The following is a 55527-nucleotide window of genomic DNA, read 5'->3' on the forward strand; positions in this document are numbered from 1 at the left end:
AACACAGTAGTTAAGCTCATTTACGGTGACAATACTTGGCTGGCGACGGCCTGGAAAGATAACTCGATGCGCACACCACGAAAGCAGCAACTTTGGTTGCTGCTTTTCTTCTGTTTGAGGAGGGAAAAGCATGTATCAATATATTTTATTTGATCTGGATGGGACACTGACCGATCCGCGAGAGGGAATCACAAGGTCTGTGCAGTATGCGCTCGGCAAAATGGGAATTGATGCGCCCGATCGAACAGCCTTGGAACATTTTATCGGTCCGCCGCTCTATGATGAATTCATTCGCTGCTATGGATTTGACGATGCTGGCGCAAAGCAGGCGGTCGCGGCTTACCGAGAGCGCTTCAGTGTGCGGGGCTGGAAAGAAAACCTTTTGCTTTCAGGCGTTCCGGAGTTGTTGCGGGCGCTGAAGGACGCAGGAAAGAAAGCGGCCATTGCGTCCTCCAAGCCAACGGTTTTTGTGGAGAAAATTTTGCAGAGGTTCCAGATCGACTCTTATTTCGATGTCGTTTCCGGCGCCACGCTGGATGGTGTGATCTCTACCAAATCACAGGTTGTCAGGCAGGCGTTGGAGATGCTGCAGGTGCGGGAACGTTCCGAAGCGGTTTTGGTGGGGGACCGGATGCATGACGCGGAGGGGGCGCAGAACAACGGCATCGCGTGTATTGGTGTTACCTTTGGCTTTGGCGGCAGGGATGAGTTGGCTTGTGCCGGCGTAGACCAAATTGTTGATACGATGGAAGAACTGCGGGAATTGCTTTTGAAGTGAGGAACAACGCGGAAAGGCGGCTGGTGACAGCCGCCTTTTTTATTTCCAGGGTGGTTTTCCGTCCATCCAGCCCTGCGTTTTCCAGTAGGCATGGTCGCTGGCTGTAAGGCCGCCGCCCATTTTGCGGCTGAGCCAGTACCGCATGCGTACACCGCAGCGCGGTTCGACCGGGGCGGGTTGGAGCCTGCGGGCGAGGCGCTGCATATCTCGCCGCATTTTTTCTTTTCGCGATTCGCTTAGTTCGGCAGCTTTCAGCGCCATCGAGCGGATGCCGTAGGTATATACCCGCCCGACGCCCCACCAGTTTACGCTGTCTTTCATATCCCGCAGCGTCTGCCTGATGCCGCTTCCCGCAGCGGTTGTCAGCAGGACGGCGGTTTTGTGCGCCAGTTTACTGTTTGGACGATGGACGATCCAGCGGTTGCCCAAGTGATCCAGAAAGGATTTCATTGCGCCGGTTACATGGTAAGCATACACCGGACTGGCCAGAAGAATAACGTCGGATGCGTCGATTGCCTGTAAAATAGGCTTGAGCTGTGCGGGTGCCTGCTGGCATAGGGGTTCGCTGGCTTCAAAGCATGCGCAGCAGCCGCTGCAGAAGTGACTGAAATCCTGTGGGAGAAAAAACTCCGAAAATGTACTACTGTTATCCTGTGGAAGCGACTGCATCAGTATGCGCGCCAGCAAAACGGTGCTGCCTGCGTGGCTGGTTCCATAAATCGCGGTGATCTTCATATTTTCAGCTCCTTTGTATTTTGTCGGCCAAATACCGCAGCCGCTCCATCGGGAACGGGCGGCCGTGGGCCGGATAAATCATGCTGCAGTCCAGCCTTGCCAGACGCAGCAGGCTGTCTCGCGCGGCCTGTGGGTTTTCGCTGTATCCAAGCAGGGCAGGGTGTAGAAACGACATAACGGCGTCGCCTGCGAAAAGGCAGTCCTCCACCAGTAGCGCGCAGGAGCCGGCGGTGTGTCCTGGGCAGGGTATCGGTGTTGCGCTGGGCGGCAGTCCGTCCGGCACGAGGAAGGCCGGTGAAAAGGGGACGTGTTTCTCCTTTTTTCGGCCGCTGCGGACCGCCCTGATGTCCGGTGCCGGCGGCATAACAAGGGCAAGGTCAGCAGGGTGCAGCGCGGCGGGGATGCCGTAATATTCCTGTAAAGCGGCGGCATGGCCGATGTGGTCGGTATGGCCGTGTGTCAGGAACAGCAGTTCGATCATATGCGGGTCAACCGTGCGCTGCAGGTGTCCGAGGAACCGACGATCCCATGCGATACCGGCGTCGACCAGCAGCGTCCGGCCGCTCCATTGAATCAGCCAACAGTTTGTCATTCCGGAACGGATACGGTGAATACGCATGTTTTTCCTCCTTGCTTTTCTGGCCAATGCAGAGTATAATGCAGGTGACACATTCGTGTCAAGGCGTTTGGCGCAAGTGACACGATGGAAGAATCTTTGTGTCGGGAGATGGGCCGAGTGGAAAAAAGCCAAAACCCGATTGCCGTCCGATCTCGCTCCATGCTGCAGCAGGCGATGCTGGAACTGCTCACGGAGCAACCCTATGGGCAGATTACGGTAACGGCGCTGTGCGAACATGCGCAGCTCGGACGGAAGACCTTTTACCGCAACTACGCGGAAAAGGATGACATATTGCGGGAATATATCGCCTGCCTGGCAGACGGCTTTCTGGAAAAGCTGCGGGAGCAGGCCCCCTTTGGCGATACCGCGTTCGCACAAACGCTGTTCGCCTATTGGAAGCCGTACGCGGACCTGTTCCGTCTGTTGGAGCAAAGCGGCGAATTCCGGTTTGTGCAGCGGGAATTTGAACGGGTGGCTGCGCGGGTCGGCGGCTGGTTTACCTGTCCGGAGGCCATGAGGGAGGACCGGACGTTCCAGCGGTATTGCGCCAGCTTTGTGTCGGGAGGCTGCTACGCGCTGCTGCGGGACTGGATGTGCGGAGGCGCCGTCGAACCCGTGGAGCAAATGACCACGCTTTTTTGTCAGATTCGACGACTGAAAGCATAGAGACGCGCCTTTACCAGGGGGTTCAAGTGTGGTAAAATAACAATATGCAGGCTTTGACCGCGCTGTCCGCTGGAAGGCGGTATCGGGAAACTATATGCGGCCGGCCTGTGTTTGTTTCTTCTAAAGCGCAGGAAAAGCAGGAATTTACCCGTAGCTGTGGATAGTTGGCGCCAGCGACGCCATAATGGGAGGGAGAAGGATGATTCAATACCAGTTGCCACTGCTGGCGGTGCGGGATGTGGAGGTTTCCAAGCGGTTTTACCACGACCTATTTGAGCAGGAGGTGTCGATGGATCTGGGGCGGAACGTGACGTTTTCGGGCGGCTTCGCGATCCAGCAGGATTTCGACTGGCTGGTAGGCATCCCCAAATCCACAATCCTGCACCAGACGAATAATATGGAGCTGTATTTCGAGGTCGACGATTTTGAAGCCTTTTGGAGCAGGCTGCAGCAGCATCCGGACGTCGATCTGGTGCATGGACCCAAAACGCATGAATGGCACCAGCGCGTGGTGCGACTTTACGATCCGGACTGGCATATGATCGAGGTAGGGGAGTCCATGACGGTCGTTGTGCAGCGCCTGCTGCGCGAGGGGAACGATGTGGAGCGGACCGCGGAAATGACCCAGCTTCCGGTCGGGTTTGTGGAACAGTGCAGGAAAGGTATGGAATAAATATGTTTGGTTATCAGGCGGAGTTCGTCGACTGCGGCGATGCCCGCATTGCCTGTTATGATATTGGCCGCGGCAAGCCGCTTGTCCTGCTGCATGGAAACGGTGAGGACAGCGCGTACTGGAAAGCACAGGTACCGGAGTTTACGCGGTTTTACCGCGTGATTGCGGTGGACAGCCGGGGACACGGCGCCTCGGAAAGCGGCGCGCATGGCCTGTCGTTCGACCAAATGGCGCAGGATTTGAAAACCGTATTGGATGCGCGCGGGGTAAAAAAAGCGCATATCCTCGGCTTTTCGGATGGCGGCAACCTGGCGATCAAGTTCGCGCTCACCTATCCGGCGTATGTGGACAAGCTGATCCTGAACGGCGCCAATATCGAAATGTTCGGCGGCATCAAGCCGCATATCCAGCTTCCGGTATATGCGGGGTATGGCGTTCTGGCCGTGCTGGGGTGCCTGAGCAAAAAGGCGGCCCGCAAGCGTGACGTGATGGGCCTGATGGTTCATCCTTACGGCGTGGGCATGGACGATCTTGCCCGCCTGACCATGCCGACGCTGATCATCGTGGGCGAGCATGACATGGTGCGGGCCAGCCAGACTAAAGAAATGGCGGCGCGGATCCCGCACTGTCGGGTCGAGGTGTTTCGGGATGGGGACCATTTTGTTGCGGCAAAGCAGCCGTCCCGTTTCAACCGGACGGTGATAGAATTTTTACTGGGGAGATAGACAACATGCAATTCATCAAAGCGGGAGAGCCTGCGGACAGCAACATTTTCAATAAGTTGGACGAACGCAAGCGCCGCCTGCTGGCAAGCGGGCGGGATGTGATCAATTTGTCGATCGGCACGCCGGATTTCCAGCCGGACCGGCATGTGATGGAGGCGGTCAGCCGCGCGGCGCTCGATCCGGAGCAGTATAAGTATTCGCTGACCGAGACGCGCGCGCTGCTCGACGCGGTGCAGGACTGGTACAGCCGCCGCTATGGCGTACAGCTTGCGGACGAGGAGATCATGGCCGTATGCGGCTCGCAGGAGGGCATCGCCCATGTCTGTTTTGCGTTCGCGGGGCCGAACGACCTGATCCTCGCCCCCGACCCGGGCTACCCGATTTTCTCTTTCGGCCCGCTGATGACCGGCGCTACGGTTGGCCTGTATCCGCTGCGGGCGGAAAACAACTGGCAGCTTGATTTCGCGGATATACCGGAGGAGGTCGCCAGCCGCGCCAAAGCGATGGTTGTATCCTATCCGAACAATCCGACCGCTTCGGTCGCGGACCGGTCGTTTTATGAGAGGCTCGTGGCCTATGCGCGCGAGCATCAAATCATCATCCTGCACGATAACGCCTATTCCGACCTGCTCCTCAACGGGGAACAGGGGCTGTCATTCCTGTCCATACCGGGCGCAAAAGAAGTCGGGATCGAATTTAATTCCCTTTCCAAGACGTATAACCTGACCGGCATGCGCGTATCATTTGCGCTCGGCAACCGTGAGATAATCAGCCGGTTCCGCGCGTTCCGCTCGCAGATCGACTACGGGATGTTCTATCCCATCCAGGCGGGCGCGGTCGCGGCGCTGACCGGACCGCAGGAGATTGTTGCGCGCAACCGGCAGGGCTACATGGCGCGACGCGACGCGCTGTGCGGCGGCCTGCGCAAAATCGGCTGGGATGTGCCGGACGCGCAGGGTACCATGTTCGTGTGGGCGAGAATACCGGAGCGGTTCGGCTCGTCAATAGAATTCGTGCTGGAGCTGATGGAAAAAACCGGAGTGATCTGCGTGCCGGGCAGCGCGTTCGGCGGGCAGGGCGAGGGCTATGTCCGATTCGCGCTGGTCGTACCACCCGAACGGATGCGGGAAGCGGTCGAACGGATCGTGGAAAGCGGTATTTTGAAAGGGTGACCTTGTGATATGAAGATTGACCATGCGGCGCTGTATACCTTCGATTTGGAGCGGCTACGCGCCTTTTATGAGGATTACTTCGACGGTAAAGTAAACAAGCAGTATCGGAATGAGAAAACCGGTCTGCAGACCTACTTTATTTCCTTTGCGGATGGCGCGCGGCTGGAGCTGATGACGCGACCGGAATTGGAGGAATGCGAGCGGTCGCGCCTGTGGACAGGCTGGACCCACTTGGCATTCAAAGCGGGGACGCGCGAAAATGTGGACGCGCTGACCGAGCGTCTGCGCGCGGACGGCTATGAAGTGACAAGCGGGCCGCGCGTGACGGGTGATGGGTATTATGAAAGCTGCGTGCTCGATCCGGATGGAAACACGGTCGAAATCACCGCGTGAGCTGATCCCGCGGACAGCGAATAAAAGGAGCGGAAGATGAAATTAATTTCCTGGAATGTAAACGGACTGCGCGCGTGCGTGGGCAAGGGCTTTTTTTCGTTTATGGAAGCGGAGCAGCCGGATATGCTGTGTCTGCAGGAAACCAAGCTGCAACCCGAGCAGGCCCCGCAGATTGAGGGATACTATGAATACTGGAATTCAGCGGAAAAAAAGGGGTATTCCGGCGTAGCCCTGTTTTCCAAAACCGAGCCGGAGGCGGTTTCTTACGGCCTTGGCATTGACGAGCATGACCATGAGGGGCGCGTCATTACGGCGGATTATGGGGCGTTTTATCTGGTTACGGTCTACACCCCCAATTCGCAGGATGAGCTGAAGCGTCTAGATTATCGGATGCGCTGGGAGGACGACTTCCGCGCCTACCTTCAAAAGCTGGATGCGGAGAAGCCGGTCATTGTGTGCGGGGACATGAACGTTGCGCATCAGGAGATCGACCTGAAAAACCCCAAAACCAATCGCCGCAACGCAGGCTTCACCGATGAGGAGCGCGCCAAAATGACCGAGCTGCTCAGCGCAGGCTTTACAGATACGTTCCGGCATTTTTATCCGGAGCTGACGGGCGCGTACTCCTGGTGGAGCTATCGCTTCAAGGCGCGGGAGAAGAACGCGGGCTGGCGTATCGACTACTTCCTGGTGTCCAACCGGCTGATCGGTCGTGTCAAGGCCGCGCGTATCCTGAGCAATGTGTTCGGGTCGGATCACTGTCCGGTGCTGATCGAGCTGGAGTGATGGGAGTAGAGTGGGAAAAGGACTGGTTTTTGCCTGAGGCGCAAGACGATGAGATCTTTGTGTCTTGGCCGCCTTGGGTGCCTGAGGACGACGCGCCGCCCGACCCGTGGGAGCGCCCCGATCTGCCCGACCTTGACGAGGAGCAGGCGCTACCGTGGTCGCCCGAGATGCCGGTTGAGCCCTGCCCCTGCTGCGGGGCGGATATCCCCCAAAATCCATCGTGGGGGTATATCTGTCCGACCTGCCTGTGGGAGATCGATTACGACGCGCAGGATGCGCCCGAGGAACCGAGCGACCAGAACCACGGCCTTTCGCTGGAGGAGGCGCGGATGAATTTCCGTACCTTTGGGTGCAGCAGCCCGTGGCTTATAGAGAGGGAAAACGAATAAAAAACACGCTGCTTTGGCAGCGTGTTTTTCTATAGGTTGCCGGCTATCCGAAAAAGTGAAGCAAGCCCTCCAGAACAGAGATACAAAGAGGGAGGGTAATTACGGAAAGCAGTGTGGAAAGCGAGATGACGCGCGTGGAAAATAAGTAATCCGTGCCATAGATCTGGCCAAACATGGCCGAGGCAAGTGCGCAGGGGGCGGCGGTGCCGGTCAGCAGGATGATCTTGGACATGTGATCGAGCGGGATGAACAACAGCAGGACAATGGCGATCGCCGGAATCAGCAACAGGCGCACAGCGGAGACTTTCCATATCTCTTGATCGGTAAAACACTCCCTCAGATCGATCTGGGCAAGGAAGCAGCCGAGCGAAAGCATGGCGAGCGGCGTGTTGAGATCGCCCAAAAAATCCACGGCTCGGAACACCAGCTCGGGGAGCTTGACAGGCGAGCAGAACAGGAGAAAGCCGCATACGGTAGCGAGCAGGGCGGGATTCAAAAGGATATTCCGGATGCCGTTGCCCTCCTTGCCGCCGGAGAGCTGCTGCACGCCGTAGGTCCACAGAATGATCGCCATGCAGGCAATGCTGGATGCGCCGAGGAAAACCCCGTCCGAGCCGAACATCGCATCGAGCAGAGGCAGGGCCATGAAGCCGTTATTGGTCAGTACGACGGAAACACGGCAGTCCGCATAATTTTCCGTTTTTTCCGGACGGTAGACGCGGTTTGCAAGCGCGATAGAGATCAGGAAAAAAAGCATGCTGCACACAAAAGTGACGCCCAAGGCGTAGCCAAGATGGGCGTCGAACGGGCGCTGGAACGACCGCAGCAAAACAAAAAACACAATGTACTTATTGAGCAGCACAGTGAGGCTCTGTGTCGTCTGGTTGGTAAAAACGTTTCTGCGGAACAGGACATAGCCCATCAGGATGAGCAGGAACATGACGATGATTTGCTGCAGGACGATCAGACTGTTGGTGAACATGGGCTTCCTCCAGTTAACAACTTCTTAACACTTTACATCATACGCGTTTTCGCAGAATTTGTCAATTTGCCGAGGGTATGTTTTTCCCGCCTGCCGCATAGGGTGGAACAAAAAGGGAGGACGGAACGGATGAAAAAGATCGTTTGTCTCGCGCTGTGTTTCTGCCTGCTGCTCCCATCTGCGCTGGCGCTTCCGGAAATGGGGCCGCTGAACGCCAAATCGGCCGCGCTCTATGCGTCGAACGGGCAGGAGCTGTATTCCATGAATGCCGACGAGCCGCTGCAGCCCGCGTCCGTGACAAAGATCATGACCATGCTGCTGGCGATGGAGGCGCTCGAACGAGGAGAGGTTACGCTGGATACGATGATTACCGGTAGCGAGTATGCCTGCTCGATGGGTGGGACGCAGATCTGGCTGGAACCGGGCGAGCAGCTTTCTCTGGACGATATGCTCAAGGCGATTGCGGTCGGCTCGGCCAATGACTGTGCGGTCGCCGTGGCTGAGCATCTGGCGGGAACCGAGGCGGCGTTCGTCGAACGGATGAACCAGCGCGCGGCCGAGCTTGGCTGCACGAACACGCAGTTCATCAATGCCAACGGACTGGACGGCATGGGCCAGAAAACGCTGACCTCGGCGCGCGACCTGGCGCTGATCTCCTGCGAGCTGTTGCGGCATCCCAAAATACTTGAGTATACGGGGATTTGGATGGACAGCATACGGGATGGAAAGTTCACGCTTGCCAACACCAATAAAATGCTCAAAAGCTATCAGGGTTTGACCGGCCTGAAAACAGGGTATATTTCAGAGGCAGGGTTCTGTATTTCCGCTTCCGCCGAGCGGGATGGGCTGAGCCTGGTCGCGGTCGTCATGGCTGCGCCGACCAAGGAGGCGCGCATGGCGGACGCCACGGCTCTGCTCAATTACGGCTTTGCCAACTTTTGCGCCTACACGCCGCCGGACGGGCTGCTGGAGCCGGTGCCGGTCGCGATTGGGAAAAGCGGCTCGGTAATGCCGCGGATGGAGGGCGGCGGGTCCATTATTGTGGAAAAGACCGAGGCGGAAGGGCTGGAAACCCGTCTGGATCTGCCGGAAAAGCTGACCGCGCCGGTCGAGGCGGGGCAGCAGATCGGGGAGCTGTCCATCCTGAACGGAGAGGAAGTGCTGCTCACCGTGCCGCTGACCGCTGCGGAGAGCGTGGAGGCCAAAGGGGTAGGAGATCTGTTTCTGTCCTTCTGGAATGCGGTTCTGGCAGGCGGCCAATAAATTGATACAAACTGACGAGGAAATTTGTAAATCATGCTTGAGGTTTTGGGCAAACTATGCTACACTAAACATAACCTCAAAGGTTGGGAGGAATAAACCTATGGTAAAACTTATTATTGGCGGTACCGGCTCTGGCAAGACCAAGGAACTGATCGACCAGGTCAACACCGCGGTAAAAGAAGAAAAAGGAAGCGTAGTATGTGTTTCGCGCGGCAATAAGCTGACGTTTGATATTTCGCATGATGCGCGGCTGATCGATGCGACCGATTACCCGATCAAGGATTACGCAAGCCTGCTGGGATTCCTGAGCGGTATCCATGCCGGCAATTATGACATTACCCGCGTTTTCATCGACGGCCTGTATAAGATCACCGGCGTTAAGGATGTCGCCAAGGCGGAGGCGTTCTTGGATGCGCTGGACGCGTTTTCAGCCCAGCACAGCGTAAACTTTACCGTCTCGTTGAGCGAGGAGCCGTCGTCCGCGACCGAAAGCATGAAGCGCTTTTTATAAGAGATACTTAGGATACGCGGAACGCTCCTGCAATGGCTGAAGCAGCGACATTCCTTTTGAGAATATTTGCCTTTCAATTGGATATGCTGATGTATGAGACAGGCGCCTCGCAGATTTGGAAAGGTCTGCGGGGCGTCTGTTTTAATGTTCCCAGCGGCGCCACCGGATGCCGGAAAGCTTTGAAAAAACAGGCAGTCTGGACAGGGGGAATGAAAATGGCTTCGGAATGCCGGCGCGGTTGGGAGCGCATATTTTTTGTCCGTAAAGGCTCTGGTTGCAATTTATAATAATTGAGCAATTCCATTGTGCATATTGCCTAACATTGTAGTAAAGCGGGAAATATCTAAGAAATTTCTGATAAAAAGTGTTTCACTTTTTGGTAGGGTTAGGTATAATAAGACTGATGTGTAGGGATAGGGGACAGCCCGCCTTCGGGCGGCGTCTGTGCTCGCTGCATCAAATTGTGGCCTGGGGGAATGCGGATGAGGAAAAGCGAAAGCAAATGGTCGGTACTGCGCTATCTGGCATATTTCAGCCAAGTAGGATGCACGGTGGCTGTACCGCCCCTGCTCGGCTGTTTCGGAGCAGTTTGGCTGCGGGACAGGTTCGGCTGGGGGAACGGCGTGGTGATTGCCGGGCTGCTGCTCGGCGTCGGGGTTGCGGTTTGCGGCCTGCGGGATTTCCTGCGGTTCACCGAGCGGAAAGCCAGAGAAAGCGAAAGGAAGGAGAAAATGCCGTGACAGGGATGGAGATCGTCCGCGAGGAAACACGGCGCATGCTGCGCGGCATGATACCGCTGGCGGTGATCGCGTTTGGCGTATTCCTGCTGGCGGGGGCGGATCCGGCGCGGAGCGCCGTAAGCCTGCTGTTGGGGACATGCTATTCGCTGCTGCTGTTCCGGATGATCGGGAAAAGCGCGGCCAAGGCAGTACTCTTCCCGCCGGCGCAGGGGACGAGGATCGTCCGGCGCGGATATTTTTTCCGGTATCTGCTGACTGGTGTGATGGTGTTTCTGGCAATCAAGCTGCCGTTTCTCCATCCGCTCGCAGCAGTCGTTCCGCTTTTCTTTCCCAAAATCATTTTACTGTGGTCCATGTATTCCAAAGGAAAGGGGGGTAGACGTTGAATGTTGAAATAAACGGCCCTAAGGTATTGGGCTATCTGTTTGGCAATCCCAATCTGCCGATCACGGAAACTATGCGCAACGCATGGATCGTGATGGCGGTTATTCTGTTTCTTTGTATTTTTCTGACGCACCGGATGCAGAAAATCCCCAAGGGGAAGCAGGCGCTGGCGGAAAAGGCTGTGGTAATGATCGACAACCTGGTCGAAAATACGATGGGGAAAGGTTGCCAGGCATTTTCGCCCTATATTGCAACGCTGCTGATGAGCTCTCTCTTCGGCTCGCTGGCCACGTTGTTCTGGATGCGTCCGGTGACGGCAGACCTGAATACGACGCTTGGCTGGGCGCTGATTACTTTTGCGCTGATCACATTCAATAAAATCAAGTACAATGGGATCGGCGGTTATCTCAAGGGCTTCCTGGAGCCGGTATTCGTCATGGCGCCGCTCAATGTGCTCAGCGAGATCGCGACACCTGTTTCGATGTCGTTCCGTCATTTCGGCAATATGGCGGGCGGCCTAGTCATCTCGACACTCATCATGGGCGCGCTTCAGGTGCTGTCCAAGGCGGTATTGGGCTTCCTGCCGGTGCCGCTGCTGCAGATCGGCCTGCCGGGCGTCCTGTCGCTGTACTTCGACTGCTTTACGGCATGCATGCAGGCGTTCATTTTCAGCATGCTGACGATGGCTTACGTCGGCGACGCGCGCGGCAGCAGTTGATCCGTCAAAAAAATTTCACCATATCCATTTGAAGTTTCAACAACATTATTTCAGGAGGAAAAAACTATGGGTATCGATTCTAACGCATTTGTAGCAGGTATGTCCGCCCTCGGCGCCGGTATGGCGATGATCGCGGGCCTAGGCCCTGGCATCGGCGAAGGGTACACCGCGGGCCAGGCGTGTGCGGCGATCGGCCGCCAGCCGGAGGCGCAGGGCGATATTACCCGTACCATGATTCTTGGTATCGCCATGGCGGAGTCTACCGGTATTTACGCGCTGGTTATCGCGCTGATCCTGCTGTTTGCCAACCCGTTTGTCGGCAATTTCTGAACCGGACGCAGGCGAACGGATAAACGGAGCGAATCTCCGTTTGGGAAGGAGGTAAAACAGTGGATATATTCCAGTCCTTTGTCTATATCAACTGGTGGAATATCCTCGTTACGATGTGCAATACGCTCATCACCTTTTTGATCATCAAGAAATTCCTGTTTGGGCCGGTGCGCAGGATGCTGGCGGCCCGCGAGCAGGAGGTTCAGGCCATGTACGCCACCGCGGAAAAGGCGCAGACCGAAGCGGAAAGCATGCGCAGCGAGTATACGGAACGCTTGTCCAAGGCCAAGGAGGAGGCGGCCGAGATCGTCGGCTCCGCCACCCGTCGGGCGACGGTCCGCAGCGAAGAGATCCTCAAGGAATCCTCGCAGCAGGCGGCTGCCATGCTGAAGAAAGCGGAAAGCACGATTGAGCAGGAGCGCAAAAAGGCGATGAATGAGCTTAAGGATGAGGTCGCGGGCCTTTCGGTCATGATTGCCTCCAAGGTGGTCGAGCGTGACATCAAGGAAGAGGACCATGAGCGCTTCATCGAAGAGTTTATCGACAAGGTAGGGTGAGCAAGTGGCTGATATTGTAAGCGAACGCTACGCACTGAGCCTGTATGAAGTGGCGGCGGATGAGAAAAAGGAAAAAGCCTATCTCGACGAGCTGACCGCGGTCTGCGAGGTGTTTGGGCGCGAGCCTGACTTTCTGAAAATGCTCACCACGCCCTCCATCGCACTGGAGGAAAAGCAGAACGTCCTGCGGAAGGCCTTCGAGGGACGGATCGAACCATTCCTGCTCAATTTCCTGATGCTGATTACGGAAAAAGGCCGCGTCGGCCTAGTTCAGGATATGCGTCAGGCCTATAAAGAGCACTATTATTTTGAAAACGGCATCGTGGAGGTGCGCGCGGTCACGGCAAAGCCCATGAGCGCCGCGCTGACCGAAAAGCTGAAAGAAAAGATGAGCGCCGTGACCGGCAAGCAGGTGGTGCTGGAAACGTCGGTCGATCCGCAGATCATCGGCGGCATCGTTGTCAAGCTGGGCAACGAGCAGTTCGACACCAGCCTGCGCACTCGCCTGAGCGAGCTTGCCGCGCGGCTGACCAACACTATCGCGTAAGGAAGTAGGTGACTTTATGGAATTACGCCCCGAAGAGATAAGCAATATTATTAAAGAGCAGATCACGCACTATCAGAGCCAGATCAAACTGACCGATGTCGGTACGGTTGTCACGGTCGGCGACGGCATCGCGCACGTACACGGTCTGGAAAACTGCATGTCCGGCGAACTGCTCGAATTTCCGGGCGGCGTATACGGCATGGCGCAGAACCTGGAGGAGGATCTCGTCGGCGCCGTTATCCTGGGTTCGGACCAGAATATCCGTGAGGGCGACACGGTCAAGCGCACCAAGCGCATCGTTGAGGTACCGGTGGGCGAGGCCATGCTCGGCCGCGTTGTCGACGCACTGGGCAAACCGATCGACGGCAAGGGTCCGATCCATACCACGGAGGCGCGTCCCATTGAAAGCCCGGCGCCGGGCATCATTGAACGCGCGCCCGTTAATGTGCCGCTGCAGACCGGCATCAAGGCAATCGACTCCATGATCCCGATCGGACGGGGCCAGCGTGAGCTGATCATCGGCGACCGGCAGACCGGCAAGACTGCGATCTGCCTGGATACCATCATCAACCAGAAGGGGACGGGCGTTATCTGTATCTATGTGGCGATCGGCCAGAAGCGCTCGACCGTCGCGCAGGTGGCGGAGACGCTGGCGCAGAACGGTGCGATGGATTATACCTGCATCGTAGCGGCGACCGCGTCCGAGTCCGCGCCGCTGCAGTATATCGCGCCGTATGCGGGCTGCTCGATTGGTGAATTCTTTATGCATAAGGGCAAGGATGTGCTGGTTATTTATGATGACCTGTCCAAGCACGCAGTAGCGTACCGCGCCCTTTCCCTGCTGCTCCACCGTCCGCCAGGACGCGAGGCGTACCCGGGCGATGTATTCTACCTGCATTCCCGCCTGCTCGAGCGCGCGGCGAATATCCAGGATGGCGGCTCGCTGACCGCGCTGCCCATCATCGAGACGCAGGCCGGCGACGTTTCGGCGTATATCCCGACCAACGTGATTTCGATTACGGACGGCCAGATCTTCCTGGAAACCGAGCTGTTCAACTCGGGCATCCGGCCGGCGGTCAACCCCGGCATTTCGGTATCCCGTGTTGGCGGCAACGCGCAGATCAAGGCGATGAAAAAGGTCGCGGGTACGCTCAAACTGGCCTATTCGCAGTATCGCGAGTTGCAGGCGTTCTCGCAGTTCGGCTCAGATCTGGACGCGGATACCAAAAAGCGTCTGAATCAGGGCGAACGCATCGTCGAGGTGCTCAAGCAGCCGCAGAACAGCCCGATTCCGGTCGAGAAGCAGGTTATCATCATTTACGCCGTCATTTCGGGCGCGCTGCTCGATATTCCGGCGGACCAGATCGGCGAGTTTGAGAAAGAGTTGTTCGCGTTTGTGGACGGCGTGTATGGAGACATTCCGGAAACCATCCGCGCGACCCGCCAGATGGACGACGATATCAAGGAAAAGCTGACCAAAGCGATCGAGGAATTCAAAGCAAAGTTCCTTTCCGAGCACTGACGCGGAAAGGGGGACTGAGCAATGGCTTCCGGAAACATGAAAGATATCAAGCGCCGCATTAAGTCCGTGCAATCCACCATGCAGATCACCAAGGCGATGGAGCTGGTGGCATCGTCCAAAATGCGGCGTGCCAAGGAGCGCGCGCTGGCCGCGCGGCCGTATTTCAATACAATGTACCGTACCGTTGCCCGCTTGGCTGCCGCCACGCGGAGCAGCGAATCGGTCTATACGCGCCGCCGAGAGGTCAGGAACAGCCTGTTCATCGTCATCGCGGGCGACCGCGGGCTGGCGGGCGGCTACAACGCCAATGTATTCAAGCTGGCGGCGGCCGAAATGGAGGGCAAAAACGCGCAGGTCATCACGATCGGCAAAAAGGCGCAGGAGCATTACGCCAAGCGCCCCTGGCCGGTGGCCGCAGATTATCCGGCCATCGCCGAGGGGATGAAGATTGGTGATACCCATCCGATCGTGGACGGGTTGCTCCGCCTGTTCCGAGAGGGAAAGGCGGACGAGATATTCCTGTGCTACACGGAGTTTGTCTCGCCGTTGCAGCAGGAGGCGAAGTGCCTGCAGCTGCTTCCGGCGCGCTTTGAAGACGCGGCGCAGGAAGCGCCCGCGGGCCCGCGCGTGCTGACCGAATACGACCCCTCGCCAGAGGCGGTGTTCGATGCGGTCATACCGGAATACCTGTACGGCGTGCTGTACGGCGCGGTGGTGGAGAGCTACTGCTCCGAGCAGTCCGCGCGCCGCATGGCAATGGAGGCTGCCTCCGACAATGCCAGCGAGATGATCGAAAACCTCAACCTGTCCTACAACCGCGCCCGTCAGGCGGCCATCACGCAGGAGATCACCGAGATCGTCGCGGGTTCGGGCGAGGTCGGCGCATAGGATGATAAGAATTAGGAGTTTTGCCAATGAGTGAGCAGAATATTGGCACCGTCGTCCAGATTATCGGGCCGGTGCTTGACATCAAATTTGCCGCCGACGCACTGCCGAAGCTGCTGAACGCCATCACGATTGACAACAAAGGCCGGACCGTTACGGTCGAGGTCGCGCAGCATATCGGCCAGGATACCGTGCGCTGCATCGCGATGGAGTCCACCGACGGCCTGGTGCGCGGCATGAAAGCGGTCGATACCGGCGGGCCGATCACGGTGCCGGTGGGCGATAAGAACCTCGGCCGCATCTTCAACCTGCTCGGCCAGCCGGTGGATAACAAGCCGCCGGTCGAGGGGGAGGAGCGCTGGCCGATCCACCGCCCCGCGCCCTCCTATGAGGAGCAGGAGTCCACGACCGAGATCCTCGAAACCGGCATCAAGGTCATCGACCTGATCGCGCCATACGCCAAGGGCGGCAAGATCGGCCTGTTCGGCGGCGCGGGCGTCGGCAAGACGGTTATTATCATGGAACTGATCAACAACATCGCCAAGCAGCACGGCGGTATTTCAGTATTCACCGGTGTGGGCGAGCGCACCCGCGAGGGCAACGACCTGTATAACGAAATGCAGGAGTCGGGCGTTATCAACAAGACCGCGCTCGTCTACGGCCAGATGAATGAGCCGCCCGGCGCGCGTATGCGCGTGGCGCTGAGCGGCCTGACCATGGCGGAGTATTTCCGCGATGTGGAAGGGCAGGACGTGCTGCTGTTCATCGATAATATTTTCCGCTTCACGCAGGCCGGTTCGGAGGTTTCCGCGCTGCTCGGCCGCATGCCGTCGGCGGTAGGCTACCAGCCAACGCTCGCAACCGAAATGGGTGCGCTGCAGGAGCGTATCACCTCCACCAAGAAGGGCTCGATCACGTCCGTGCAGGCGGTTTACGTTCCGGCGGACGACCTGACCGACCCCGCGCCGGCGACCACGTTCTCCCATCTGGACGCCAAGGTCGTGCTGTCGCGTGATATCGCCTCCATGGGTATTTATCCGGCGGTGGACCCGCTGGATTCCTCCTCGCGCATCCTGACCGCGGACGTTGTCGGCGTGGAGCATTACGAGGTCGCCCGCGCGGTGCAGTCAATCCTGCAGAAATACAAGGATTTGCAGGATATTATTGCCATCCTCGGCATGGATGAGCTTTCCGACGAGGATAAGCTGACCGTTGCCCGCGCCCGCAAGATACAGAACTTCCTGTCGCAGCCATTCCACGTTGCGGAGCAGTTCACGGGCTTCCAGGGCAAGTATGTGCCGATTGCGGAAACCATCCGCGGGTTCAAGGAGATTCTCGCGGGCCAGCATGACGGCCTGCCCGAGTCCGCGTTCCTGTTCGCCGGCACGATTGACGAGGTAGTGGAGAAGGCGAAGAAGGGGGCATAACATGGCTACCTTTCACTTGAAAGTACTGACCGTGGATCGCTGTTTTTACGACGATGCGGTCGACCGGATTGTTGTCCGCACAACGCAGGGCGACGTTGGCATCCTGCCGAACCATGTGCCGTATACGGCGGCGCTCGGCATCGGCGGCCTGACCATCCTCAAGGATGGGGAGAAGCGCGTGGCGGCGGTTGCCGGCGGCTTTGTGGACGTTTCCAGGGAGGAAACCGTCGTGCTGGCGCGCACCTGCGAGTGGGCGGATGAAATCGACGTTCACCGTGCCGAGGAGGCCGCGGAACGCGCCCGCCAGACCCTGCAGCAGAAAGAAAGCGACCATGAGCATGACATCGCGCAGATCAAATTGAAAAAAGCGGTCAACCGTATCCGTATCGCGGGGGATAAATGACTGCAATAAAAAAACGTCCGGCCTAAGGCCGGACGTTTTTTATATGGGTATGGACCTGCGGGGAGGGGATTACGGCTCGTCCTCGAGGCAGGTTTCAATCATGGAGATGACGACGTTGTTCCAGCTTGTGTCGTTCTCCTTTGCGATCGCGTCAATTTTGGAAACAAGCGACTGCTTGATGTAAATTGTTTTATAGACGCTCTCTTCTTTTTCGAGAGGACGCCGAATGTTCCATTTCATACTGCTCACCTGATTATAGTTTACAGGAAATGCAGAAAATAGGATACCTTAGAAAAATACCATGTAAGGATACCATAGATTTTTCTGGTAAGGCATACATCCTTGATGGGCATTAAAATTAAAGGGGAGATGATGTGTATGGACACGATTGTATGCGAAAATAAGTGGTGCATTCATTATCAAAAGAGCCGCTGCACTTTCGATGAAATCGAAATCAACAGCTATGGGATGTGCGCGGACTGCGTTATGCGCGATCCGGATGAAACCGAGCTGAAGCGCTTCCCCAGGCGCATGCTCGACACGGATTTTCCGGAAACCTTTCCGGAAGAATAAGCAGAACGCCGTGCGGCCGGTTGAACCGCACGGTGTTTTTTGCTATACTGAAACCAGATACCGAAAGAAATGGGGAAAGAAAATTGAAACGGATACGGGGGCAAATGTCCGAATCGCTCCTGCTGGGCGCGCTGCTGGCCGTGGCGGGCGGCTTTTTCGACGCTTATACCTACCTGTGCCGCGGCGGTGTGTTCGCCAATGCGCAGACCGGCAACATCGTGCTGTTCGGGCTGGAGCTGGCGCAGAGGGAATGGATACGCGCGCTGGGCTATCTGGTGCCGATTGTGGCGTTCGCGGTCGGCGTTGTGGTGGCCGAGGTGGTCAAGCACCGGTACAAGGTGCAGCAAAATCGGGATATCAATATCCACTGGCGGCAGATCATCGTCCTTGCGGAAACCGTGCTGGTCGCCTGCATGGCCTTTTTGCCGCAGGAGCGGAACACGGTTGTCAACAGCGTGATCTCATTCGTCTGCGCGCTGCAGGTGGAAGCGTTCCGCAAGGTGCAGGGCAGCGCGATCGCCACAACCATGTGTACCGGCAACCTGCGCTCCGGTACCGAGCAGCTTGTCATCTGGCGGCAGACCGGCGACCGTGGCGCCGCAAAAAAGATGCGCAATTACTATGCGATCATCCTGTTTTTCATCCTGGGCGCGGTGCTGGGCAGCTTTGCGACCGGCTGGCTGGGGGAGCGGGCGCTGCTGCTGACCTGTGCGCCGCTGCTGGCGGTGTTCGGTATTATGTTCATCGCGGAGGAGCGGGAGGGGCGCGAAACGCGCGGTTCTCTGGAAAATTAGCACAAAAGCAAAAGGGAATGGAAAAATCCATTCCCTTTTTATACAAAAATATCCTTGACTTATTATGCAAAATCATGGTATAATAAAACGCTTAACAAAATCGGGAAATTATCCCGACTCCTAAATACATGTTAGCACGGTCTTGGTCAAAATGCAAGACCCAAAATGATATTTTTGCCACGCCGCCGGGCGTATCAACACCAACACAGCCGAAAGAAACGGAGTGATCAAAGCACATGAAGGTGAAAGACGTACAGCACGGCAAAACCACGCGAAAGAGCTTTGCACGCATCAACGAGATATTGGAGATGCCCAATCTGATCGAGGTGCAAAAAAAGTCCTACCAGTGGTTCCTTGACGAAGGACTGCGCGAGGTTTTCGCCGATACCGCGTCCATCACGGACTACACCGGCAATCTGGAGCTTTCGTTCCTCGATTACTCGATGGACGAGGCGCCGAAGTACAGCGTAGAGGAATGCAAGGCGCGCGACGCCACATATGCTTCGCCGCTCAAGGTCCGCATGCGCCTGCGCAACAAGGAAACCGGCGAGATCAAGGAGCAGGAGATCTTCATGGGTGATTTCCCGAAGATGACCGATTCCGCAACCTTTATCATCAACGGCGCGGAGCGCGCGATTGTCTCCCAGCTCGTCCGTTCGCCCGGCGTCTACTATGGCAGGGAGTATGACAAGACCGATAAGCTGCTGCTGTCCGCAACCGTTATCCCATACCGCGGCGCGTGGCTCGAATATGAGACCGATGCGAACGACGTGTTCTACGTCCGCATCGACAAGAACCGCAAAATCCCGATCACCAGCTTTATCCGCGCCATCGGCGTCAAGACCGACGCGGAGATCAAGGAACTGTTCGGCGAGGACCCGCTGATCGTCGCCACGCTCGACAAGGACCCCGCCCATACCTCGGACGAGGCGCTGATTGAGATTTACAAGAAAATGCGCCCGGGCGAGCCGCCCACGGTCGAGTCCGCGACCAGCCTGATGGACGCGATGTTCTTCGACGTGCGCCGCTATGATATTTCCGCGGTCGGCCGCTATAAATACAACAAGAAGCTGGACATCGCCCGCCGTATCACCGGCCATAAGCTGCTCGAGCCGGTGGTCGATCCCATGACCGGCGAGGTGCTGGCCGAGGGGGAGGAAATCCTCACCCGCGACAAGGCGCGCCTGCTGTCCCGTCGGGGCGTCAACCATGCTGTGATTGAATCGAGCGAGGGAACTGCCGTCAAGGTGTTCGGCAACGGCATGGTCGATATCGGCGACTTCCAGGAGTACACCGGCTTTACCGCTGAGGAGCTGGACGTAAAGGAAAAGGTGCGCTTTTCCGTACTCAAAGAGATCATCGATTCGGGCGCTTCGGGCGACGAGCTGAAAAAGACCGTGCAGACCCGCATTCACGACCTGATTCCCAAGACTATCATCGTGGACGACATGCTCGCCTCGATCTGCTACCTGCTCAACCTGGGTCATGGCATCGGCACGACCGACGACATCGACCACCTGGGCAACCGCCGCCTGCGCTGCGTGGGCGAGCTGCTCCAGAACCAGTTCCGTATCGGTTTCAGCCGCATGGAGCGCGTTATCCGCGAGCGCATGACCATTCAGGATTTGGACATCGTCACCCCGCAGTCGCTGATCAACATCCGCCCGGTGACCGCGGCCATCAAGGAATTCTTTGGCTCTTCGCCGCTCTCTCAGTTCATGGACCAGAACAACCCGCTGGCAGAGCTGACGCACAAGCGCCGTATGTCCGCGCTTGGCCCCGGCGGCCTGTCGCGCGACCGCGCATCCTTTGAGGTGCGCGACGTACACTATTCGCACTACGGCCGCCTGTGTCCGATCGAGACGCCGGAAGGTCCGAACATCGGCCTGATCTCGTATCTGGCGACCTATGCGCGCATCAACGATTTTGGCTTCATCGAAGCGCCGTACCGCATCATCGATAAGGAAGACGGCCGCGTGACCGACCAGGTGCAGTATATGACCGCGGACGTGGAGGACGAGTATATTGTCTGTCAGGCCACCGAGCCGATCGATGAAAACGGCTACCTGCTGAACGACCGCGTCACCTGCCGCATGCGCGACGAGTTCGTCGAGGTAGACCGCAAGGACGTTGATCTGATGGACGTTTCGCCCCGCATGATGGTTTCGGTTGCGACCGCTTTTATCCCGTTCCTCGAGCATGACGACGCAAACCGCGCGCTCATGGGCGCGAACATGCAGCGTCAGGCTGTGCCGCTCTTAAAGACCGAAGCGCCGGTCGTGGCCACCGGCATGGAATACAAGGCGGCGGTCGACTCGGGCACCATCCCGCTGGCCGAGAGCGACGGCGTCGTCACCCGCGTGACCGCGCGCGAGGTCGTCGTGCAGTATGACAACGGCGAGGAAAAGACCTATCATCTGACCAAGTTCCTGCGCTCCAACCAATCCACCTGCATCAACATGCGCCCGATCGTCGATCTGGGCGAGCGCGTCAAGGCGGGCGACGTGCTGGCGGACGGCCCATCGACCGACAGGGGCGAGATCGCGCTTGGCAAGAACGCGCTGATCGGCTTTATGACCTGGGAGGGCTACAACTACGAGGACGCCGTCCTGCTCAACGAGCGGTTGGTGCGCGACGACGTGTATACCTCGATCCACATTGAAGAATATGAATCCGAATCCCGCGACACCAAGCTCGGGCCGGAGGAGATCACTCGAGACATCCCGAACGTCGGCGAGGACGCGCTACGCAACCTCGACGAGCGCGGCATCATCCGCGTGGGCGCGGAGGTGCAGGCGGGCGACATCCTGGTCGGCAAGGTAACCCCCAAGGGCGAGACCGAGCTGACCGCCGAGGAACGCCTGCTGCGCGCGATCTTCGGTGAGAAGGCGCGCGAGGTGCGCGACACCTCGCTGCGCGCGCCGCACGGCGAATCCGGTATCGTGGTGGACGTCAAGGTGTTCACCCGCGAGAACGGCGACGAGCTTTCGCCGGGCGTGAACATGGTTGTGCGCGTGTATATCGCGCAGAAGCGCAAAATTTCGGTCGGCGATAAGATGGCGGGCCGCCACGGCAACAAGGGCGTTGTATCCCGTATTCTGCCGCAGGAGGATATGCCTTTCCTGGAGGACGGCCGTCCGCTTGATATCGTGCTTAACCCGCTGGGCGTTCCGTCCCGTATGAACATCGGGCAGGTGCTCGAGGTACACCTCGGCTTCGCGGCGAAAAAGCTCGGCTGGAAGGTTGAAACCCCTGTGTTCGACGGTGCGACCCTGGACGACATCAAGGAGACCTTGGTTGCCGCCGGCGTGGGCGAGGACGGCAAGAGCGTTGTTTACGACGGACGCACGGGCGAGCAGTTTGACAACCGCGTTACCGTCGGTTATATGTACTACCTCAAGCTGCATCATCTGGTAGACGATAAGATTCACGCCCGTTCGACCGGCCCATACTCGCTGGTCACCCAGCAGCCGCTGGGCGGCAAGGCGCAGTTCGGCGGCCAGCGCTTCGGCGAAATGGAAGTCTGGGCGCTTGAAGCCTATGGCGCCGCCTATACCCTGCAGGAGATCCTGACTGTCAAGTCGGACGATATCACCGGCCGTGTCAAGACCTATGAAGCGATCGTCAAGGGCCATAACGTGCCGCAGCCGGGCGTGCCGGAATCCTTCAAGGTTCTGGTCAAGGAGCTGCAGAGCCTGTGCCTGGACATTCAGGTGCTCGACGAGAACATGGAGGTTATCGAGCTGGCGGACGACGAGGACGACGATGCAGATTTCATCCGCCCGATGGAGCAGGCTGTTTCGGGCGCGGATGATGAATTCACCGCGGCTGGCTTCGGCATCAACGACGCCGAGGAGGGCGACACCGATCTCTTTACACTGGACAGCGCCGACGAGGACGGCGACGATGCCGAAGGTGATTTTGACGACGGCCTGGGCGAATAAGCCAGCGGCCGGCCGGAATCATCTGTGAATTGGGAAGGAGCATCTGAAAATATATGGGATATCATACGTTTAACGCCATCAAGATCGGCCTGGCCTCGCCCGACCTGATCCGCGAGTGGTCGTATGGTGAAGTCAAAAAACCCGAAACCATTAACTACCGCACGCTCAAGCCGGAAAAGGACGGCCTGTTCTGCGAGCGCATCTTTGGCCCCACGAAGGATTGGGAGTGCCACTGCGGCAAATATAAGAAAGTCCGCTTCAAGGGAAAGATCTGCGACAAATGCGGCGTCGAGGTCACGCGCGCCAAGGTCCGCCGCGAGCGCATGGGCCATATTGAGCTGGCCGCGCCCGTCTCGCACATCTGGTACTTCAAGGGCATCCCGTCCCGCATGGGTCTGATCCTGGATATCAGCCCGCGCGTGCTGGAAAAGGTCCTGTACTTTGCCAACTATATTGTGATCGATCCGGGCGATACCCCGCTGATGAAAAAGCAGATCCTAAACGAGGCGGAGTACCGCGACATGCGCGAAAAGTATGAGGACGATTTCCGCGCCGGCATGGGCGCGGAGGCGATCAAGGAACTGCTGCAGGAGCTGGATCTCGACCAGCTCTCCAAGGAGCTGACCGCGGAACTGCGCGAATCCTCCGGACAGAAACGCCTGCGCATCATCAAGCGTCTGGAGGTCGTAGAGTCGTTCCGGCTGTCTCACAACCGTCCGGAATGGATGATCATGGACGTGGTTCCGGTCATCCCGCCGGAGATCCGCCCTATGGTGCAGCTCGACGGCGGCCGCTTCGCGACCTCGGACCTCAACGACCTGTACCGCCGCGTCATCAACCGCAACAACCGCTTAAAGCGCCTGCTGGAGCTGGGCGCGCCCGATATCATCGTGCGCAATGAGAAGCGCATGCTTCAGGAGGCGGTGGATGCGCTGATCGACAATGGCCGCCGCGGCCGGCCGGTCACTGGCCCGAACAACCGTGCGCTCAAGAGCCTGTCCGACATGCTCAAGGGCAAGCAGGGCCGCTTCCGCCAGAACCTGCTCGGCAAGCGCGTCGACTACTCCGGCCGTTCGGTTATCGTTGTCGGTCCGGATCTGAAGATTTACCAGTGCGGCCTGCCCAAAGAGATGGCGCTTGAGCTGTTCAAGCCGTTTGTAATGAAAAAGCTGGTGGAGGACGGAACGGCGTCCAATATCAAATCCGCCAAGAAGATGGTCGAGCGCGCCAAGCCCGAGGTTTGGGATGTGCTCGCCGGTATCATCAAGGGTCACCCGGTCATGCTCAACCGCGCGCCGACGCTGCACCGCTTGGGCATCCAGGCGTTCGAGCCGGTGCTGGTCGAGGGCCGCGCCATCCGTCTGCATCCGCTCGTCTGTACGGCGTTCAACGCGGACTTTGATGGCGACCAGATGGCGGTGCATGTGCCGCTGTCCGCAGAAGCGCAGGCCGAGGCGCGCCTTCTTATGTTGTCCGCCAACAACCTTCTCAAGCCGCAGGACGGCAAGCCGGTCACCGTACCGTCGCAGGATATGGTGCTGGGCTCCTATTACCTGACCATCGACCGCGATACCGAGCCGGGTACCGGCAAGGTGTTCCGCGACGCCGATGAAGCGCTGATGGCTTATGCGGAGGGCGTTGTCGGCATCCACGCGCCGATCAAGGTGCGCGTGACCAAGGAGATCAACGGCAAGATGGAGAGCCGCATTGTGGACGCGACGCCGGGCCGCCTGATCTTCAACGAGCGCATTCCGCAGGACCTCGGCTTTGTCGACCGCTCGGATCCGGACAAGAAATTCGATCTGGAGATCATGTTCACCTGCGGCAAAAAAGAGCTGGGCAAGATCATTGACAAGTGCATCCATGTGCATGGCTTCAATGTAACGGCCGAGGTTCTCGACTCAATCAAGGCGATGGGCTACAAATATTCGACCAAGGGCGCGCTGACCGTTGCGGTGGCCGATATGCTGGTGCCGGACGACAAGGCGACCCTGATCCATGAATCCGAGCAGCAGGTCGCCAAGATCGATAAAAAATACAAGCGCGGTTTTATCACGGACGACGAGCGCTACCGCCTGACGGTCGCCGAGTGGGAATCCACGACCAAAAAGGTTACCGCCAAGCTGCAGGAAAACATGCGCGAGCAGCGCTTCAACCCGATCCACATGATGGCCGATTCTGGCGCGCGTGGTTCGATCAACCAGATCCGCCAGCTCGCCGGTATGCGCGGCCTGATGGCGTCCACCTCGGGTAAGACGATTGAGATTCCGATCAAGTCCAACTTCCGCGAGGGTCTCTCGGTTTTGGAATACTTCATTTCTGCGCGCGGCGCGCGTAAAGGTCTGGCAGATACCGCGCTGCGTACTGCGGACTCCGGTTACCTGACCCGCCGCCTGGTAGACGTTTCCCAGGACGTGATCATCCGTGAGGAGGACTGCGGCGCGGCCAAGGGCATCTGGGTAGAGGATATTAAGGAAGGCAATCAGGTCATCGAGCCGCTGCGCGAGCGTCTGCTCGGCCGGTATCCGGTCGACGATATCTGCGATCCGGCAACAGGCGCGTTGATCGTACCCAAGAGCAAGATGATGAACGATGCGGACGCGGACGCGATCATCGCGGCCGGTATCACCCGCGTACAGATCCGCTCGGTCCTCGAATGCCGCGCGCGCAAGGGTGTCTGCTCGCACTGCTATGGCATGAATCTGGCGATGGGTACGCCGGTCGGCAAGGGCGAGGCGGTCGGCATCATCGCCGCGCAGTCCATCGGCGAGCCGGGTACCCAGCTCACCATGCGTACGTTCCACACCGGCGGCGTTGCCGGCTCGGATATCACGCAGGGTCTTCCGCGTGTTGAAGAGCTGTTCGAGGCACGCAAGCCCAAGAAGGCCGCAACCCTTGCGGAGATCAGCGGCGTCATCACCATTGAGGAGTCCAAGCGCACCACGGTCAAGACAGTCAACATCGTCAATTCGGAAACAGGCGATATGCGTTCTTACCAGCTCGCGTCGTCTTCCGGCATCCGTGTGACCGATGGGCAGGAGGTCGAGCAGGGCTTCCAGCTCAACGAAGGTTCGCTCAACCCGCATGATATCCTGCGCATCCTCGATCCGCGTGCAGTGCATGACTATGAGATCAAGGAAGTGCAGAAGGTTTACCGCCAGCAGGGCGTTGATATCAACGACAAGCATATCGAAGTCATCGTGCGTCAGATGATGCGCAAGGTGCGCGTCGAGGACGCGGGCGACGCAGAGGTGCTGCCCGGCTCGGTAATGGATCTGCTTGAGTTTGAGGACTATAACCAGAAGGTGCAGGACCGTATCGACGCGGGCGAGGAGGGTCTCCGCCTGGCGGTGGCCGAGCCGACGCTCATGGGTATTACCAAGGCGTCGCTGGCGACCGACTCCTGGATGTCCGCCGCGTCGTTCCAGGAAACAACCCGCGTGCTGACCGACGCCGCGATCAAGGGCAAGGTAGACCCGCTGATGGGCCTGAAAGAAAACGTCATCATCGGCAAGCTGATTCCGGCAGGCTCCGGCATGACCGAATACTGCGACGGACATTACGAGCAGACGGTCGATCTCGGCTGAATCGGAAAAGTATAAATTCTGCAAAACAGGGGAATGCTGAAAGGCGTTCCCTTGTTTTTACGGTCAGTGGCGCATTTTTTCGCTGTAAACGATGTAGCAAACGCATATTATGGCAGAAATGGTGAAAAATCTCTGTAAAAGTGCTTGACTTCATGCCGGAAAGCAATTATACTAATGAAGTATGCCGTATAGGAGGGTTAGTATGCTTTCAGAACTTCGCACGGCGCACAAGGTCATCGGTGTGAAGCAGTCGAAAAAGGCGATTCGGGACGGCGCGGCGGCTGAGGTCTATGTTGCGCTGGACGCGGAAAAACGCGTGGTAGGTCCCATTTACGAGCTTTGCAGCGAGACGGATACCAGGATCACGGAAATCACCACCATGGCGGAGCTGGGGGACGCGGCGGGCATCGATGTCGGTGCTGCGGTCGTCACAGTCCTGCGCTGATGCTGTTTGATGGAATACGCGCGGCGCGCGTTTTTCATAAATACTTTTGAAAGAAGGAGGAAATAAAATGCCAACTTTTAACCAACTCGTCCGTAAGGGGCGCGAGGCAGTCGTTTACAAATCTACGGCGCCGGCTCTTCAGGTAGGCTATAACTCTCAGAAGAAGAAAGCCACCGACCAGTCTGCTCCGCAGAAGCGTGGCGTCTGCACGACGGTTAAAACCATGACGCCGAAGAAGCCGAACTCCGCGCTTCGTAAGGTTGCTCGTGTCAAGCTGACCAACCAGATGGAAGTTTCCGCTTACATCCCGGGCGAAGGTCACAACCTGCAGGAGCACTCTGTCGTTATGGTTCGCGGCGGCCGTGTAAAGGACCTTCCCGGCGTCCGCTACCACATCATCCGCGGCACGCTGGATACCCAGGGCGTAGCAAACCGCCGTCAGGCTCGTTCCAAGTACGGCGCTAAGCGTCCGAAGGCAGGCAAGTAAGCTGCCGACCCACACGTTTTGCGAGAAAAGTTAAAGTTTTTTCAGCAAAGCACTCTCATGCTTTGTCTGAGGCGTTTTATATCCGATTGCATATACGGGTGTATTACCTCGGACAGGCATTACAACGGCTTGCCCTATGTGCTGAGCCGGAGTACCTATGAAATCAAATATTTTTGAAGGAGGGAAGCAAAGTGCCAAGAAGAGGTAATGTCCCGAAGAGAGACGTTCTACCCGATCCGCTTTACAACTCTAAGCTTGTCACCAAGCTGGTCAACTCGATCATGCTGGACGGCAAGAAAGGCGTTTCGCAGAAGGTCGTTTATGGTGCTTTTGATATCGTCCGTGAGAAAACCGGACGTGAACCGCTGGAGGTCTTTACGGAAGCGATGGAGAACATCATGCCGTCGCTCGAAGTTAAGGCCCGTCGTGTAGGCGGCGCCACCTATCAGGTGCCGATGGAAGTCCGTCCGGAGCGTCGTCAGACCCTGGGCCTGCGCTGGATTACCAAGTATGCCCGCGCCCGCAGCGAGAAGACTATGCGCGAGCGCCTGGCCGGCGAGATCATGGACGCGTGCAACAATCTGGGCGGCGCTGTGAAGAAGCGTGAGGATACGCACAAGATGGCGGAAGCGAACAAGGCATTCGCGCACTACCGCTATTAATCTGCGATCCGTTTTACGCTTTGAAAGGAGAGCAATATGCCTAGAGAATATTCCCTGGAAAGAACCAGAAATATCGGCATCATGGCGCACATCGACGCCGGTAAAACCACTACCACCGAGCGTATTCTGTACTACACCGGTGTAAACCACAAGATCGGCGATACCCACGACGGTACCGCTACGATGGACTGGATGGAACAGGAGCAGGAGCGCGGCATCACCATCACCTCTGCCGCAACCACCTGCCACTGGTCGGGCTCCCAGCATCAGTTTCCGGAGCACCGTATCAACATCATCGACACCCCGGGCCACGTTGACTTCACCATCGAGGTGCAGCGCTCTCTGCGCGTACTGGACGGTTCGGTCACTGTTTTCTGCGCCAAGGGCGGCGTTGAGCCTCAGTCCGAAACGGTTTGGCATCAGGCTGATGATTATAAGGTGCCGCGTATGGCGTTCGTCAACAAGATGGACATCATGGGTGCCGACTTCTTCAATGTTGTCAGCATGATGAGGGACCGACTCAAGTGCAACGCAGTGCCGATCCAGCTTCCGATCGGCGTAGAGGAGACGTTCCGCGGCATCATCGACCTGGTGACCATGCGTGCGGAGGTTTACTATGACGATCTTGGCAAGGATGTCCGCGACGAGGAAATTCCGGCCGATATGATGGATCAGGCGCAGGAGTATCACGACGCGCTGTGGGAAGCCGCTGCCGAGCTTGACGAGGATCTCATGATGAAGTACCTCGAGGGCGAGGAGATCTCCGCTGCGGAGGTCAAGGCTGCAATCCGCAAGGGTACCATTGGCAATCAGATCATTCCCGTTCTGTGCGGCACCGCATACCGCAACAAAGGCGTCCAGATGCTGCTTGACGCGGTTATCGACTATATGCCGGCGCCGACCGACATCGAGGATATCAAGGGCGTCAACCCCAAGACTGGCGAGGATGATTCCCGTCCGTCCTCCGATGAGGCGCCGTTCTCTGCGCTGGCGTTCAAAATTGCGACCGACCCGTTCGTCGGCCGACTGACGTTCTTCCGCGTTTACTCGGGTACGATCACTGCGGGTTCCTCGGTCCTCAATGCGACCAAGGACCAGCGCGAGCGCTTGGGCCGCATCCTGCAGATGCACGCAAACCACCGTCAGGATATCGATGTGGTTTATTCAGGCGATATCGCCGCGGGCATCGGCTTTAAGAATACCACCACGGGTGACACGCTCTGCGACGAGAAGCACCCGATCATTCTGGAGTCCATGAACTTCCCAGAGCCGGTTATCCGCGTTGCGATCGAGCCTAAGACCAAGGCCGGTCAGGAGAAGATGGGTATTGCGCTGGCAAAGCTGGCGGAAGAGGACCCGACTTTCAAGACCTATACCGACGAGGAAACTGGTCAGACCATCATCGCCGGCATGGGCGAGCTGCACCTCGAGATCATCGTCGACCGCCTGCTGCGCGAGTTCAAGGTAGAGGCGAATGTCGGCGAGCCGCAGGTTGCTTACAAGGAAACCATCCGCCGCTCTGCGGACGTAGATCAGAAGTATGCGCGTCAGTCTGGCGGTAAGGGCCAGTACGGCCATGTCAAGATCATTGTTGAACCGAACGAGTCCGGTAAGGGCTACGAGTTCATCAACAAGATCGTCGGCGGTGCGATTCCAAAGGAATATATCGAGCCTGTCAACCAGGGTATCCAGGGTGCGATGCAGGCCGGTATCTTGGCGGGTTATCCGGTAGTCGACGTCAAGGTTACCCTGTATGACGGATCCTACCACGAGGTTGACTCCTCTGAAATGGCGTTCAAGATTGCCGGCTCCATGGCGTTCAAGGAAGCGATGAAGAAGGCGGATCCGGTTCTGATGGAGCCTATCATGCAGGTTGACGTTATGGTGCCGGAGGATTATATGGGCGATGTCATCGGCGGCCTGAATGCCCGCCGCGGCCAGATTCAGGGTATGGAGCCGCGCGGCGGTGTGCAGGCGATTTCCGCTGCCGTTCCGCTGAGCGAGATGTTCGGCTATGCGACCGCGCTGCGTTCGAGCACGCAGGGTCGTGGCCAATACACCATGCAGCCCAGCCATTACACGGAAGTACCCAAGAGCATCCAGGAAAAGATTATGGACACCCGTAACAAAGACAACTAAAAACTATTGCATTTTTCTGTGATTTGCAGTAGAATAAACTCACCATGACTATGAATTCAATTTACGAGGAGGATATCCACAATGGCAAAGGAAAAATTTGACCGCTCCCTGCCGCACGTTAACATCGGTACCATCGGCCACGTTGACCATGGCAAGACCACGCTGACCGCGGCGATCACCAAGGTTCTGGCTCTCGAGGGCGAGGCTGAGTATCAGGCGTACGACTCCATCGACAAGGCGCCGGAGGAGAAGGAGCGCGGTATTACGATCAATACCGCTCACGTTGAGTACCATACCAAGAACCGCCACTATGCGCACGTTGACTGCCCGGGCCACGCCGACTACGTTAAGAACATGATCACCGGCGCTGCTCAGATGGACGGCGCGATCCTGGTTGTTTCTTCTGCTGACGGCCCGATGCCGCAGACCCGTGAGCATATCCTGCTTGCTCGTCAGGTAGGCGTTCCGTATATCGTTGTATTCATGAACAAGGTTGACCAGGTTGACGACGAGGAGCTGCTCGATCTCGTTGAGATGGAGATCCGCGATCTGCTGTCCTCCTATGAGTTCCCGGGCGACGACATTCCGGTAATCCGCGGTTCCGCGCTGGGCGTTCTGACCTCTGACTCCACTGATCCGAACGCGCCGGAGTACGCTTGCATCCGCGAGCTGATGGATGCTGTTGACTCCTATATCCCGACGCCGGACCGTGCGGCTGACAAGCCGTTCATCATGCCGGTTGAGGACGTATTCTCCATCACTGGCCGTGGTACGGTTGCTACCGGCCGTGTCGAGCGTGGCCAGCTGAAGATGGGCGAGGAAGTTGAGATCGTCGGCCTGATGGACGCGCCGCGCAAGACCGTTGTTACCGGCATCGAGATGTTCCGTAAGCTGCTGGACTACGCTGAGGCTGGCGACAACATCGGCGCGCTGCTCCGCGGCATCCAGAAGACCGAGATTGAGCGCGGCCAGGTTTTGGCGAAGCCGGGTTCCATTCATCCGCACACCAAGTTCCACGGTCAGGTTTACGTCCTGAAGAAGGAAGAGGGCGGCCGTCATACTCCGTTCTTCAACAACTACCGTCCCCAGTTCTACTTCCGCACCACTGACGTTACCGGCGTTATCGCTCTGCCGGAGGGCGTTGAGATGTGCATGCCGGGCGACAATGTTGAGATGGACGTTGAGCTGATCACCCCGATCGCGATCGAGGAAGGTCTTCGTTTCGCTATCCGTGAGGGTGGCCGTACGGTTGGTTCGGGCGTTGTTACCAAGATCAACGCCGACTAATTGGCAATCATTAAACTCCCATGCTTCGCATGGGAGTTTTTTCTTGTCTAAAGCGTGCGGGCGTGCGACACAATAGCTGTGAGGAGGGATGCTTGATGAAAAACGAGCATGAGGTTTCTGCCCAGCAGCTGGAATCCGCAAAAAAGAATATTGAATGGATGGAGCGGAGCAAACCGAGCGTTGCGGCGCGCAGCAGCGAACATGAGATCAGTAACTGTCACCGCCAGAAAGACGTTCAGACGCAGGGGGAGGCGCTGCCGCCGCATGAGCGGAACTGCGGACGGGCGCATCCGATGCGCGGCACGAACAGCGAGGATCTGACCGAGTGGTGCATTGAGCACGAGACGTAAAGGGCAAACGGACGGTGCGGGGGCTGCGGACGCGAAGCCTGCAGCCCCCGTTGTGTGGCGGTATTTTACTTTTTTGCCGACTTGTGATACAATTAATATAACGCCGCGTAACATGAAGCCCGCCCGCGGCATAGGCTGAAAGCAGGAGGGGAAAACCATGTCTGTTTTCTGGCAATCTGTGCTGGCGGTATTTGCTGCGGTAGGGTTTTATACCGTTTTGCACACCGTGTATGAAATCGTTTTTGTACGTATGCTGCGGCTGCACGGCTCGGCGGAGCTGACGCTGTACGGGGATGGCTGCGACGCGTCGAGCGAGCAGCTGATCCGGACCGCCCTGCGGATCCGTAAGCAGTATCTGCCCAGCATGTCTATCACATTCGTCGAGATCGGCAGCGGACAGGGCCAAAATGTGGCGAAGCATATGGCGGCGCGGCAGGACATGATGTATTTGGAATGACACGGAAGTAGAGGAACATATCGGGTGGACGAAAGAGAATACGTATTGATACGCGGCACGGTGGAACAGATCGTTTTCTATAATCAGGAAAACGGTTACGCCGTGCTGCGCCTTGCGTCCGAAGAGGGGGCGGAGGTAACGGCGACCGGCACGTTCCCCAATATCGGACCCGGGGAACAGGTAATCCTGACCGGTTATTGGGTTACACATCCCTCCTATGGAGAGCAGTTCGCCACAGAAGCGTTTGAGCGGCGTCTGCCATCGTCCGTGCGCGGCATCGCCGAATACTTGGGTTCCGGACTGATTCGCGGTGTGGGGCAGCGCCTGGCGGCGCGGATTGCGGAGCGCTTTGGGGAAGATACCTTTGACGTTCTGACACATGCTCCCGACCGCCTGACTGAGATCAGGGGGATTACGGAAAAGAAAGCGCGGGAAATCGGCAGGCAGTTTATCGAGCAAAGCGAAATGCGCCTGCTGATGGATTTTTTGAGCGAGCATAACCTGCCGGTATCGCTGACGCCGCTGCTGTATAAGCGGTTGCATGACAGTGCGATCGACGCGTTGTGTGAGAACCCATATCTGCTGTGCGATCCGTATTATGATGTTGAATTCCGTATCGCAGACGGGCTGGCAATGGAGCTGGGGCTGTCGTTGCTGTCGGACGAACGGGCAGACGCGGGCGTGCTGTATACCCTGACGTTTAACCTGGATAACGGGCATACGTTCATACCGATGGAAAAGCTGACCCATACGGTCTGCGTGCTGCTGTCGGATGAGGATGTGGAGTTTGATGAGGCGCGGGCGCTGGAGAGCATCCTGCGGCTGAGCGAGCGCGGGAAACTGGTGCGGGAACAGATTGCGGGCAGGGACGCGGTCTATCTGCGCAGCATCCATGATGCTGAAGCCTATCTCGCAGAGATGCTGGGCGGTATGGCGGAGCGCTGCTTTTTGTATGACTTTGACGTGGACGAGCTGCTCGGCGCGCTGATGGAGGGCAGTGAATTTCCCTATTCGGAAAAGCAGAAGCAGGCCATTTCCGTGGCGGCGCGCAGCGGGCTTGTGATCCTGACCGGCGGGCCGGGTACGGGCAAAACGACCACCGTGCGCGGCATCCTGCAGGTTTTTGAGGCATTGGGACTGCACACGCTGCTCGCGGCCCCAACCGGACGGGCGGCCAAACGCTTATCCGATCTGACCGGTATAGAGGCCAGAACCATCCACCGGCTGCTGGAAGCCGGCTTTGCCGCCGGAGGGCGCACCGCCTTTGCGCATAACCTGACGAATCCGTTGGAATGCGACGCGGTGATTCTGGACGAGGTATCCATGGTGGATATCACGCTGATGCAGGCGTTGGTCGAGGCGCTGCCGCATGGGGCGCGGCTGGTGCTGGTGGGTGACGCGGACCAGCTCCCGCCGGTGGGACCGGGGAATTTCCTGCGGGATATGATCGGCTCACACCGTGTTCCGACAATTGGGCTGACCGAGATTTTCCGGCAGGCGCAGAAATCCGATATCGTGATGAATGCGCATGCGGTCAATGCGGGCCGAATGCCGGTTCCATCCGGCGCGGACGGAGACTTCTTCTTTCTCAAGCGCTCCGAGCCGTCCGCGGTGATCGAAACGGTCGCGCAGCTTTGCGCGTCGCGCTTGCCGAAGCATTACGGCTTTACCCCTGCGCAGATTCAGGTGTTGTCGCCCGCCAAGCGGCAGGGGAGCGGCACGGTGGCGCTCAACCGGCGCTTACAGGAAGCTCTCAATCCACCTGCGGAAAGCAAGTTGGAAAAGCGCTTCGGGGACTGGATATTCCGCGAGGGGGATCGGGTGATGCAGGTGCGCAACAATTACGACATCGTATGGGAGCGTCGGGAGGACGAGGAGCAGGGGACCGGCATATTCAACGGCGATGTTGGGGAAATACTACAGATATTCCCGCAGCAGGAATGCATGGTCATCCGGTTTGACGACCGCATCGCAACCTACACCTATGATATGCTGGGCGAGCTGGAACTGGCGTATGCGGTCACGGTACACAAGTCGCAGGGCAGCGAGTTTGACGCGGTCGTACTGGCGCTGTCCGACGGGTTGCCGCGCCGCCTGCTGACGCGCAACATCCTTTATACCGCGATCACGCGCGCCAAGCAGCTTCTGGTGATCGTCGGCAGCGCGGATACAGTCGCTTATATGGTGGAAAACAACCAGAAAGGCAGGAGGTACAGCGCGCTCAAGGCGCGCCTGCGCGCGGAACCGACGCCGAATGCATCGGTTCTCGGATAAAACGCAGGGAAATGTTGTCGATTTGACAATATTTTCGCAAATAGCCTTGAAAACCGACCGGTGTATGGGGTATAATAAAAATACTGCAAATCGGCGGTAACAGAGCAAAAAGGATGAATGAAGATTATGGCTTCTTTTCTGGAAACATTAGCGAAAAAGTTTTCGCTTTTTTCGAGTGATATCGGCATTGACCTCGGCACGGCGACGGTTCTGGTCTACGTTAAGGGGAAGGGCGTGGTGCTGAACGAACCATCGGTTGTCGCGGTGGATAAGGTGTCGGGCAAGATCCTGTCCGTCGGCGCGGAGGCGCAGAAGATGCTGGGCCGCACACCGGGCAACATTATTGCCATCCGTCCGCTGCGCGAGGGCGTGATTTCAGACTATGAAATGACCGAGCGCATGATCAAGGAATTTATCCGCAAGGTGCAGGGCTTCCGCCTGTTTAAGCCCAACGTGGTGATTTGCGTGCCTTCGATCATCACGGAGGTCGAGGAACGCGCGGTGATCGATGCCGGCACCCAGGCGGGCGCAAAGCGTGTTTTCCTGATCGAGGAGCCGGTCGCGGCGGCGATTGGCGCGGGCATCGATATTGCAAAGCCCAACGGCAACATGGTGGTCGATATCGGCGGCGGTACGACCGATGTTGCGGTTATTTCGCTCGGCGGCATCGTGGAATCCACTTCGATCAAGATTGCGGGCGATAAGTTCGACGAAGCGATCGTCAAATATGTCCGCCGAAAGCACAACGCCCTGATCGGCGAGCGCACTGCGGAGCAGATCAAAAAGACCATCGGCTGTGTTTATCCGCGTACGGAAGAGGTATCGATGGAGGTCAAGGGGCGCTGCCTGATGACCGGCCTGCCGCGCACGTTCTCGGTCAACTCGACCGAGGTGCTGGACGCATTGGAGGAAGTCAGCGCGTCGATCGTCGAGGCGATCCACTGGGTCATCGAGCGGACGCCGCCTGAGCTGACCGGCGATATTTCGACCAACGGCATCGTGATGACCGGCGGCGGTTCGCTGATCTGGGGCTTCGACAAACTGGTCGCGTCCAAGACCGGCATCCCGACCCACATCGCGGATGAAGCGATTTCCTGTGTCGCTTACGGCACGGGCAACTGCTTGGAGAACCTGTCCGGCATGCAGGATGGAACGATGAACCTTTCGCGGCAGCGTCAGATGATGCAATAAACGGGCGCAAAGCCTGTGTCCATATGCTACGCAGCAGTATAGCGTTGCCGAGGCTTGCATCCAGTAAAGGCAAGGCAAAAAACACCCGCCATTGGACGGGTGTTTTTGATGGAGCGGTGCGGAGGCAGGTAGATGACAGAACAGCAAAAATATATGAAAGCAGCGCTCCGTCTCGCCCAAAAGGCGGCGGAGGAGGGCGAGGTGCCGGTGGGCGCGGTGGTTGTTTGCGAAGGGAAAATCGTCGGCCGCGGCCGGAACCGCAGGGAGACCAAAAAAAACGCGCTCCATCATGCGGAGATCGAGGCCATCGAAAAGGCGTGCAGAAAGCTGGGCGGCTGGCGGCTGCATAAATGCGACCTGTATGTTACGTTGGAGCCGTGTCCGATGTGCGCGGGCGCTATCATCAACGCGCGGATCAAAACGGTATATTACGGGGCGCCCGATCCGAAAGCCGGCTCATGCGGCACGCTGGTCGACCTGTTCGCGCTGCCGTATAACCACAGGCCGACGGTCGTTTCCGGCGTGATGGAGGAGGCGTGCGCAGCGATCCTCAGAGACTTTTTCCGCGCGCTGCGGGAAAAGCGCAGGCGGCTGCGATTTCAGGAGAAATCAGACGTCGCGGACGTTTGAAAATATAAAGATGTAAGTTTTATAAGGGGTATGTAGCAATGCAAAGAGAAAGATTGGGCTCACGCTTGGGCTTCATCCTGCTCTCGGCAGGGTGCGCCATCGGCGTGGGAAATGTATGGAAGTTTCCATGGATGGTAGGCCAGTACGGCGGCGGCGCGTTTGTCGTGTTTTATGTACTCTTCCTAATCATCCTGGGGCTGCCGATTATGACGATGGAATTTGCGGTGGGCCGCGCCAGTCAGAAAAGTCCGGTGCGCGCTTATCAGGCGCTGGAAAAGCCGGGGCAGAAATGGCATATCCACGGTTATCTGGCCATGATTGGCAACTACCTGCTGATGATGTTTTACACGACCGTGTGCGGATGGATGCTGCATTATTTCTATCTGACCGCTTCCGGACGGTTTGAAGGGGCGACGACCGAACAGGTGCAGGCAGTATTTCCCGAAATGCTTGGCCAGCCGCTTGTGATGGGGGGCTGGATGGTCGTTGTCGTCGTTGTGGGTTTCGCAATCAATTCGTTTGGACTGCAGAGCGGCTTGGAGCGTGTGACCAAGGTGATGATGCTCGCGCTGCTGGCGATCATGGTGATTCTGGCGGTGAACAGTATCCTGACGGAAGGCGCAGGCGAGGGACTGAAGTTCTACCTGATTCCGGACCTGAACCGGATGCAGGAAGCTGGCATTGTCAATGTCATTGTCGGCGCGATGAACCAGTCGTTCTTTACGCTGTCTCTGGGCATTGGCGCGATGGCGATTTTTGGAAGCTACGTTGGTAAGAGCCGCGCCCTGCTGGGTGAAGCGGTCAATGTGGCAATCCTGGATACATTTGTTGCGTTCACCGCGGGTCTGATTATTTTCCCAGCCTGCTTTGCGTTTGGCGTTTCGCCGGACAGCGGCCCGAACCTGATTTTCGTCACCCTGCCGAATATTTTCAATCATATGGCGATGGGCCGGCTGTGGGGCAGTCTGTTCTTTGTGTTCATGGCGTTTGCGGCGTTTTCCACGGTCTTGGCTGTTTTTGAAAACATCATCTCCTGCGGCATGGACCTGACCGGCGCTGGCCGGAAAAAGGTTGCAGGGGTGAACATCATCCTGATAATCCTGCTCTCGCTTCCCTGTGTGTTGGGCTATAACATCTGGTCGGGCTTCCAGCCGTTTGGCGAGGGGACCGCTGTGCTGGATCTGGAGGATTTCCTGGTTTCCAACATTTGGCTGCCATTGGGGTCGATCATATATCTGCTGTTCTGTACCAGCCGTTATGGCTGGGGCTGGAAAAACTTTAAGGAGGAGGCCAACGAGGGCGGCGGCTTTAAGGTGCGCGATGGGATACGTGTCTATGTCAGCTATATCCTGCCGCTGATTGTGCTGGTGATTTTCGTGCTGGGAATAAAGGACAAGATTTTGCTCCTGTTCTCTTGAAAACGGTGGTGCAGTATGATATAATAATTTTGCTGCACCAAATATGCCGGTGTGATGGAATTGGTAGACGTAGTGGACTCAAAATCCACCGCTGGCGACAGCGTACCGGTTCGAGTCCGGTCACCGGCACCATACTGTATTTTTTACAGGTTCATATTAAAAAACACTGCACGAAACGTGCGGTGTTTTTTAAGTATACAGGAAAACGCCGCGGCATCGGGAATAATTCGGACGAAGCGGTGCGGCGGGATGGAAAGGACGGGCGACGACAATGCACAATGAGCTGACCGCGCAGGATATTGCAATGATGCAGAAGGAGCTGGAGCACCGGAAGCTGGAACTGATGCCGGAGCTGATTGAGGAGGTCAAAAGGACGAGGGCGTTCGGGGACCTGAGCGAAAACTTTGAATATAAAGCGGCCAAGCAGGCGCAAAACCGCAACCGCAGCCGGATCCGCTATTTGGAGCGGATGATCAAATCCGCTCATATCATAGAAGACCGCGCGGGTGCGGATGAGATCGGGCTGTTCGATAAGGTGGAGCTGTACTTTGAGGAGGACGATGAAATCGAAACGATACAGGTCGTGACCACGGTTCGGTGCGACCCGCTGCAGGGGCGCGTCAGTCGGGAAGCACCCTTGGGCAAAGCGGTGCTCGGCAGAAAGGCGGGGGACCGCGTGAAAGTGGAAACCGATGACGGGGCGGCCTATACGGTCGTCATACGGTCCATCACGAAAGAGATGGACGATGGGAACGGCACGATCCTCTGAATGTGCTGCGCGGCATGGAATATCGGGCATCCGGTTATCCGCAGATGTTTTGCATATTTCATGGATTTGTGGTATGATAACAGGGAGAGAATGAATGACAGGGGAAACATTGGTGCTTTCCAATAAAAGCAAGGCGATCGGCTTCATCCTGCTTTCCGCGTTGGGGTTTGCGATGATGAGTGTTTTCGTCCGCTTGGCGGGCGATCTGCCTTTTACACAAAAATCCTTTTTCCGCAACGCGGTTGCGATGGTCGTGGCAGCGGTGCTGCTCAAACGCGATAGGAGCGGATTCCGGTGGGAGAAAGGGAACCTGCCTCTTTTGCTCCTGCGCGCGTTATGCGGCACGCTCGGCATTTTCTGCAACTACTATGCGATCGACCGCCTGGTTTTGGCGGACGCGAATATTTTGAATAAGATGTCGCCCTTTTTTGCGATTTTATTTTCCCTTTTCCTGTTGAAAGAGCGGGCTAACCTGTTTCAATACGGGATGGTCTTGGTGGCGTTTGGCGGGAGCATGCTGATCATCAAGCCCAGATTTTCGGCAGAGGCGTTTCCGGCGTTTATCGGCCTGCTGGGCGGTATCGGTGCGGGCGCGGCTTATACCGCGGTCCGCGCGCTTTCCCAAAAACAGGAGAAAAGCGCGCGGATCGTCTTTTTCTTCTCCACTTTTTCGACGCTGGTCACGCTGCCGTTTCTGATTTTTGATTTCCATCCGATGTCCGGGCTACAGTTTGTGTATCTGCTGGGCGCTGGCTTTGCGGCCACGCTGGGGCAGTTCGGCGTGACGCTGGCTTATGCGCATGCGTCGGCAAAGGAGATTTCTGTGTTTGATTATTCCCAGGTTTTGTTTACCGCGTTATTCGGCTTCTTCCTGTTCGGCCAGATTCCGGATTGGATGAGCGTCGTCGGCTATGCCGTGATCTGCGGCGTTTCAGTCGTCACATTTTTATATAACCGGACCGTGGAAAGCAGGGGGCAGGCGCGTGGACCGGTATGAGGTGGTTCGCTCCCGCCGGCGGACGCTGGCGGTCGAGGTGCGGCGGGATGGCGCGGTGGTGGTGCGTGCGCCGCTGCACGTTCCGGAGCGGGAGATCGCGCACTTCGTGAGCAGCCAGGCGGCTTGGATTGACCGTGCGCGTGCGAGGCAGGCGTTGCGTCGGGAGGCACATCCGGATCCGGACGCCGCGCGCTGTGTAGAACTGGAAGCGCAGGCTCGGGACGAGATTCCGCGTCGGGTGGCGCGGTATGCAGAACGGATGGGGTTGCGGCCGACTGGGATAAGGATTACCGCCGCGCGGACGCGGTTCGGCTCCTGCAGTGCGAAAAACAGGCTGTGCTTTTCCTGGCGTCTGATGGATTATCCGGACGCCGTGATTGATTATGTGGTTGTGCATGAGCTTGCGCACATTGTCCATAAAAATCACGGCCCCCGTTTTTGGGAGCTGGTGGAACGCTATATGCCGGATTACAAGCGTCGTCGCGCCATGCTGCGCGAATAGGAACAAAGGAGTGGAAAACGAAAAATGACGATTGCGGAGATTGCACAGCGGGCAGGAGTATCCAAGGCGGCGGTTTCCCGCTACCTAAATAACGGCTATATTAGCTCGGAAAAACGCGAGGCAATCCGCCGTGTCATTGAGGAGACCGGATATATCCCATCCCAGCAGGCGCAGACTTTGCGCACGGGAAAAAGCCGTATGATCGGCGTGATCGTACCGCGCATCGATTCCGAGGCGGTCAGCCGTGTGGTGGCCGGTATTTCACGCATATTTGAGGAGCAGGGTTACCGCTTACTGCTGGCCAACACCGAGAACCGGATGGACAAGGAACTGGAATATCTGGAGGTGTTCCGCACGGGAAACGTGGACGGCGTACTTCTGGTGGCAACGATCCTGTCGCCGGCGCATCGAAAGGCGGTGCAGGCGTGCAGCGTGCCGGTTGTCCTGCTGGGGCAGCAGATGGACGGGGTGACCTGTGTTTACCACGATGACCGTGGCGCGGCCTATGCGGTCACTCGGCTGATGCTACAGGGCGGCAGGAAAAAGCTCGGCTATATTGGCGTGACCCAGCGGGACAGGGCGGCGGGTGCGTCCCGACGGGCGGGTTTTTTGGATGCGCTCCATGAAGCAGGGCTGGAAGAAACGGCGTCCCGCATGGAACAGAGCGATTTCTCTATTGACGGAGGCTACGCCGCAGCGGAGCGCATGTTGCAGCGCGCAATCGATGTGGACGGGATTTTTTGTGCAACCGATTCCATAGCGATTGGCGCAATGAACCGGCTCGAGCAGTATGGACGGCGTGTGCCGGAGGATGTTGCGCTGGCAGGCATTGGCCATTCGAGGCTGGGCGAATTGATCCGTCCGCGGCTCACGACCGCGCATTACTATTACCAGACCAGCGGTGAAGAGGCAGCAAAAGATCTGATTGAAATGATTGAACAGGGGATGGATCGCAAAAAACAGCTCAAGTTAGGCTTTGAAATCCGTTTGGGAGAAACGACCTGAAGCGGAAAACCATAGAAAAGGGTGCAGCCGTTCCTGCTAAGGCAGGAGCGGATTTTTTTGTGTAAAATGGGGTATCCTGAAAGGGGGTTGGATGAAATGCGCAAAAAGAGAGCGGGATATTTGGACAGGATTGCGGATTTACAAAGGCATGCATAAGACGTATAATATAACCTATAAAATGAAATCGATTTCATAAAAAGAAAGGGAGAATCGCGGTGGATTACAAAAAAGCGGCGGCCGGAGTGCTGGAAAGCATCGGCGGGAAAGAAAACATCATTTCGGCGGCGCATTGTGCAACGCGCTTGCGCCTTGTGATCGCGGACAACGGCAAGGTTGACAAGAAAACGCTGGAAAACGCGGAAGGCGTGCAGGGCGTATTTGAGGCGCAGGGACAGCTTCAGATCATTTTCGGCACAGGCACGGTAAACAAGGTGTACGATGAATTCATCGCGCAGTCCGGCGCGGCGGCGGTCAGCAAGGACGAGGCAAAGGCGCAGGGCGCGCGGAAAGGCAACTGGTTCCAGCGCGCGATCAAGACGCTGGGCGATATTTTCGTGCCGATCATTCCGGCGATCGTGGCGTCCGGCTTCCTGATGGGCATTATGGAGTCGCTCAAGTTCATGGTGAACAACGGCTTCATCGAGCTGGACAGCACAAGCTCACTGTTTGTGTTCGCGGATCTGTTTTCCAATGTTGCGTATACGTTCCTGCCTATTCTGATCGCATTTTCAGCGGCCAAGGTTTTTGGCGGCAACCCGTTCCTCGGCGCGGTCGTCGGCATGATTATGATTCACCCCAGCCTGCAAAACGCATGGACGGTAGCGGACGGTGTGCAGACCTATCAGGAGGTGTTTTTCGGCTTATACGAGGTGCCGCTGGTCGGTTATCAGGGGCATGTCATTCCGGTCATCATCGCGGTGTGGGTGATGTGCTTCCTGGAAAAGCGGCTGCATAAAATCGTGCCGCCGATGTTCGACCTGTTCGTCACCCCGCTGGTTTCTGTGTTTGTGACCGGATACCTCACGCTGGCCGCAATCGGGCCGCTGTTCACGACGGTGGAAAACTTTGTGATCGACGGCGTGCAGTGGCTGATTGCGATTCCGTTCGGCATCGGCTCGTTTATCATGGGCGGGCTGTATGCGACGACCGTCGTTTCCGGTATCCATCATATGTATACCATCATCGACCTCGGCCAGCTAAGCGCATACGGCCTGACGTTCTGGCTGCCGCTGGCCAGTGCGGCGAATGTGGCGCAGGGCGGCGCGGCGCTGGCGGTCGCGATCAAGACCCGCAATAAAAAACTCAAATCCATGGCCCTGCCCGCGTCGCTGTCGGCGTTCATGGGCATTACGGAACCCGCGATCTTCGGTGTGAACCTGCGCTTTTTCCGTCCGTTCATCGCCGGTGCAGTTGGCGGCGCGTGCGGCGCGCTTTACGCTTCGATTGTCGGGCTGGGTGCGACGGGTACGGGCGTAACGGGCATCTTTGGCATCCTTCTGCACCTGCACCATCCGATCCAATATATCCTGACCGTCGGCATAGCGGCGGGCGTTGCGTTTGCGCTTTCCTGGATCATGGGAATCCCTGAGGAGGCGAGTCAGCCGCAGCCGTATCCGGCTGCGGCGCCGGAAGCGGCACAGCCGGCGGCCGTGCCGCAGGGCAGGATGGTAACGGTGGCCGCGCCGCTGACCGGCGAGGCGGTCCCGCTTTCCAAAACCGGAGATCCGGCGTTTGCAGCTGAGGTTTTGGGGAAAGGCGTTGCGGTAAAGCCTGCGGAAAACAGGATATATGCGCCCTGTGCGGCGGAGGTCACGGCAGTCATGGGCCATGCGATCGGCCTGCAGTGCGATAACGGCGTGGAGCTGCTGATCCATGTGGGTATTGATACGGTGAACCTGAACGGCAAGCATTATACCGGCCACGTGGTGGAGGGGCAGCGCGTGCAGGCAGGCGAGCTGCTACTCGAATTCGATGCGGAAGCGATCGAAAAAGAGGGCTATAAGACTATCACGCCGGTGATTGTGACCAATTCGGACCAGTATGCGGCCGTTGAACTGTCGCTGGGCTCGGTAACGGCAAAGCGGGATACGCTGCTCACGCTGGCCGCGCAGGAGGAGGATGCATGAGCAACGCATTACACAGGGACTTGGCGCGTCTGGTCGAGCGGGTCGAACGCGAAGACGGACCGCGCGCTGCGGCGGACCCCTACCGCCAGCGGTTCCATCTGATGCCGCCGGTGGGCTGGCTCAATGACCCGAACGGCCTGTGCCGGTGCGGGGAATGGTATCATGTATTTTACCAGTACGGCCCGTTTGACGCGGCGGGCGGTGTCAAGCACTGGGGGCATTACCGGAGCCGCGATCTGCTGCAGTGGGAAAAGCTGCCGGTCATGCTCTATCCGGATGAGCCGTGGGACGTCCACGGCGTATATTCCGGCTCCGCGCTGGTCGAGGATGGAGTCATGTATCTGTATTACACCGGCAACGTCAAGCAGGCGGGGGATTATGACTATATCACAGCGGGACGCGGGCATAATACCGCACTTGCCGTCTCGCGGGACGGGGTATCGGTGCAGTCCGACGAGCTGCTGCTCACCAACGCCGATTATCCGGCCGGACTGACCTGTCATGTGCGCGACCCCAAGGTATGGCAGCAGGATGGGATGTATTATATGGTGCTGGGTGCGCGCACGCTGGACGATCGGGGCGAGATATTGGTATTCGAGTCCGCGGACAAACGGCGGTGGAGGCATCGCAATACGCTCACCACACCGGAAAAGTTCGGCTATATGTGGGAGTGTCCTGACCTGTTCGGGCTGGAGGGACTGTCCTTTCTGGTCTGCTCGCCGCAGGGGGTTGACCGCCAGGGCGATCGATACCAGAATATCTATTCCAGCGGTTATTTTCCGCTGCATGGGGATTTTCGGGGCGAGTACATGCTCGGTGGCTTTACCGAGCTGGACTGCGGCTTTGATTTCTATGCGCCGCAGTCGTTCGAGGACCGCGGCCGCCGCCTGATGATCGGATGGATGGGCATGCCGGACGCGGAGTATCAAAACCCGACCGTGGAGAGCGGCTGGCAGCACTGTCTGACCGTGCCGTGTGAGATTTCCCGTGACGGCACACGGCTGCTGCGGTATCCGGTGCCAGAACTGGAAAAGCTCCGTCAGGAGCGCGTTGCACCGGAAAACGCGAAGGTGTTCGATCTGGAATACAGCCCGCAGGGCGCGGGAAAGCTTGTCATTCGGGAGAGCCTTGTGGTAGAATGGGAGGGGAACCGGATAACCCTGTCTTTCCAGTCGGGAGATGCGGGGCGCACCATGCGCCGCGCCTGCGTGGAGCGGGAGGTCGAGCATTTGCGCATCCTTGCGGATGCGTCCTCGGCAGAGGTGTTCGTAAACCGTGGCGAGCGGGTGCTTTCCACCCGCTATTATCCGGCGCCCGAGGCGCGCGGCATCGCGTTTACAGGAGCAGGGGAGGCTGCGCTGTGGGCGATGGGCGCGCTGGAAATCCAATAGCAGGTGGAATGGGAACCATGTATCAATTGCTTGCGCTCGACCTGGACGGTACGCTGCTGGACCGGTCGAGCCGTGTGACCAAACAAAACGCCCGCGCCGTGCGCCGCGCGCAGATGGCCGGCGTGAAGATTGCGCTTTGCACCGGACGTCATCTGGCGGATGCTCGGCTGTTCGGCGAACAGCTTTTCGCGCCTGCGGACTGGGCGGTCACGGTAAACGGCGCGTTGGTCAGCCGGCTGGATGGGTCGGAAATCGTGCTGTCCGCCGGGCTGGACCAGCGGGATTGCCGAACCATATTGGAGGTGTGCAGCCGCTATGCTTCCGACCCTTGCTTTTATACAGCGGAACGGCTGTATTTTGGCGACGGGTTCAACCGCTTTTTTGACGAGCTGAGGCGGCACGGTTATCATATGGTCAGCCGCCAGTGGGATGGCGCGGTCTATGTGAAAGAGATGGCGGATTGGGAGGCGCTGCTGGAGGAAAAGGAGCTTTCCTTTTCCAAGGCGATTTTGTACCACCGTGACCCGTCTGTTGTGGACGGCATGATGCACGCGCTGGAGGCGACCGGACGGTTTGAGCTTGCGCCATCCGTGATGTACGGGGGCGCTTTGAAAAACGTGGAGGTCAACCGGAAAGGCGTACACAAGGGCAGAGGGCTGGAGCGGCTTGCCGCGCATCTCGGTTTTTCCATGCAGCAGGTGATGGCGGTCGGAGACAGCGATAACGACTTGACCATGCTGCGGCAGGCAGGCCTGAGCGTGGCGATGGGGAACGCGCCCGCTCACATCCGCGCCGCTGCGGATGCCTGCACGGCGGATCATACGGAAAATGGGGTCGCGAGGGCGATAGAACGGTATTTGCTGGAGGAACGGATATGAAAAAGGTTATGGCGATCGGGGAGCTGCTCATTGACTTTGTGCCGCAGCAGAAAGGCTGCGCGCTGGACGAGGTCACCCATTTTGAGCGCGTGGCGGGCGGCGCGCCTGCGAATGTCGCCGCCGCGGTCGCGCGGTTGGGCGGCACGGCGGGCATGATATCCCAGGTCGGCGAGGATGCGTTCGGTACGCATATCCTCAAGGTCCTGCAGTCCAACGGCGTGGATACCGGAAACGTGTTTCGCACCGGAAAGGCGAACACCGGTCTGGCCTTTGTATCCCTGGACGCTTCCGGAAACCGTGAGTTCTCCTTCTTCCGCAATCCCTCGGCCGACCTGTTTTTGTGTGAAGAACAGATCACGCCCGCCATGTTTGCGGACTGCGCGGCACTGCATTTCTGTTCAGTGGACCTGGTGGACTGGCCGGTCAAGGCAGCGCATCGCCGGGCGATCGGCCTGGCGCAGGAAGCTGGCGCGCTGATTTCTTTTGACCCCAATGTGCGTCTGCCGCTGTGGGAGCGTCCGGAGGACTGCCAGGCCGCGATACGGGCGTTCCTGCCGTTTGCCGACCTAGTCAAGCTGTCGGATGATGAGGTGGAGTTCGTGACTGGCTGCAAAGAGGAGCGCGAGGCTGCGCGCAGGCTGTTTGCGGGCGGCTGCCGCATGCTGCTCGTTACGCGCGGGGCGGACGGGGCGGCGATCTACACACGCGGCGCGTACGCGGAAACCGAAACGATTCCGGTTCCTGTTACGGATACAACGGGCGCGGGCGATTCTTTCATCGGTTCGTTTCTGTACCAGCTGACACGGGACGGGGTTACGGCGGAGCAGCTCGATCGGCTTTCGGAGGAACGGCTGGCCTCCTACTTACAGTTTTCCGCGCGGTATGCGTCGCTCACCGTACAGCGCAAGGGAGCGGTGATGGCGACGCTGGAGGAGCTTCGGCGGGCCTATCCGGATAAAGAATAAAAAAGCGGTCTGCGTTTCGGGCGCAGACCGCTTTTCAAAAGTATGGGGAGAGCGGCGGTGCGGCGGCCAGCCGCCCTGCCGCTTCAGGAAAGTCGCGCCGCAGCCGCGCAGCGCAGCGGCGGCAGAAATCCTCGTAAAGCAGGGGCTCGTCCCGCATTTGCTGTTTGAAGCCCCAGATATGGGTGAAATAACCCTGCTGCCTGCCGCTGAACAACGCGGCAAGGTCGGACAGCGCGGCGGCATGGACGCGCTCCCGCGCCGCGCACATTGCCAGGAGCCGCTGTTCGGCAAAGACCATGTAGGTCAGCACGTCGTCCGCAGTAGCGGAGGCGCGGATAAAGCGGATTGCGGTATCCGTATAATGCCGCCGGAACGCATCGCTGCCAAAATAGGCAAGCGCGGTGTTATAGGGGCGCACGGCCCAGTCAAAAGCAGAAAAGTCAAAGCCACGCGTCTGGGAGAAGGCCTCCGGCCCAGGGTAGATATCGGGCATGATATCCTCTGTGTGGACCGCGGCGGCATCCAGCCCGCGGAGCAGCGGCGCAAGCGGCTTCCAGACAATAAAATCGGTATCGATCATCACACAGGGCGCGGGCATGGCGGAAAGCGCATACAGCTTGCCGGCCGCCCAAAACGCGATGGGGTTGACATCCTCTGGCATGGCGTCGAGCAGAGGATGCACCCCGCCGTCCCAGAGAAAGGAAAAGCCAAGCGCATCATAGTATCGCTTGGCGGTGCTGTCGCAGATCATGCGGATGGAGCCGTTGGTTTTCTGCCAAGAGAGCGCGGAAAGCGCGGTCGTCAGCAGTTCAAACGGTTCGACCGCGTAGGGCCGGTCCGGTGTGCGCGCGAAAAAGGGGCACGTCCAGTTGATATGAAACGCGGAAAGCATTCAAATCAGCTCCAATCCATAGCCGCCGACAAAGTAAGTGCAGGAACCCCCAAAATGCGAACCAGAACCGGACGAACGATAACTTGTGCGGTAGGACGTAGTATAGGAGGTCAGGTAGGAACCAGAGCCGGAACCGCATTGCACCCAAACCGTGCGCCGGATCGTGATGCCGTCTTCGGTCACGACGGTTTCGAGGGGGGGCAACGCGCCTCCCATGACGGGAACAGGGGCTTGTCCCTCCTCAACGGGGTACCAGCCGGCGGGATAAGGGGCGGCGGGGAATATCGGCTCGGGCGTTTGCTCGACCGGCCGGCAGTGCTTCGCATAACTGTCCAAATCAAATACAACACCGTCGATCTCGCGGTATTGCTCGGGATTCATCGCCAAAATGCCGTTGGATTTTGCCATGCAGAACCGCCTCCCCGTTAAAGTAGATGCACTGATAAGTAAATTATACTGTAATGGACTGAAAACCGCAACGAGAAAATCGCCGCCCGAGGAAAAATTTGCGGACTGCAGGCTTTACAGGGCGCTTGGCGGAACGTATAATATACCAGGATACGGATAAGGGAGTTTTGGAAATGGATTTTTTGACACTCGAGCAGTCCGTCTGGCCGCGCCTGCAGGAAGAAAAGCGGCCGATTGTTTTATACGGCATGGGAGACGGCGCGGATAAGATACTTCGGCAGTTTGAGCGGCTGGGGATTCAGGCCGCCGCAGTATTTGCAAGCGATGAATTTGTGCGGGGACACAGCTTCCGCGGGTTTCGGGTGCATCGGCTGGACGAGGTGGTCGATGCGTTTGGGGAGGATATCCTGATTGTGATTGCGTTTGCCAGCCAGCGTCCGGAGGTGCTGGACAAGATGTATGCGCTCGACCGGCGCTTCGACGTGGTCGCGCCGGATGTGCCGGTCGTGGAGGGCGCGGTATTTGACGAAGCGTTCGTGCGCGCGCACAGCGGGGAGATGGAGCGGGCGTATGCGCTTCTGGCGGATGAACGATCGCGCACCGTGTTTCTGGATACCGTCCGTTTCAAGCTGTCCGGCAGGCTTTGTTATCTGTGCGCGAGCGAAACCGATAAGGATGAGGTGTTCCGTACCGTGCTGCGCCTCGGGCCGGAGGAGCGTTTCGCAGACTTGGGCGCCTATAACGGGGACACGATCCGCGAGCTGCTGCACTATACTGGCGGGCGCTTCACTTCGGTCACAGCGCTCGAGCCTGACCGGCGCAGCTTTCGCAAGCTGTCCGCCTACGCGGAAGAACAGCTTACGGGGGATATAACGCTGGAACAGGCGGGCGCATGGTCGGAGGATACGGTCCTGTGCTTTTCGGACCAGGCGGGGCGGCAGTCGCGCATCTCGCATGTGGGCAGGGAAACAAGGATGCGCGCGCTGGACAGCGTGCTGCGCGGCAGGCCATGCACCTATTTGAAAATGGATGTGGAGGGCGCGGAGCGGGAGGCGCTGCGCGGCGCGGCGCAGACCATCCGAAGCTGGCGGCCCAAGCTCAACCTTGCAGCCTACCATAGGAGCGGAGATTTCTTTTCCCTTGCGCTGCAGGTGCATGCGCTTTGTCCGGATTACCGGCTTTACCTGCGCCACCATCCGTATGTGCCGGCATGGGATACCAACCTGTATGCGGTCTGCCCATAAAACAGGAAAAGAGCGCTGCCTGCGGGCAGCGCTCTTTATGTATGGTTTATTCGCCTTCTGCGAGGCGGTAGCCGACGCCTACCTCGGTGAACAGATATTCCGGCTCGGCGGGGTTCTTTTCGATTTTGCGGCGGATGTTCGCCATGTTGACGCGCAGGATCTGATTATCACCGCCCGCGCGGGGCCCCCACAACTCCTTAATAATGTAGTCGTAGGTCAGTACCTTGCCGGCGTACTTGCCAAGCAGGGCGACGATGCGGAATTCGCTCAGCGTCAAATGGACGTTTTCTCCCCGCACCAGGACCTGATGCTTGTTGTAGTCGATGGTCAGGTCCCCGACCGTATAGGTGCCGCGCTGGGCGATCTCGTCGTTGTCCGAGGTGGTGCGGGTGTGGCGGATTGCCGTGCGGACACGGGCCAGAAGCTCGGCTGTGCCGAACGGCTTGGTCAGATAGTCGTCCGCGCCGAGGTCGAGCGCGCCGACCTTGTCATGCTCATGCGAGCGGGCGGAAACGACCACCACCGGCAGGCTGGACCAGGAACGCAGGCTGTTGAGTACCTCCAGCCCGTCCATGTCCGGCAGGCCGAGGTCCAGAATGACCAGATCGGGACAATGGGAGGACAGCATGGACATTGCCTCCGCACCGGTGCGGGCTTGTATCGTTTCGTAACCGTTGGAATTGAGGATAGTGGAAATAAAATGCGAAATGCTTTTTTCATCTTCTACAATCAGGATTTTTTCTCGGATATTCATTTAAGTTCCTCCTCGGAAAGCGGCAGCAGGAAAGAAAATTCCGCGCCCGCTCCCATATTTTTTGCTTCCATAGTACCACTGTGCGCGCGTACGATCGCCATACAGACCGACAGGCCTAGGCCCATATTGCGTTTCCCATCCCCAGCGGGCGTTTCGTTGCGTTTCATGCTGCCGTCAAATAGCGTCGGAAGCTCCTTGGGGGGAATGCCTTTGCCGTTGTCCTGCACGGAAAAACAGGCGTATTTGCCCTCCTGATGCACGGAAAGCAGAATGTTTGTCGTTGTCTCACCATGGATCACCGCGTTTTCCAGAAGATTGGACAGCACCTGTTCGATCAGGATAGCGTCCATGGGGACAAACAGGAGATCGCTCGGCGCGGCAACGCGGATGGAAACATCGGGAAACCGCTTGCGGAATTTCTGCACGACCTCGCCGAGGATTTCCTCCACGACCTCCGGCTGTTTGGTAATCTGGGCGCGCGCGTCCCCGATGCGGGTGATGGAGAGCAGGTTTTCCACCACGCGGATCAGCCACTGCGCCTCGTCGCGGGCGTCCTCTAGAAGCTGGCGCTGCTCGGCAATCGGCAGGTTGGGCGTTTCCAGAAGGGTGGAGGTGACGCCGACGATCGATGTCAGCGGCGTGCGGATATCGTGAGAAACCGAGCGCAGCAGATTGGCGCGCATTTTCTCTTTTTCGCTTTCCGCCCGAATCCGCTCCTGCTGCTTGAGCTTGGTGGTCATCGTACAGGTGATGAGCGAGACGCACAGCATGGTCAGGAACGTCAGCGGATAGCCGGACAGCGTAAAGTTGAACGCCCAGTATGGATAAGTAAAAATATAGTTGATGCCAATGACGCTGAACAGAGCGGCCAGGATACCGAAAAAATAGCCGGTCGTTAAACGTGAAACCAGCAGGACGGCCAGTACGAAAATCGGATACGCAAAGCCGTCGATGCTATCGGCAATGCTTAAAATAACGCACAATTCAATCGCGCAGGCCAAAATGCCCGCGGTAACCGCAAAATCGCGTGCGGAAAAGGAAAAAAACGGACTCCGATGCTTTGAGCTTTGCAAAATGGGACACTCCCTATTATCAATTGGGTACAAAAACATTATAGCAGAAAAGGTGTTAAAAATCTGTTAATATCCTTTACAAAATCTGAACGGGAAAAAGTTGCCGTTTGACGGAAGATTAACAAATCAAAACGCGACCTTAGCAGCGGTTAAACGGGATTATGCGCTATAATAGAGACAACAGAAAGGGATTCTGTGCAAGATGAAAAAGGGAGTGTTTCTAATGAGTAAAAATTTGCAAGAGTATCTGCAGGACAACGAAACCGTGCTGTGGCAGGGGGAGCCCGCGGCGTTTCCGCTGATTGAAAACGGCAATAAGACCCGCGTACTGCGTACATGGTTGCTGACCGTTGTGATTATTGGCGGCCTGCTTGCAGCTTATGTTACGAAGAACAGCCAGTGGAGCATGAATGTTGCAATCGGTATGGTAGTCATCGGCGCTGTGATTATGATTTCCCCAGTCTTTGAGCGTGCAAGCGTGAAGCGTCAGAAATACTACATCACCAACCAGCGTGCTATTCTGGAATTCGACGCCAAGACTTTCTACTCCATGGATCTGTCCGACATTGATGATTATAAGGTTGTCAGCGATGTGGCGAACGAAGACAGCGTCGTTCTGGGCAGCAAGATTTTTGAAGAGGTAAATAAGCAGCTCCGCTGGAGAGCGTGCCATCCTATGATCGACCGTCAGAACACCACGAATCGGACCCGGGCGGAAGCACTGGTTTTCTATGGCGTAAAGAACGCGGAAGCTGCCGTGGAGCTCTTGGAGGGCCGTGACGCCACTCGCGCTGCATAAGACTTTCAATTGATATGAACGGGAAAAGGGCTGCAGAATATTCTGCAGCCCTTTTTATCAAGCGAACTGCCTTTTACCAGGAAAGCAAGAAAGGGATGACAATTGGCTGGTATTGTGATATAATTCCAAACATACACAGGTTTGCTATCCGGAAAACCGCGTTAAAATTATTTTGACGCGTCTGTTAGGAAGCAAAAAATAGGTTAAAATGATAAAATCAGGCGCTCGTGGCAAGAATAGCGGTGCGGCTGATAGTTTGGAGGAGTTTGCTTGCTTTGGAGTGCTCTGCGCAGGGGGGACCTGCAGACCGCAATCATCACGCTTGCGTTGTCGCTCCCTGCGGTCGTTTTATGCCTCACCGTGCATGAGGCCGCGCATGGAGGAATGGCCTATCTGCTGGGCGATCGCACGGCGCGCGATTCCGGCCGCGTCACGCTTTCCCCTTTAGCGCATATTGATCCGGTCGGTTTTTTATGCCTGCTGGTGTTCGGATTTGGCTGGGCGCGGCCTGTGCCGGTCAATATATCGAACTTCAAAAATAGAAAAGCGGGTATGGCGCTGACTGCCGCTGCAGGTCCCGCAGCCAATTTCATCACGGCGTTTTTGGCGTTTGCGGGTTATCTGGCGATCGGGGTTTACCTGCTGGGAACGCAGGTTTTCTCGTTTGGCGTAGGCGGTGTTTACCTCCTGATGTCTCTTTTGACATCTGGACAGATCGCCGCGAACGGCATCGCGGTATTTCTGCTTGTGCTGATGATCTTTTTGGGCTATACGGCGGTTTTGTCCGTGGGCCTCGGGGTATTCAACCTTATCCCTGTTCATCCGCTGGACGGGTCGCGCGTGGTTGACGCGTTCCTGCCGTTCTCCTGGTCGCTCAAGCTGCAAAAATACCAGGGTGTGATCCTGCTCCTGTTTGTTGCGGCAATCTGGTTCGGCTGGCTGGACGGGCTGATGCTGATGGCGGACAGTGCGGCCATCAACCTGGCGGCACGGTTTGTCGGACTGTTTTTATAGCAGGATGCTGTCATGGATTTTCATTTGGAGAATTTTGATGGCCCGCTCGATTTATTGCTGCATCTGATCGCCAAAAACAAGGTCAGCATTTACGACATCCCGATCGCGGTGATACTCGATCAGTATATGGAAGTCCTGCATGCGGCCGAGGCGATGGACCTTGACATCGCGGGGGATTTCGTGGCGATGGCGGCGCAGCTTGTTTACATCAAGTCGAAGATGCTGCTGCCGCGCCATGAGGAGGACGAGGAGGACGATCCCCGTGCCGGACTGGTTGAGATGCTGCTGGAATACCAGCGCCTAAAAGAAATCACGCCGTATTTCCGCGAAAAAGGGGAGCTCGGGCGGGATATCTTCGTCAAACCGCCGGAAAACCTGGGGGAAGCGCCGAAAGAATACCGCCAGTCGGTCAACGATCTGGTTCGGGCGGCTAACAATATGCTGCGCAAGGCCCAGCGGCGGATACCGCCGCCGGCGAGCGCGTTCTCCGGCATTGTCGGGCGGGAGCCTGTGCCGGTCGAAACGCGGATCACCGCGATCCTTCGGCGGTTTATCCGGTCGGTCCGCGTGCCGTTTCGAAGGCTGTTTGACGACGCGAAAAACCGTTCAGAGATCGTCGCGACCTTTCTGGCGGTGCTTGAGCTGTCCAAGACCCGCCGTATCCTGCTGGAAGGCGACGGAGAGGATATGGAGTTGACGCTTACAAACGATAAAGGAGAGAGTAACGTCTGATGACCGAACTCGAAGCCGGCCTGGAGGCTGTGCTGTTCGCCGCAGGGGACGCTGTACCGGTCGACCGGCTGGCCGCAGCGCTGGAAGCGCCGCGAGGCGCGGTGCTTGAGGCCGCCGCAGCGCTGGAAAACCTATATGATTTTGAAAACAGGGGTCTGATGCTGCTGCGGCTGGAGGACAAGCTACAGCTCTGTTCGCGTCCGCTGTATGCGGACGCGGCCCGTCGGGTGACCGAATCGCGCAAGCCGCCGTCCCTGTCTCCGGCCGCGCTGGAGGTGCTGACGATCGTCGCGTACCGCCAGCCGGTGACAAGGGCGTTCATCGACCAGCTGCGCGGCGTGGATTCGGGCGGCACCGTTGCAGGGCTGGCAGAAAAGGGCCTGATCGAAGAAGCCGGACGCATGGATGTACCCGGCCGGCCGATCCTTTATCGCACGACCGAGATATTCCTGCGGACGTTCGCGCTCAGTAGCCTGAGCGAGCTGCCCGCGCTGCCATCGCTTGAGGAAAACGAACAAATGGAGCTGGATTTGGACGGGCGGCAGCCTGAGGCCGCGTTGGAGGGACAACTGCAGATAGAGTCCCCGCCCACGCGGGCGTGGCCGGAGGAAACGGAGTGAAGCGAATATGACGGCTCTGCTTTGGATTTTGGCGGTGCTGCTGGGGCTACTCCTGTTGATGCTGGCCGTCTGTCTCCTCCTGCTCTGTGTCCGCACAGGGATAGAGGCCGTGGGCGTGAACGGGGAGGTCAGCGTAGAAATCCGGTACGGGCCGGCGCGTATCCCAGTCTGGCCGCCGCCGAAGCGAGAGGAAGCGCCGCCGCAGACTGCCGCGGCGCCGGCAAAACGCAAAAAAAGGCGGAAAAAATCCAAATACCGGTATTCTTTTCAGCGTGAGGAACTGGATATCGGGGAGCTGGCCGGACTGACCTTGACGCTGCTGAGCGAAATGGCGGATACGCTCCGCATCAGCCGGCTGCGCGTGCGGGTGCGGATTGGCACGGACGACGCGGCAAAAACCGGACTTCTTTTGGGGCAGTCCGCAGCGTTGACCGGCATGATTGTACCGTTTTTGGAGAATACTTTTGAAATGAAAGCGTATCACGTCGATGTGGACGCGGATTTTGAGGCAGACCGTACGGAATGGGCGTTTACCGTGTTTTGTTCCATGCGGCCGCTGCGCCTGTTGCTCGTGCTGTTGCGGCACGCCGGGGAACTTTTCCGTCTGTATAAACGATTGATAAAGAAAGAAGAGGCGATAACAAATGAGTGAGCATCCTATCAGCAACCTGATGACCGAGACCATGGCGAAAATAAAGGAAATGGTGGATGTCAATACCATTATTGGCACGCCGATTACCACGGCGGACGGCACGACCGTGATTCCGGTCTCCAAGGTCACGTTCGGCTTTGCATCCGGCGGCAGCGATTTTGCGCCCAAGCATATGCCGCAGGGCGCACCGCTGGCCTTTGGCGGCGGCGGCGGTGCGGGCGTGACGGTATCGCCCGTTTGCTTCCTGATTATCGGCACGGACGGCAGCGCCAATATTCTCGGCGTGAACGCGCAGGCCTCGACAACGGTCGACCGCCTGGTCGAAATGATCCCGGGTGCGATTAACAAGGTTTCCAGCTTTGTGGAGGGCTACAAAGGAAAGGCAGGGCCAAATATGGACCGAACGGCCGAAGCTGACGAATAATGCCGCATTTCCCGCAAAACCTACTCACACGAATGCTGAGTAGGTTTTGTTTTGCAGGGGAGATGTGCGAACATGAAGAAACTGTGGTGCGGGATACTGCTCTGTTTGCTGCTGCTGCCCGATTCGCGGGCGCTCAGCGCGCAGAGCGCGGTTGTGATGGACGCGGATACCGGCGAGGTGCTGCTGGAACAGAATGGCGACGCACGCCTGCCAATGGCGTCCACAACAAAGATCATGACCGCCCTTGTCGCATTGGGCGAGGGCAATCTGGATCGGGAATACACGGTGAAAAAGGAATATACCCGAGTCGAAGGCTCGTCTATGTACCTGCAGGAAGGGGAAAAGCTGACCCTGCGGGATACGCTGTACGGGCTGATGCTGGAATCCGGCAATGACGCGGCGGTGGCAATCGCTGGCGAATGCGGCGGATTTGATGTGTTTATAGAAAAAATGAATGCAAAGGCGGCCGAGCTTGGCTTGACGGATACGCATTTCGACAATCCCAACGGCCTTTCCAGCGAAACGCATTATACAACCGCCCATGAGCTGGCACAGATCACGGCCGCCGCCCTGCGCGATCCTGTGTTCCGCCAGATCGTATCGACCCAGAGCTATACGGTGGGACAGCGCACGCTGAGCAACCATAACCGCCTGCTCAGCATGTATGAAGGCGCGATCGGCGTCAAAACAGGCTACACCAAGGCGGCGGGGCGCTGTCTGGTGTCCGCGGCGGAGCGCAACGGACGCACCCTGATCGCGGTTACCCTGAATGACCCAAACGACTGGAACGATCATATGGAGCTGCTCGACGCAGGCTTTGCCCAATATGAGGAGATCAC

The 55527-nt window shown here is 57.8% G+C and carries 60 protein-coding genes and 1 tRNA gene (1 of these 61 only partly in view); 53 read left to right on the forward strand and 8 right to left on the reverse strand.

The window, feature by feature from the left end; genetic code table 11:
* The first annotated feature begins 130 nt into the window (after positions 1–130).
* The gene (locus tag OCV66_RS00005; RefSeq protein WP_054327706.1) at positions 131–778 is read left to right on the forward strand and encodes an HAD hydrolase-like protein; all 648 of its coding nucleotides are present in this window, start codon (positions 131–133) and stop codon (positions 776–778) included.
* A gap of 39 nt (positions 779–817) precedes the next feature.
* Here OCV66_RS00005 and OCV66_RS00010 read toward each other — a convergent pair whose 3' ends face one another.
* Both OCV66_RS00010 and OCV66_RS00015 read right to left on the reverse strand, forming a co-directional pair.
* On the reverse strand, positions 818–1513 hold the full coding sequence (locus tag OCV66_RS00010) for a flavodoxin family protein (RefSeq protein WP_054327705.1): 696 nt from the start codon (positions 1511–1513) through the stop codon (positions 818–820).
* Positions 1514–1517: 4 nt separating this feature from the next.
* Positions 1518–2132: an MBL fold metallo-hydrolase gene (locus OCV66_RS00015; RefSeq protein WP_054327704.1), complete on the reverse strand. Its 615-nt coding sequence runs from the start codon at positions 2130–2132 to the stop codon at positions 1518–1520.
* Between the two features lie 117 nt (positions 2133–2249).
* Here OCV66_RS00015 and OCV66_RS00020 point away from each other — a divergent pair, with 117 nt between their 5' ends.
* The 7 genes from OCV66_RS00020 to OCV66_RS00050 all read left to right on the forward strand — a co-directional run bounded on the left by OCV66_RS00020 (position 2250) and on the right by OCV66_RS00050 (position 6936).
* Positions 2250–2798, forward strand: coding sequence for a TetR/AcrR family transcriptional regulator (locus OCV66_RS00020; RefSeq protein ID WP_159068213.1), 549 nt, complete (start codon positions 2250–2252; stop codon positions 2796–2798).
* A 202-nt stretch (positions 2799–3000) separates the two neighbouring features.
* Positions 3001–3471: a VOC family protein gene (locus tag OCV66_RS00025; RefSeq protein WP_054327714.1), complete on the forward strand. Its 471-nt coding sequence runs from the start codon at positions 3001–3003 to the stop codon at positions 3469–3471.
* 2 nt (positions 3472–3473) lie between these two features.
* Positions 3474–4196 (forward strand): alpha/beta fold hydrolase, encoded by a 723-nt coding sequence (locus OCV66_RS00030; RefSeq protein ID WP_147573626.1) that lies wholly within the window; start codon positions 3474–3476, stop codon positions 4194–4196.
* Between the two features lie 5 nt (positions 4197–4201).
* Positions 4202–5368: an aminotransferase class I/II-fold pyridoxal phosphate-dependent enzyme gene (locus OCV66_RS00035; protein ID WP_147573627.1), complete on the forward strand. Its 1167-nt coding sequence runs from the start codon at positions 4202–4204 to the stop codon at positions 5366–5368.
* Between the two features lie 9 nt (positions 5369–5377).
* The gene (locus OCV66_RS00040; RefSeq protein ID WP_054327700.1) at positions 5378–5761 is read left to right on the forward strand and encodes a VOC family protein; all 384 of its coding nucleotides are present in this window, start codon (positions 5378–5380) and stop codon (positions 5759–5761) included.
* A gap of 36 nt (positions 5762–5797) precedes the next feature.
* Positions 5798–6547: an exodeoxyribonuclease III gene (locus tag OCV66_RS00045; protein ID WP_054327699.1), complete on the forward strand. Its 750-nt coding sequence runs from the start codon at positions 5798–5800 to the stop codon at positions 6545–6547.
* Positions 6547–6936 (forward strand): CPCC family cysteine-rich protein, encoded by a 390-nt coding sequence (locus OCV66_RS00050; protein ID WP_082397243.1) that lies wholly within the window; start codon positions 6547–6549, stop codon positions 6934–6936. Before OCV66_RS00045 ends, OCV66_RS00050 begins: the two co-directional genes overlap by 1 nt.
* A 43-nt stretch (positions 6937–6979) precedes the next feature.
* Here the strand turns inward: OCV66_RS00050 and OCV66_RS00055 are convergent, their stop codons facing one another.
* A complete protein-coding gene (locus OCV66_RS00055) occupies positions 6980–7918 on the reverse strand; it encodes an AEC family transporter (protein ID WP_107632048.1) in 939 nt (312 codons plus the stop codon).
* Between the two features lie 129 nt (positions 7919–8047).
* Here OCV66_RS00055 and OCV66_RS00060 point away from each other — a divergent pair, with 129 nt between their 5' ends.
* The 13 genes from OCV66_RS00060 (at position 8048) to atpC (ending at position 17205) form a co-directional block, all read left to right on the forward strand.
* Positions 8048–9181 (forward strand): D-alanyl-D-alanine carboxypeptidase family protein, encoded by a 1134-nt coding sequence (locus OCV66_RS00060; protein WP_054327696.1) that lies wholly within the window; start codon positions 8048–8050, stop codon positions 9179–9181.
* Between the two features lie 100 nt (positions 9182–9281).
* Positions 9282–9692, forward strand: coding sequence for a hypothetical protein (locus OCV66_RS00065; RefSeq protein ID WP_054327695.1), 411 nt, complete (start codon positions 9282–9284; stop codon positions 9690–9692).
* Positions 9693–9724: 32 nt separating this feature from the next.
* Positions 9725–9979 carry a hypothetical protein gene (locus tag OCV66_RS00070; protein WP_107632050.1) on the forward strand — a complete coding sequence of 85 codons (255 nt, stop codon included), beginning with the start codon at positions 9725–9727 and terminating at the stop codon, positions 9977–9979.
* Positions 9980–10174: 195 nt separating this feature from the next.
* Complete coding sequence (locus tag OCV66_RS00075) at positions 10175–10432, forward strand: AtpZ/AtpI family protein (protein ID WP_054327694.1); 258 nt, start codon at positions 10175–10177, stop codon at positions 10430–10432.
* A gap of 5 nt (positions 10433–10437) precedes the next feature.
* The gene (locus OCV66_RS00080; RefSeq protein ID WP_243182342.1) at positions 10438–10818 is read left to right on the forward strand and encodes an ATP synthase subunit I; all 381 of its coding nucleotides are present in this window, start codon (positions 10438–10440) and stop codon (positions 10816–10818) included.
* Positions 10815–11534 (forward strand): F0F1 ATP synthase subunit A, encoded by a 720-nt coding sequence (locus OCV66_RS00085; protein WP_242977956.1) that lies wholly within the window; start codon positions 10815–10817, stop codon positions 11532–11534. The genes OCV66_RS00080 and OCV66_RS00085 overlap by 4 nt, the downstream gene beginning before the upstream one ends.
* Before the next feature lie 66 nt (positions 11535–11600).
* A complete protein-coding gene (gene atpE / locus OCV66_RS00090; protein WP_054327692.1) occupies positions 11601–11864 on the forward strand; it encodes an ATP synthase F0 subunit C in 264 nt (87 codons plus the stop codon).
* A gap of 59 nt (positions 11865–11923) precedes the next feature.
* Positions 11924–12421 (forward strand): F0F1 ATP synthase subunit B, encoded by a 498-nt coding sequence (gene atpF / locus OCV66_RS00095; RefSeq protein ID WP_082397241.1) that lies wholly within the window; start codon positions 11924–11926, stop codon positions 12419–12421.
* A 4-nt stretch (positions 12422–12425) separates the two neighbouring features.
* A complete protein-coding gene (atpH, locus tag OCV66_RS00100) occupies positions 12426–12968 on the forward strand; it encodes an ATP synthase F1 subunit delta (RefSeq protein WP_054327691.1) in 543 nt (180 codons plus the stop codon).
* A 16-nt stretch (positions 12969–12984) separates the two neighbouring features.
* On the forward strand, positions 12985–14490 hold the full coding sequence (gene atpA / locus OCV66_RS00105; RefSeq protein WP_107632052.1) for a F0F1 ATP synthase subunit alpha: 1506 nt from the start codon (positions 12985–12987) through the stop codon (positions 14488–14490).
* Positions 14491–14511: 21 nt separating this feature from the next.
* Positions 14512–15378, forward strand: a complete 867-nt coding sequence (gene atpG, locus OCV66_RS00110; protein WP_054327690.1) for an ATP synthase F1 subunit gamma — start codon at positions 14512–14514, stop codon at positions 15376–15378.
* A gap of 26 nt (positions 15379–15404) precedes the next feature.
* Positions 15405–16802: a F0F1 ATP synthase subunit beta gene (gene atpD, locus OCV66_RS00115; protein ID WP_054327689.1), complete on the forward strand. Its 1398-nt coding sequence runs from the start codon at positions 15405–15407 to the stop codon at positions 16800–16802.
* Position 16803: 1 nt separating this feature from the next.
* Positions 16804–17205 carry an ATP synthase F1 subunit epsilon gene (gene atpC, locus OCV66_RS00120; RefSeq protein WP_054327688.1) on the forward strand — a complete coding sequence of 134 codons (402 nt, stop codon included), beginning with the start codon at positions 16804–16806 and terminating at the stop codon, positions 17203–17205.
* Between the two features lie 69 nt (positions 17206–17274).
* Here atpC and OCV66_RS00125 read toward each other — a convergent pair whose 3' ends face one another.
* Positions 17275–17445 carry a hypothetical protein gene (locus OCV66_RS00125; protein ID WP_153802391.1) on the reverse strand — a complete coding sequence of 57 codons (171 nt, stop codon included), beginning with the start codon at positions 17443–17445 and terminating at the stop codon, positions 17275–17277.
* 138 nt (positions 17446–17583) lie between these two features.
* Between OCV66_RS00125 and OCV66_RS00130 the strand changes: the two genes are divergently transcribed.
* The 24 genes from OCV66_RS00130 (at position 17584) to OCV66_RS00245 (ending at position 46076) form a co-directional block, all read left to right on the forward strand.
* Positions 17584–17778: a hypothetical protein gene (locus OCV66_RS00130; RefSeq protein ID WP_054327687.1), complete on the forward strand. Its 195-nt coding sequence runs from the start codon at positions 17584–17586 to the stop codon at positions 17776–17778.
* Between the two features lie 104 nt (positions 17779–17882).
* Complete coding sequence (locus OCV66_RS00135) at positions 17883–18572, forward strand: YoaK family protein (protein ID WP_082397240.1); 690 nt, start codon at positions 17883–17885, stop codon at positions 18570–18572.
* Positions 18573–18808: 236 nt separating this feature from the next.
* The gene (gene rpoB, locus OCV66_RS00140; protein WP_147573629.1) at positions 18809–22516 is read left to right on the forward strand and encodes a DNA-directed RNA polymerase subunit beta; all 3708 of its coding nucleotides are present in this window, start codon (positions 18809–18811) and stop codon (positions 22514–22516) included.
* 53 nt (positions 22517–22569) lie between these two features.
* On the forward strand, positions 22570–26103 hold the full coding sequence (rpoC, locus tag OCV66_RS00145; RefSeq protein ID WP_054327686.1) for a DNA-directed RNA polymerase subunit beta': 3534 nt from the start codon (positions 22570–22572) through the stop codon (positions 26101–26103).
* A 202-nt stretch (positions 26104–26305) separates the two neighbouring features.
* Positions 26306–26548, forward strand: a complete 243-nt coding sequence (locus OCV66_RS00150; RefSeq protein ID WP_054327685.1) for a ribosomal L7Ae/L30e/S12e/Gadd45 family protein — start codon at positions 26306–26308, stop codon at positions 26546–26548.
* 67 nt (positions 26549–26615) lie between these two features.
* Positions 26616–27035 carry a 30S ribosomal protein S12 gene (gene rpsL / locus OCV66_RS00155; protein ID WP_054327684.1) on the forward strand — a complete coding sequence of 140 codons (420 nt, stop codon included), beginning with the start codon at positions 26616–26618 and terminating at the stop codon, positions 27033–27035.
* A gap of 191 nt (positions 27036–27226) precedes the next feature.
* Positions 27227–27697: a 30S ribosomal protein S7 gene (rpsG, locus tag OCV66_RS00160; RefSeq protein ID WP_054327683.1), complete on the forward strand. Its 471-nt coding sequence runs from the start codon at positions 27227–27229 to the stop codon at positions 27695–27697.
* 36 nt (positions 27698–27733) lie between these two features.
* Positions 27734–29836: an elongation factor G gene (gene fusA, locus OCV66_RS00165; protein ID WP_147573630.1), complete on the forward strand. Its 2103-nt coding sequence runs from the start codon at positions 27734–27736 to the stop codon at positions 29834–29836.
* Between the two features lie 81 nt (positions 29837–29917).
* Positions 29918–31123, forward strand: coding sequence for an elongation factor Tu (gene tuf, locus OCV66_RS00170; RefSeq protein ID WP_054327681.1), 1206 nt, complete (start codon positions 29918–29920; stop codon positions 31121–31123).
* A 95-nt stretch (positions 31124–31218) separates the two neighbouring features.
* On the forward strand, positions 31219–31473 hold the full coding sequence (locus OCV66_RS00175) for a hypothetical protein (RefSeq protein ID WP_054327680.1): 255 nt from the start codon (positions 31219–31221) through the stop codon (positions 31471–31473).
* A gap of 157 nt (positions 31474–31630) precedes the next feature.
* Positions 31631–31930 (forward strand): hypothetical protein, encoded by a 300-nt coding sequence (locus OCV66_RS00180; RefSeq protein WP_054327679.1) that lies wholly within the window; start codon positions 31631–31633, stop codon positions 31928–31930.
* Between the two features lie 24 nt (positions 31931–31954).
* Positions 31955–34204: an SF1B family DNA helicase RecD2 gene (gene recD2, locus OCV66_RS00185; protein WP_147573631.1), complete on the forward strand. Its 2250-nt coding sequence runs from the start codon at positions 31955–31957 to the stop codon at positions 34202–34204.
* Between the two features lie 126 nt (positions 34205–34330).
* A complete protein-coding gene (gene mreB, locus OCV66_RS00190) occupies positions 34331–35395 on the forward strand; it encodes a rod shape-determining protein (RefSeq protein WP_054327675.1) in 1065 nt (354 codons plus the stop codon).
* A gap of 132 nt (positions 35396–35527) precedes the next feature.
* Positions 35528–36025 carry a tRNA adenosine(34) deaminase TadA gene (tadA, locus tag OCV66_RS00195; RefSeq protein WP_107632058.1) on the forward strand — a complete coding sequence of 166 codons (498 nt, stop codon included), beginning with the start codon at positions 35528–35530 and terminating at the stop codon, positions 36023–36025.
* A 38-nt stretch (positions 36026–36063) separates the two neighbouring features.
* Entirely contained in the window at positions 36064–37443 is a 1380-nt protein-coding gene (locus tag OCV66_RS00200; RefSeq protein WP_054327674.1) for a sodium-dependent transporter, read from the forward strand.
* A 45-nt stretch (positions 37444–37488) separates the two neighbouring features.
* Positions 37489–37575 (forward strand) — tRNA-Leu (locus OCV66_RS00205).
* 139 nt (positions 37576–37714) lie between these two features.
* Positions 37715–38212 (forward strand): GreA/GreB family elongation factor, encoded by a 498-nt coding sequence (locus tag OCV66_RS00210; protein WP_054327673.1) that lies wholly within the window; start codon positions 37715–37717, stop codon positions 38210–38212.
* Between the two features lie 94 nt (positions 38213–38306).
* Positions 38307–39209 (forward strand): DMT family transporter, encoded by a 903-nt coding sequence (locus tag OCV66_RS00215; protein ID WP_147573632.1) that lies wholly within the window; start codon positions 38307–38309, stop codon positions 39207–39209.
* Positions 39196–39711 carry a M48 family metallopeptidase gene (locus tag OCV66_RS00220; protein WP_147573633.1) on the forward strand — a complete coding sequence of 172 codons (516 nt, stop codon included), beginning with the start codon at positions 39196–39198 and terminating at the stop codon, positions 39709–39711. Before OCV66_RS00215 ends, OCV66_RS00220 begins: the two co-directional genes overlap by 14 nt.
* Before the next feature lie 24 nt (positions 39712–39735).
* Positions 39736–40716, forward strand: a complete 981-nt coding sequence (locus OCV66_RS00225) for a LacI family DNA-binding transcriptional regulator (RefSeq protein WP_147573634.1) — start codon at positions 39736–39738, stop codon at positions 40714–40716.
* Between the two features lie 215 nt (positions 40717–40931).
* Positions 40932–42842 (forward strand): PTS beta-glucoside transporter subunit IIBCA, encoded by a 1911-nt coding sequence (locus OCV66_RS00230; RefSeq protein ID WP_147573635.1) that lies wholly within the window; start codon positions 40932–40934, stop codon positions 42840–42842.
* Positions 42839–44233, forward strand: a complete 1395-nt coding sequence (locus OCV66_RS00235; RefSeq protein WP_107632063.1) for a glycoside hydrolase family 32 protein — start codon at positions 42839–42841, stop codon at positions 44231–44233. The genes OCV66_RS00230 and OCV66_RS00235 overlap by 4 nt, the downstream gene beginning before the upstream one ends.
* A 17-nt stretch (positions 44234–44250) precedes the next feature.
* Complete coding sequence (locus OCV66_RS00240; protein ID WP_159068215.1) at positions 44251–45111, forward strand: Cof-type HAD-IIB family hydrolase; 861 nt, start codon at positions 44251–44253, stop codon at positions 45109–45111.
* Complete coding sequence (locus tag OCV66_RS00245; protein WP_147573636.1) at positions 45108–46076, forward strand: carbohydrate kinase family protein; 969 nt, start codon at positions 45108–45110, stop codon at positions 46074–46076. The genes OCV66_RS00240 and OCV66_RS00245 overlap by 4 nt, the downstream gene beginning before the upstream one ends.
* Before the next feature lie 34 nt (positions 46077–46110).
* Here the strand turns inward: OCV66_RS00245 and OCV66_RS00250 are convergent, their stop codons facing one another.
* Positions 46111–46968 (reverse strand): hypothetical protein, encoded by an 858-nt coding sequence (locus OCV66_RS00250; RefSeq protein WP_054327667.1) that lies wholly within the window; start codon positions 46966–46968, stop codon positions 46111–46113.
* Positions 46969–47376, reverse strand: a complete 408-nt coding sequence (locus OCV66_RS00255) for a hypothetical protein (RefSeq protein ID WP_054327666.1) — start codon at positions 47374–47376, stop codon at positions 46969–46971.
* A 173-nt stretch (positions 47377–47549) separates the two neighbouring features.
* Between OCV66_RS00255 and OCV66_RS00260 the strand changes: the two genes are divergently transcribed.
* Complete coding sequence (locus tag OCV66_RS00260) at positions 47550–48620, forward strand: FkbM family methyltransferase (protein ID WP_107632066.1); 1071 nt, start codon at positions 47550–47552, stop codon at positions 48618–48620.
* Positions 48621–48666: 46 nt separating this feature from the next.
* On the opposite strand, the gene OCV66_RS00265 is transcribed toward OCV66_RS00260, so the two are convergent.
* Positions 48667–49374: a response regulator gene (locus OCV66_RS00265; RefSeq protein WP_054327664.1), complete on the reverse strand. Its 708-nt coding sequence runs from the start codon at positions 49372–49374 to the stop codon at positions 48667–48669.
* Positions 49371–50447, reverse strand: a complete 1077-nt coding sequence (locus OCV66_RS00270; protein WP_242977957.1) for a sensor histidine kinase — start codon at positions 50445–50447, stop codon at positions 49371–49373. Before OCV66_RS00270 ends, OCV66_RS00265 begins: the two co-directional genes overlap by 4 nt.
* A 223-nt stretch (positions 50448–50670) precedes the next feature.
* On the opposite strand from OCV66_RS00270, the gene OCV66_RS00275 reads away from it, so the two are divergent.
* From OCV66_RS00275 to OCV66_RS00305, 7 genes are all read left to right on the forward strand, one after another.
* Positions 50671–51246 carry a hypothetical protein gene (locus tag OCV66_RS00275; RefSeq protein ID WP_054327662.1) on the forward strand — a complete coding sequence of 192 codons (576 nt, stop codon included), beginning with the start codon at positions 50671–50673 and terminating at the stop codon, positions 51244–51246.
* A gap of 270 nt (positions 51247–51516) precedes the next feature.
* The gene (locus tag OCV66_RS00280; protein ID WP_054327661.1) at positions 51517–52260 is read left to right on the forward strand and encodes a site-2 protease family protein; all 744 of its coding nucleotides are present in this window, start codon (positions 51517–51519) and stop codon (positions 52258–52260) included.
* Between the two features lie 12 nt (positions 52261–52272).
* On the forward strand, positions 52273–52992 hold the full coding sequence (locus OCV66_RS00285) for a segregation and condensation protein A (RefSeq protein ID WP_054327660.1): 720 nt from the start codon (positions 52273–52275) through the stop codon (positions 52990–52992).
* A complete protein-coding gene (gene scpB / locus OCV66_RS00290) occupies positions 52992–53612 on the forward strand; it encodes an SMC-Scp complex subunit ScpB (RefSeq protein WP_054327659.1) in 621 nt (206 codons plus the stop codon). Before OCV66_RS00285 ends, scpB begins: the two co-directional genes overlap by 1 nt.
* Before the next feature lie 7 nt (positions 53613–53619).
* On the forward strand, positions 53620–54264 hold the full coding sequence (locus OCV66_RS00295; protein WP_147573638.1) for a DUF2953 domain-containing protein: 645 nt from the start codon (positions 53620–53622) through the stop codon (positions 54262–54264).
* Complete coding sequence (gene ytfJ, locus OCV66_RS00300) at positions 54257–54688, forward strand: GerW family sporulation protein (protein ID WP_054327656.1); 432 nt, start codon at positions 54257–54259, stop codon at positions 54686–54688. Before OCV66_RS00295 ends, ytfJ begins: the two co-directional genes overlap by 8 nt.
* A gap of 72 nt (positions 54689–54760) precedes the next feature.
* On the forward strand, positions 54761–55527 hold the 5' portion of the coding sequence (locus OCV66_RS00305; RefSeq protein ID WP_107632070.1) for a D-alanyl-D-alanine carboxypeptidase family protein. The gene runs 325 nt beyond the window's last position; the window shows 767 of its 1092 coding nt (coding positions 1–767); the start codon lies at positions 54761–54763; its stop codon lies off the right edge, out of view.

It is taken from the genome of Agathobaculum ammoniilyticum, from assembly GCF_025567315.1.
Taxonomy (GTDB): domain Bacteria; phylum Bacillota; class Clostridia; order Oscillospirales; family Butyricicoccaceae; genus Agathobaculum; species Agathobaculum ammoniilyticum.

What these genes read in the sequence shown, in the direction of transcription:
- OCV66_RS00005 (WP_054327706.1), top strand. Translation starts at nt 131, where the DNA reads ATGTATCAATATATTTTATTTGATCTGGATGGGACACTGACCGATCCG.
- OCV66_RS00010 (WP_054327705.1), bottom strand. Translation starts at nt 1,513, where the DNA reads ATGAAGATCACCGCGATTTATGGAACCAGCCACGCAGGCAGCACCGTT.
- OCV66_RS00015 (WP_054327704.1), bottom strand. Translation starts at nt 2,132, where the DNA reads ATGCGTATTCACCGTATCCGTTCCGGAATGACAAACTGTTGGCTGATT.
- OCV66_RS00030 (WP_147573626.1), top strand. Translation starts at nt 3,474, where the DNA reads ATGTTTGGTTATCAGGCGGAGTTCGTCGACTGCGGCGATGCCCGCATT.
- OCV66_RS00035 (WP_147573627.1), top strand. Translation starts at nt 4,202, where the DNA reads ATGCAATTCATCAAAGCGGGAGAGCCTGCGGACAGCAACATTTTCAAT.
- OCV66_RS00040 (WP_054327700.1), top strand. Translation starts at nt 5,378, where the DNA reads ATGAAGATTGACCATGCGGCGCTGTATACCTTCGATTTGGAGCGGCTA.
- OCV66_RS00045 (WP_054327699.1), top strand. Translation starts at nt 5,798, where the DNA reads ATGAAATTAATTTCCTGGAATGTAAACGGACTGCGCGCGTGCGTGGGC.
- OCV66_RS00050 (WP_082397243.1), top strand. Translation starts at nt 6,547, where the DNA reads ATGGGAGTAGAGTGGGAAAAGGACTGGTTTTTGCCTGAGGCGCAAGAC.
- OCV66_RS00055 (WP_107632048.1), bottom strand. Translation starts at nt 7,918, where the DNA reads ATGTTCACCAACAGTCTGATCGTCCTGCAGCAAATCATCGTCATGTTC.
- OCV66_RS00060 (WP_054327696.1), top strand. Translation starts at nt 8,048, where the DNA reads ATGAAAAAGATCGTTTGTCTCGCGCTGTGTTTCTGCCTGCTGCTCCCA.
- OCV66_RS00065 (WP_054327695.1), top strand. Translation starts at nt 9,282, where the DNA reads ATGGTAAAACTTATTATTGGCGGTACCGGCTCTGGCAAGACCAAGGAA.
- OCV66_RS00070 (WP_107632050.1), top strand. Translation starts at nt 9,725, where the DNA reads ATGGCTGAAGCAGCGACATTCCTTTTGAGAATATTTGCCTTTCAATTG.
- OCV66_RS00075 (WP_054327694.1), top strand. Translation starts at nt 10,175, where the DNA reads ATGAGGAAAAGCGAAAGCAAATGGTCGGTACTGCGCTATCTGGCATAT.
- OCV66_RS00080 (WP_243182342.1), top strand. Translation starts at nt 10,438, where the DNA reads ATGGAGATCGTCCGCGAGGAAACACGGCGCATGCTGCGCGGCATGATA.
- atpE (WP_054327692.1), top strand. Translation starts at nt 11,601, where the DNA reads ATGGGTATCGATTCTAACGCATTTGTAGCAGGTATGTCCGCCCTCGGC.
- atpA (WP_107632052.1), top strand. Translation starts at nt 12,985, where the DNA reads ATGGAATTACGCCCCGAAGAGATAAGCAATATTATTAAAGAGCAGATC.
- atpG (WP_054327690.1), top strand. Translation starts at nt 14,512, where the DNA reads ATGGCTTCCGGAAACATGAAAGATATCAAGCGCCGCATTAAGTCCGTG.
- atpD (WP_054327689.1), top strand. Translation starts at nt 15,405, where the DNA reads ATGAGTGAGCAGAATATTGGCACCGTCGTCCAGATTATCGGGCCGGTG.
- atpC (WP_054327688.1), top strand. Translation starts at nt 16,804, where the DNA reads ATGGCTACCTTTCACTTGAAAGTACTGACCGTGGATCGCTGTTTTTAC.
- OCV66_RS00125 (WP_153802391.1), bottom strand. Translation starts at nt 17,445, where the DNA reads ATGAAATGGAACATTCGGCGTCCTCTCGAAAAAGAAGAGAGCGTCTAT.
- OCV66_RS00130 (WP_054327687.1), top strand. Translation starts at nt 17,584, where the DNA reads ATGGACACGATTGTATGCGAAAATAAGTGGTGCATTCATTATCAAAAG.
- OCV66_RS00135 (WP_082397240.1), top strand. Translation starts at nt 17,883, where the DNA reads ATGTCCGAATCGCTCCTGCTGGGCGCGCTGCTGGCCGTGGCGGGCGGC.
- rpoB (WP_147573629.1), top strand. Translation starts at nt 18,809, where the DNA reads ATGAAGGTGAAAGACGTACAGCACGGCAAAACCACGCGAAAGAGCTTT.
- rpoC (WP_054327686.1), top strand. Translation starts at nt 22,570, where the DNA reads ATGGGATATCATACGTTTAACGCCATCAAGATCGGCCTGGCCTCGCCC.
- OCV66_RS00150 (WP_054327685.1), top strand. Translation starts at nt 26,306, where the DNA reads ATGCTTTCAGAACTTCGCACGGCGCACAAGGTCATCGGTGTGAAGCAG.
- rpsL (WP_054327684.1), top strand. Translation starts at nt 26,616, where the DNA reads ATGCCAACTTTTAACCAACTCGTCCGTAAGGGGCGCGAGGCAGTCGTT.
- fusA (WP_147573630.1), top strand. Translation starts at nt 27,734, where the DNA reads ATGCCTAGAGAATATTCCCTGGAAAGAACCAGAAATATCGGCATCATG.
- tuf (WP_054327681.1), top strand. Translation starts at nt 29,918, where the DNA reads ATGGCAAAGGAAAAATTTGACCGCTCCCTGCCGCACGTTAACATCGGT.
- OCV66_RS00175 (WP_054327680.1), top strand. Translation starts at nt 31,219, where the DNA reads ATGAAAAACGAGCATGAGGTTTCTGCCCAGCAGCTGGAATCCGCAAAA.
- OCV66_RS00180 (WP_054327679.1), top strand. Translation starts at nt 31,631, where the DNA reads ATGTCTGTTTTCTGGCAATCTGTGCTGGCGGTATTTGCTGCGGTAGGG.
- mreB (WP_054327675.1), top strand. Translation starts at nt 34,331, where the DNA reads ATGGCTTCTTTTCTGGAAACATTAGCGAAAAAGTTTTCGCTTTTTTCG.
- tadA (WP_107632058.1), top strand. Translation starts at nt 35,528, where the DNA reads ATGACAGAACAGCAAAAATATATGAAAGCAGCGCTCCGTCTCGCCCAA.
- OCV66_RS00200 (WP_054327674.1), top strand. Translation starts at nt 36,064, where the DNA reads ATGCAAAGAGAAAGATTGGGCTCACGCTTGGGCTTCATCCTGCTCTCG.
- OCV66_RS00210 (WP_054327673.1), top strand. Translation starts at nt 37,715, where the DNA reads ATGCACAATGAGCTGACCGCGCAGGATATTGCAATGATGCAGAAGGAG.
- OCV66_RS00215 (WP_147573632.1), top strand. Translation starts at nt 38,307, where the DNA reads ATGACAGGGGAAACATTGGTGCTTTCCAATAAAAGCAAGGCGATCGGC.
- OCV66_RS00225 (WP_147573634.1), top strand. Translation starts at nt 39,736, where the DNA reads ATGACGATTGCGGAGATTGCACAGCGGGCAGGAGTATCCAAGGCGGCG.
- OCV66_RS00235 (WP_107632063.1), top strand. Translation starts at nt 42,839, where the DNA reads ATGAGCAACGCATTACACAGGGACTTGGCGCGTCTGGTCGAGCGGGTC.
- OCV66_RS00240 (WP_159068215.1), top strand. Translation starts at nt 44,251, where the DNA reads ATGTATCAATTGCTTGCGCTCGACCTGGACGGTACGCTGCTGGACCGG.
- OCV66_RS00245 (WP_147573636.1), top strand. Translation starts at nt 45,108, where the DNA reads ATGAAAAAGGTTATGGCGATCGGGGAGCTGCTCATTGACTTTGTGCCG.
- OCV66_RS00250 (WP_054327667.1), bottom strand. Translation starts at nt 46,968, where the DNA reads ATGCTTTCCGCGTTTCATATCAACTGGACGTGCCCCTTTTTCGCGCGC.
- OCV66_RS00255 (WP_054327666.1), bottom strand. Translation starts at nt 47,376, where the DNA reads ATGGCAAAATCCAACGGCATTTTGGCGATGAATCCCGAGCAATACCGC.
- OCV66_RS00260 (WP_107632066.1), top strand. Translation starts at nt 47,550, where the DNA reads ATGGATTTTTTGACACTCGAGCAGTCCGTCTGGCCGCGCCTGCAGGAA.
- OCV66_RS00265 (WP_054327664.1), bottom strand. Translation starts at nt 49,374, where the DNA reads ATGAATATCCGAGAAAAAATCCTGATTGTAGAAGATGAAAAAAGCATT.
- OCV66_RS00275 (WP_054327662.1), top strand. Translation starts at nt 50,671, where the DNA reads ATGAGTAAAAATTTGCAAGAGTATCTGCAGGACAACGAAACCGTGCTG.
- OCV66_RS00285 (WP_054327660.1), top strand. Translation starts at nt 52,273, where the DNA reads ATGGATTTTCATTTGGAGAATTTTGATGGCCCGCTCGATTTATTGCTG.
- scpB (WP_054327659.1), top strand. Translation starts at nt 52,992, where the DNA reads ATGACCGAACTCGAAGCCGGCCTGGAGGCTGTGCTGTTCGCCGCAGGG.
- OCV66_RS00295 (WP_147573638.1), top strand. Translation starts at nt 53,620, where the DNA reads ATGACGGCTCTGCTTTGGATTTTGGCGGTGCTGCTGGGGCTACTCCTG.
- ytfJ (WP_054327656.1), top strand. Translation starts at nt 54,257, where the DNA reads ATGAGTGAGCATCCTATCAGCAACCTGATGACCGAGACCATGGCGAAA.